Origin of the sequence: Streptomyces sp. NPDC020362 (genome assembly GCF_040642095.1) — a bacterium.
Classification (GTDB): Bacteria; Actinomycetota; Actinomycetes; order Streptomycetales; family Streptomycetaceae; genus Streptomyces.
On the sequence record NZ_JBFAET010000008.1, the window covers coordinates 1 to 57,671 of the forward strand.

Below are 57,671 nucleotides of genomic sequence, written 5' to 3' on the forward strand. Positions count from 1 at the left end.
CATGGGCGGCACGCCGACGTCGGCGATCCGCCTGCCGTCGAGATAGAGCCCGAGGAGCCCCTCGTCGTCGGCGGCGACCCGGTAGGGCGAGGCCCCGCGCCCGGCAACGGCGGACCCCAGAACGGCGCCTAGTCCCGAACCGTGCCGGACAGGGGACGTACCTCCCCCGACAGGTGCAGCCGCCCGCCCGGGCCCCGCAGGGAGAAGCGGCCGGCGCCGTCCGCCCCGTACGCCACCGTCCCCGGCAGCAGCACCGGCGCGCGGAACCGGGCCCGGACCACGGCCGTGCCGGGCGTGCCGTGGGCGGCCAGGCAGCGGGCCACGGTCCACATGCCGTGTGCGACGGCCCGCGGGAAGCCGAAGAGGCGGGCGGTGAGCGGGTGCAGATGGATGGGGTTGCGGTCGCCGGAGGCTGCCCCGTACCGGCGGCCGACGTCCTCGGCCAGCCGCCACTCGGCGACGGCGGGCAGGACGGTGTCGTCCCGCCGCGCCCCGGGTGCCGTACCGCCCTCGGTGCGGTGCCGTGCCAGGTAGGTGCTGCGGGACTCCCAGACGAGGTCGCCGCCGGAACGCAGCCCGGTCACCACGGTGGCCTCGGTCCCGCGCCGGTGCGGGGCGAGGCCGTCGACGTGGACGGCGAGTTCGTACTCCGCGGAGGCGGGCAGGTCGGTGTGGCGGACGATCTCGATGGACGTGTGGACGAGACCCAGCAGCGGCAGCGGGAAGTCCCGGCCGCTCATCAGGCGCATGGCCAGCGGGAAGCCGAGGACGTGCGGGTAGGTGACGGGCAGCGCGTCCTCGCCGTCGCCCGTGCCGGTGGCGAAGCCGCACACCCGCTCGTAGGCGGCCAGCCGGTCCAGGTCCAGTCGCAGGCCGGGCAGCACCAGCCGGGTGCGCGGGAAGTCCGCTTCCGCGGACGGGCGCTTGAAGGGGGAGCGCAGGGCACCGCGGGCCAGCAGCGGGGCCAGTGCGGGGGTGGAGGCCAGGGTGACGGCGGTCATCACGCCCCCAGCAGGTCCTGGCCGCAGACGCGGACGACCTCGCCGCCGACCGCGCCGGAGTCCGGGTGGGCGAGCCGGCCGGTGGTCAGCCCGCCCCGGGGGAGGGAGTTCATCCGGCCGGGGCCGAGGCCCGTGCGGGCGAGGGCCGGGGAGAGGCCGAGGACGGATTCACCCGCCGTCAGGTGCACCGACGCGCCCTTCGGGAGCGGCCGTTCGGGCGACCAGCGGTGCAGCTCGGCCGGCTGGGGCAGGTCCGGGCGCCGGGTGAGGAAACGGCCGGGCGCCGTGCCGGAGAAGCTCAGATAGCGGTCGGCCATGTCCAACTCCCACGGTCCCAGTTGCTTACTCTGGAGTAAGGTTACCGGAGGTAAGCCTACGTCACGGGTGAGGAGCGGGTCGAGGCCAGTCCTCTTGAGTCATCCCGCGACCCGGCGGGTCGCGGTGACTTGAGGCGCCTGGGGCCGCGCGCCCCGCGTCGGTCGGCCGCCCTTGCCCGGGGTTCGGGGCGGAGCCTGGTGGCGGCCGGGGTTCGAGTGGCCGGGGCGGACAGGCGGGCGGCCCCGGGAAGGTGAAGGGATGTCACGAAATTTCCGAGGCCGCACACCCTTGGCCCCGGACCACCCCCGAACCCGCACAAGCCCCCCACAGCCGCCCCGTACGATCACCTCCCTAACCGCCGGTAACCCCTTTCCACGGCCCACCGCCGGTGAACGCCTCGGCGTACGAGGCACGTACGTCATGCAGCAAGCAGTCACCGCTGCACGCCCCAGGAGCCGCCCGTGTCCTCTACTCATGTAGTTCACCCCACCGACTACGACGGCGTCCCGGTCCTCGTGGAACCCGAGATCCGGCGGCTGGACGGCGCCGTACGGGAGGCGTACGTCCCGCCGTTCGCGCCGCCCGTGCGCCACGGCTCGCTCGCGGACCTGCCGTTCGACAACGCCGAGGCCGCGCCCGGCGCCGTCGTGCTCAGCCGCAGGCTCGCCGACGGCCGTTGGACGGACCTGACGGCCGCGGACTTCGCCGGGCAGGTGCTAGCGGTCGCGAAAGGGCTGATCGCCGAGGGCCTGGTGCCGGGCGACCGGATCGCCGTGATGGCCCGCACGACCTACGAGTGGACGCTCCTCGACTTCGCCGCCTGGGCGGCCGGCCTGGTCACGGTCCCCGTCTACCCCACCTCCTCCGTCTTCCAGACCCGCTGGATCCTGCACGACTCCGGCGCGGTGGCCCTGGTCACGGAGACCGCCGGCCAGGCCGCCGCCGTCGGCCCCGAACTGGAGCACCTGCCGGACCTCAGGCACCTGTGGGTGATGGAGAAGGGACACGTGGAGCGGCTCGCGGAGCTGGGCGCCCAGGTGCCGGACGGCGAAGTGGGTGTACGCCGCGGCATGCTGGGCCCCGACACCCTGGCGACCCTGATCTACACCTCCGGCACGACCGGCCGCCCCAAGGGCTGTGCCCTCTCGCACGGCAACTTCTTCGCCGAGGTGGACAACGCCATCGAACTCCTCCACCCGGTCTTCAAGGCGAAGTCGGGCGAGGACGTCTCGGTGCTGCTCTTCCTGCCGATGTCCCATGTCTTCGGGCGGATGGTGGCGATCGCGTGCGTAAGGGCCCGGGTGCGGCTCGGGCACGCGCCCAGCCTGAAGGCGGAGGACCTGCTGCCGGACCTGGCCGCCTTCCGGCCGACCTGCCTGCTGACCATCCCGTACATGCTGGAGAAGATCTTCAACTCCGCCCGCGCCAAGGCGGAGTCGGGTGGCCGGGTGGCCGTCTTCGACCGGGCGACGACGGTGGCCGTACGGTACGGGGAGGCACTGGAGGCCCGGCAGACCGGCGCGGGCGGCGGCCCCAACCGGGCCCTGAAGACGGCCCGTTCCTTCTACGACCCCCTCGTCTACCGGCGCATCCGCAACGCCATGGGCGGCAGGGTCAAGTACGCCATCTGCGGCGGCTCACCGCTCGGCCGGCGCATGGCCGCGTTCTACGCCGGTGCCGGCATCGAGATCTTCGAGGGGTACGGCCTGACCGAGACCACCGCCGCCTCGACGGTGACCCCGCCGCTCAAGCCCCGCCTCGGCACCGTCGGCTGGCCGCTGCCCGGCACCCGGGTGCGGATCGCCGCGGACGGCGAGATCCTGATCGCGGGGGACCACGTCCTGCGCGGCTACTGGGACCCGCAGGCGGGCGGAGTCGTCCCCGCGACCCGGGACGGCTGGCTGCCCACCGGGGACCTCGGCGAGCTGGACGACGAGGGCTATCTGACCATCACCGGCCGCAAGAAGGAGCTGCTGATCACCGCGGGCGGCAAGTCGGTGGCGCCGGCGCCGCTGGAGAACTGGCTGCGCCAGCATCCGCTGATCTCCCAGTGCATGCTCGTCGGCGACGCACGGCCCTACGTCGGCGCCCTCATCACCCTCGACCCCGACGGCATCACCCACTGGCGCCAGATGAACGGCAAGCACCCGGTGCCGCCGGAACTCCTCGTCGGCGACCCGGAGCTGAACGCGATCCTGCAGCGGGCGCTGGACGAGGCCAACAAGCTGGTGTCCCGGCCCGAGTCCATCCGCCGCTTCGCCGTGCTGCCCGTGGACTTCACCGAGGAGGCGGGCCATCTCACCCCCTCGATGAAGCTGCGGCGCGAGCAGATCATGCAGGACTTCGCACCTGACGTGGAGGGGCTCTACGAGCGCCGGGACGAGCGCTGACGCCGCCCGGCACATCGTGGCCGATGTGGTCGGCACCCGCTCCGGCCGGTCCCGCCTCGGTCCGGACTCGGCGGGGGCGCGGAGCGGGTTGCCGCCTGGGTCGGTCGCGGCCCGCCACTGATCCTCGTACGCCCGCCGGGTCGAGTCAATCCTAAGATTTCCTCCGTAAACCCCAGTGTTAGCTTGGGGGTTGTGACTCTCGACGACCTTCGTGTGTTCGTGGCCGTGTGCCGGGCGGGCAGCCTCAGTTCCGTCGCCCGGGAGCTGGGCTGCACCCAGTCCGCCGTCAGCCAGCACGTCAGACGGCTGGAGCGGGAGACCGGCGTGGCGCTGCTGGAGCGGCAGCCGCGCGGGGTCGTGCCCACCCGGGCGGGCCGGGTCCTCGAAGCCGCGGCGGCCGAGGGGATATCGGGCCTCGACCTGGCGGTGCGGCAGTTGCGCGATCTCGTCGAGGGGCACAGCGGGTACGTCCGGGTGGCCACCGGCGCCACCACCGTCCGGCACTTCATGTCCGACGCCGTCGTCACCTTCCGGCGCCGCCACCCGCAGGTCAACCTCGAATTCCGGACCGTCAGTTCGGGCCGCGGCAGCTTCGACGCGCTCACCGACGGCGCCCTGGACCTCGCCTGGATCACCCTTGGCCCCGCGGTGCGCGGCATCGAGCAACGGGCCGTGGTCGACCTGCCCTGGGTACTCGCCGTCCCCGCCGACGACCCGCTGGCCGCGCATCCCCGTCTCGACGCGGCCGACCTGGCCGACGTACGGCTCATCCGGCTGCCGCCGAACTCCGCCTCCGCGGCCCATCTGGACGCCGCCTGCGCCGAGGCGGGCGTCCGGTTCGCCTACGACACCAGCGTCGCCGACTGGGACACCGCCCTGCTGCTGGCCGAGCTGGGGGCGGGGCGGGCCGTCGTCCCGGCCGTGCCCGGGCTGCCCGTGCCCGGCGAGGGAGCACTCAGGCTCGTACCGCTGCCGGGGCTGCGCCCCTTGCCGGTCGGCTGGGCGGTGCGCCGCTGGGACGCCCTCAGCCCGCCGGCCCGGGCCTTCGCGGACACCGTGGTCGAACGGTGCGGCCGGCCGGGCGGCGAACCGCCCCCAGTACGGCGAAACAGCCGGACAGCGGCGTAAACCGGCTGTTCTGTTTTTGCCGTGAATCAGCCCGCGGCAAGTGACGGAGAGCGGGTAGCGTTCAGGATGGCGATCCAATCGAGTCCATGGTTTGTCACGCACGCGGAAGAAGTGAACGTCTTGGGTCAACGCCCTCGGGAACCGGCCGGGATCGGATCGGTAACGCCCACTCGTAGCCTGCCTTTCCACCCTCGCCGACTCCGTCCCCCGAGCAGAGGCATGAAAGAAGACAACGACGTCCGCCGGATCTTCCTGCTGAACCCGGACCCGCGCCTGCTCCGCGAGGCCGCGCTCGCGGGTGCCCAAGTGCGCTCCATCCGGGTCGATGTGACGGACGAGTCGGCGCTGCGCGAACCGCTCGCCCGGGCCGCCGAGGCCGGGCTGTGCGTCAACCCGGCCCGTGCCCTGAAGGTGCTGTCCGATCCGGCGGCCGTACAGCGCCTGGTCCGTGACAACCGGCTGTCCCCCGACGGCATCGCGGCGGCCCACGGCGATCTGCGGCTGACCGTGGAGACGCTGAGCGTGCATGGCATGCACCAGGCCGTCGGCATCACCGCCCGGATGCCCTACGGACTCCTCCACCCCGCCCCGCTCACCGACGACACCGCCGCCGAGGTGCGCGCGGTGGTGACCGCACTGCTGGACCTGGCCGGCTACCAGTACGGGCCGGCCCACGCGGAGGTCACCCTCACCCCGAGCGGGCCGGTGATCACCGACTGCCGTGCGGGTCTCGGGGACGACCCGGTGCCGGAACTGGTCAAGGAGGCCGGCGGGTTCGACCTGGCGGCCGGAGCCATCGAGGTGCTGTCGGGCCGGCTGGTCCACGCGGCGCGGCCGAATCGGTTCGCCGCCGCGGCCGTGCTGGCCCCGCCGTGGTTGCTGGAGAGCGCCGAGGTGGGCGTCATGCCGCACGTCGGGTTCGTCGCGCCGCCCGGGTCGCTGCGCCCCGGGCACTTCGTCGTGCATGCCGACTCGCCCGAGGTGGCGGCCCGGCGCGTGGCCTCCCTCAGAGCACTGGTCGTCGGCGACAGGCGCTGACCGGCCACCGGGAACGGATCGGGAACGATTCGGTACGGGACGGCCGCACTGTTGATACGTCGCCGGGAGAAGGACGACGACGCCAGCGACATCAACAGGAGGCGGAGTCAGGATGCTGAAGTTCTCGGTCCTCGGGGCACTGCAGATCCGTACCGTGTCCGGCCCTGCGGAGATCTCCGGCGATCTGCAGCGCACCCTGGTGCAGACCCTGCTGGTCAGCGAGGGCCAGCCGGTCTCCGGGGAGAGCCTGGTCGAGGAGATGTGGGGGGATGCCGTACCCGACAACCAGGCCAACGCCCTGCAGGCACACGTCAGCAGGCTCCGCCGCAAACTGCGCGGCCTGGAGCCGGGCCGGGCGGACTCCAGGGTGACCATCCACCCCTCCGGCTACCGGCTCACGGTGGCGGAGGGCGAGCTGGACGCCGACGAGTTCGTCCGGACCGTACGGCAGGCCGAGGCGGCCTCCCAGGGCGACGCGGCCCGTACCGCCCGGCTGCTCGGCGCAGCACTGGCGCTGTGGCGCGGCCCGGTCTTCGGCGGGTTCGCGGCCGGAACCCTGTGCCAGCTGGCGGGCGCCCGCTACGAGGAGTACCGGATGCGAGCCATGGAGCTGCGCTTCGACGCCGAACTGCGGCTCGGCCGGCACGCCCCCGTCCTCGCCGAGCTGGCCGAGGCACACACCAACCACCCCCTGCGGGAGCGCTTCTGCGAGCAGCTGATGATCGCCCTGTACTGCTCGGGACGGCAGGCCGACGCCCTGGACGTCTTCCGCCGGATGCGCCGCCATCTCGACGACGAGCTCGGTATCCAGCCATCTCCGGCACTGCGCCAAGTGGAAAGCGCCATCCTCTGCCATGATCCGGCCCTGGCGGGTGATGCGCGATCTACGCTGCTACAGCTGGCGTGAACATGGTTAGCTGTGTCCCCGGACGACAGGCACTGCGGGTAACGTGAAGTCGCCTTCCCCTGTGGCTCGTTCGGGTACAACCTAGGATTGGCCCGAATAACTCGGGCTGGCCTGGGCAACGGGGCGGGGGGACGGGTTTGTGGAGTCGGCGGCATCCGGTCTGCCTGTCGTACGGTTCAACATCCTCGGCGCATTGGAAGGCTGGCACGGCGAGCGGCGGCTGAGACTCGGCAGCCCGACCCAGGAACGCGTGCTGGTCACACTGCTGCTGGAGCCGGGACGCATGGTCCCGATGGCCCGGCTGGTGGCTGCCGCCTGGGACGACGAACCCCCGCAGACCGCAGGCCACCAGATCCGCAAGGCCGTCGCCGCGCTGCGCACCCGCATCCCGGGCGGGGCCGCGCTGATCGTCACCGACGGCGCCGGATACCGGGCCGTCCTGGAAGACCGCCGGCTGGACCTCCACGAGTTCACCCGGCGCTCGCAGGAGGCCCGGCAGGCGGTGGCCGCCGGGCGGGCCGCCGAGGCGGTCGGGCATCTGCGGGCCTGTCTGGACCTGTGGCGGGGCCCGGTCCTGGCCGGCACCGGCGGCCCGGTGATCTCCGCGGCCTCCGCCGCCCTCGAGGAACGGCACATGGCGGTCGCCGAGCAGTACTTCGAGCTGGAGCTCGAACTCGGCCAGTCCGGCGAACTCGTCGGTCCGCTACGCGAGTTGATTACCGCACATCCGCTGCGGGAGACCCTGCGCGGGCGGCTGATGCTCGCCCTGTACCGGGCGGGCCGGCAGGCGGAGGCGCTGGAGGAGTTCGGCCGGGTGCGCGAGCTGCTCGTGGAGGAGCTGGGCATCGACCCGGGCGCCGAGCTGACCCGGCTGTACGAGGCCATCCTGCGGGACAGCCCCGAGGTGGCCCCCCGGGTGCCGCAGTCCGTGGCCGACCGCGCCGCCCTCCTCGTGCCGGCCCCGCTCGCGCAGCCGGACGAGTCGGAGCCGGCACCCTGCACCCTGCCCTACGACCTGCCGGACTTCACCGGCCGGGACGCGGAGCTGGCCCGGCTGCTGGAGGTGGGCCGGGACCCGGCCGCCGGGAGCACCCGGATCGTGGGCGTGGACGGCATGGGCGGCAGCGGCAAGACCGCCCTCGCGGTGCACGCCGCCCATCTGCTCGCCCCCGACTACCCCGACGGACAGCTCTTCGTCGACCTGCGCGGCTTCAGCCCCGGCGAGAAGGCGCAGGACCCCGGTTCGGTCCTGCACTCCCTGCTGCGCACCGTCGGCATCCCGGACGACCGGATACCGGACGACCTGGAGCGCCGCACCACTTTGTGGCGAACCGTTTCAGCCCAGCGGAAGCTGCTGCTGCTCCTCGACAACGCCGCCGATGCCGCCCAGGTGCGGCCGCTGCTGCCCGCCTCGGAGGGCTGCCTGGCCGTCCTCACCGGCCGGGTCCGCATGCTCGACCTCGACGGCGCCGAGTGGCTCTCCCTCGGCCTGCTCTCCACCGACGACAGCACCACGCTGCTCACCCGCATGCTCGGCACCGACCGCACCGCCGCCGAGCCCCACGCCGTCGACCACCTCGCCCGGCTGTGCTGCGGCCTGCCGCTCGCCCTGCGCATCACCACCGCCCGGCTGCGCAACCGGCCGCGCTGGACCGTGCAGTACCTGGTCGACCGGCTGGCCGACGAGACCCGGCGACTACGGGAGCTGAGCGCCGGGGAACGCAGCGTCGAGGCCACGCTCAGACTGTCGTACCAGGCGATGGAGGAGGACCAGCGAGCCGCGTTCCGCCTGCTCGGCCTGCACCCGGGCAGCGCCATCGACGTCCACTCGGCCGCCGCGCTTCTCGGCATCGACGTCCATGACGCCGAGGATCTCCTGGAACATCTGCTCGATGCGCATCTGCTGGAACAGCACGAGGCGGGTCTGTACGGCTTCCACGATCTGGTGCGGACGTACGCGATGAGCGTGCGGGAGGCGGAGGACGACGAGGAGGCCGCCGGCTGTCGCCTGGTGGTGTACTACGGGCTGGCCACCGACAAGGCCTGTGACGTGCTCTTCCCAGGTCGCACCCGGTACGGCGACCCACCGTCCGGCGATGCGCCGGAACTGCCCCGGTTGGACGGCGACGAGGCGGTGCTGCGCTGGTTCGACCGTGAGTACGAGGCACTGCTCGCGATCGTCACACAGGCAGGGACACAGGGACTGCACCGCCCGGCCGCACTGCTGGCTCGCAATGTCCTGTTCTATTTGGGGCTGCGCGGAGACTACGAGCAGTTCCGGGTCGTCAGCCGGATCGCGGTCGGCGCCTGTCAGCAGATCGACGACCCGGTGCTGCTCGGCATCAGCCTCGGCAACCTGGCCGTGGGGCACTGGTGGCTCGGTGATTTCCAGGACGGCATCACCACCGCGCAGGAGGCACTGGAGCTGACCGGCACCGTCGATCGCAGCATTGAGGCGTTCTGTCTGGACGTGCTCGGCCTGCTGCACGGGGCACTGGGCAACTTCGACCAGGCACGCGCTCATCTGGGCCAAGGCATCGACCTGCACCGGGAGTTGGGTTCGCCCCGTGATGAGGCCCAGGCGCTCGTCAACCTCAGCACCGTACAGACCTGGGCGGGTCACTACGCCGAGGGCGCCCAGTACGCGGCCCGGGCCACCGAACTGAACCGGCGCCTCGGCGAGCACAACAACGAGATCTCGTCACTGACCTGGCTGGCCCAGGCCCACCTCGGCACCGGTGAGGACGAGAGAGCGCGCGCCTGCCTCGCCCAGGCTCTCGAGCTGTGCGACGAGTCCCTCAGACCAGCGAACGTGGCCGTTGTCCTCGCCCTATGGGCGCGCGTCTGCCAGCGCCTCGGAGACACGCGCTCGGCCGCCGAGCACGCCGAGCGCGCCCTGGACCTGGTCTCCGCCGAGGGCACGGCCACGCGTCAGGCGACCGTGGCGAACGTGGTGGGCCTGGTCCACCTGCGCCGCGGCGCGCCCGACCGGGCCTTGGAACTGCATCGTCACGCCTATGAGCTGGCTTCCCGGCTCGGCTACCGCTTCGAGACCGCCCGCGCCTTGCACGGCATGGCAGAGGCGGCGCAGGAACTGGGCGACGAACTGATGGCACGCGAGCACTGGCGGTCCGCGGAGGCGCTGTACGACACGATGGGCGTGACCGAGGAAGGGCGGCGTTTGTAGGCAACGGCCTTGCAAGCGGCGGAACGCGCCGGGGCCGATCCGCACGACGAACGGCACCGGCGGGGCGTGAGCCCGGCCGGTGCCGCTGGTCATGCGGGGTCTGTGTAGTGCGGCACGGTCAGGCGTGAACCAGCTTCGGTTCGCGTTCGTCCGCCAGGGCCGGGCCGGAGTGCGTCTGCTGTCCCGAGAAGTCGGAGGCGACGCGCACCAGGGCGTCGTGCACGCCAGTTGCCGGAACGGCCGCCGTGGTGCCGAGTGCCAGGACACCCGCGCCGGTGAACGCGGCCAGAACCGTCTTTGTACGCAGTGCGGTGGTGCGCATAGGTATAAGCCCCCCAGATGAGACGGATCGTGATCCGGTCGCCGGTTCTCTCCCCGGCGCCGCAACCGATGCTCGGGGCGAGCGATCCTGATGCCGTCCCCGCCGGTTCCCGTCCCGGGGCGGGCCCCCGGTACTCCTGGATTCAACCGCCGCTCAAGTGCCCGTCGAGCGCCCTGGGCTAGGCGGGCCTGCGGGCGAGGAGGAAGGCCTGCGGAACGGATTCACCGAGCTCCTCGTCGGGCTCGCGGACCGTGCGGGAGCCGAGGATGAAGCCGGCGGCCGTGAGCAGCTGGGCCAGGTGCTCGGGGCGGCGGCGCTGGAAGTCCAGGGTCACCGGATGACCCCAGGGGCGCTCCACGCGCAGGGGCTCCTCGCCCGCCTGGAAAGCGAGCAGGAGGTGACCGCCGGGGGCCAGTACCCGGTGGAACTCGGCGAAGAGCGCGGGGAGTTCGTCATCCGGGATGTGAATGGACGAGTACCAGGAGACGACACCGGCCAGCGCGGCGTCCGCGACGGAGAGGTCCAGCATGGAGCCCTGTTCGAAGCGCAGCTCGGGATGCTCACGGCGGGCGACCGCCAGCATGGACTCGGACAGGTCGAGCCCGAAGGCGTCCAGGCCGAGGGAGACGAGGTGCGCGGTGTTCCGGCCCGGTCCGCAACCGAGGTCGGCCACCGCCCCGCCCGTTCCGACGAGTTCGGCGAAGGCATCGAGCAGGGCACGCTCCAGCGGCGTGCGGGCGGTCACGCCCCGGAAGCGGTCGGCGTAGTCCTCGGCGACGGTGTCGTAGAAGGTGCGGGCGGCGGCGAGGAAGTCGTGGGTGTCGGTCATGGTGAGCGACCGTAGCCGGGGGCACTGACAGCAAGGGCGGCCGCTTGCCGGCCGGCCGACCGGGTCGGGTGGCGGGCGGGCAAGGGTCCGGGTCGGGTCGCGGGTGGGCAGGAGTCCGAGCCGGGTGATGGGGGACAAGGGGCCGGGGCCAGGGGCGGAGCCCCTGGTGGGCGCGCCGGACGGCCGCGGGCTACGCCACCCGGCGAGCCGGGCGGGCTACGCCACCCGGCGAGCCGGGCGGGCTACGCCACCCCGGCCAGCCGCAGCACCGCCGTGGTAGCGGCCGCGCCAAGTACCACCACCGGGAACGGCGCCGGCCTTCCCCACTCCCGGCTTCGCCCGAGCGGGGGGACCCCCATCGCCAGGACGCCCCCCACCAGTACCCCGGCGGGGCGGGCCCATCCCGCGAAGCCCCCGCCCTCGGTCACCGCACCGGTGGCCAGCAGGGCGACGAGCAGGACGACCGCCCCCGCCGACGCCAGTTCCTGCACCCGGGCCGGGATCGTCACCCGCCCGTGCAGCAGCGGGCCCACCAGCCGGAAGGCGTACGTCCCGACCGCCAGGGCCAGGATCACCGCGACCGTGGCGTTCATCCGGCGGCCCCCTCCGGGCGGCGGTGCAGGACCAGCCCCGCCAGCGCGAGCAGCACCGGCACCCCGGCCGGCACCGCGGGCGTCACCGCCAGGGCCAGGGCGGCACCGAGCAGTGCGCACCGGCGTACCGTCGCGTTCGCGCGGACGGCGGGGAGGACCAGGGCCACGAGGACGGCGGGAAAGGCCGCGTCGAGGCCGAACCGGGCGGTGTCGCCCAGGGCGCTCCCGGCGAACGCTCCAGCCAGTACGCCGGTGTTCCACGCGGCGAACAGGCCGAGACCGGAGATCCAGAACGCCCTGCGCCGCCGTGCCGGGTCGCTCTGGGCGAGGGCGAAGGCGACCGTTTCGTCGGTGACCAGATGCGCACCGAGGAAACGGGTCGCGCGACCGGTATCGAGCAGGTCCGCCACCGCCAGGCCGAAGGCCGCCGTGCGGGTGTTGAGGAGCAGTCCGGTGGCCGCGGCGGCGAGCGGGCCGCCTCCGGCGAGCAGCACGCCGACCGCGCTGAACTGGGCCGATCCGGCGTACACCAGCAGCGACATCGCCACCGGTACCCACACCGGCAGCCCGCCGGCGACGGAGACGGCGCCGAAGGAGACGCCGACGATCCCGCCGGCCAGCCAGACCAGGGAGCTGTCGCGTACCAGCGAGCCGGTCTCGGATGTTCGCAGCGGCAGTGTCCGGAGCGGCAGCCTCCGGGACGACAGTGTTCGGGACGACAGTGTTCGGAGCGACAGTGTTCGGAGTGGCGAACGCATGTTTTCTATAGTGGACAGCAGGCAATCTGTCCGTCAAGGCGAACGATCGTACCGATGGAGCGAACGGCATGACCGAGACCCCCGCCCGGCTCCCGCTGGAGTGGATCGCCGCGTCCCTGAAGCGCGAGCGCACCCGCACCGGGCTGTCCCTGTCCGAGCTGGCCAAGCGCGCCGGGATCGCGAAGTCCACGCTGTCCCAACTGGAGGCGGCGAGCGGGAATCCGAGCATGGAGACGATCTGGGCGCTGGCGGTGGCCCTGGAGGTGCCGTTCAGCGCGCTCGTGGAGCCGCCCGCGCCCGCCGTCCAGGTGATCCGGGCCGGCGAGGGGCCCAAGGTGCACTCCGAGCAGTCCAGTTATCTGGCGACGCTGCTGTCCGCGAGCCCGCCGGGCGCCCGCAGGGATATCTATTACGTCTGGCTGGAGCCGGGGTCCGTACGGGATTCCGAACCGCACATTCCCGGAACCACGGAGCACATCGTGGTCGCCGAGGGGAGAGTCAAGGCCGGGCCGCGTGGGGAAGCGGTCGAACTGGGGCCCGGGGATTACCTGTCGTACCGGGGGGACGTTCCGCACGCGTACGAGGCGCTCGCCGCGGGGACGAAGTTCGTACTGGTCATGCAGCACATGTGAACAGGAAATGAACGGGAAAAGGCAGGAGCCCCGTCGCCTTGCGGCGCGGGGCTCCTTGGGTACTGCACTCAGGTTCTGCGATCAGGCAGTGATCAGACGGGGGTGACGTTCTCCGCCTGCGGACCCTTCGGGCCCTGCGTCACGTCGAAGCTCACCTGCTGGTTCTCCTCGAGGGAGCGGAAGCCGGAGGCGTTGATCGCGGAGTAGTGAACGAAGACGTCGGGGCCGCCGCCCTCCTGGGCGATGAAGCCAAAGCCCTTTTCGGCGTTGAACCACTTCACGGTTCCGGTAGCCATAAGCCCTCCTTGGGCTCAAAAGGGTTGCCCTGCTCCAGAACCTGCAAGTGCGAAACAGTGCTGCACAACTGCATTCGTCTGAAAACGACGAGAGCCCGCGGTCACATGCTCCGCAGGCTCTGTACTGCAAGGGAAACCAAACTGCAACTTGCGGCGAGCCTAGCACGCGGGCAGCCGAAAGCAATAGAGGCCAAGATCACGTCACCCGAATGTTTGAATCATCGGAGGGGCGACTTGACGGTGGGGTCGGTCCCGGCACGGTACAGCACGGGGTCTAGTCTCGCGATGTGGACAATTCTCGCACCCGGCCGCGCGTCGGCCACATCCAGTTCCTGAACTGCCTGCCCCTCTACTGGGGGCTCGCGAGAACCGGGACGCTCCTCGACTTCGAGCTGACCAAGGACACCCCGGACAAGCTCAACGAGATGCTGGTGCAGGGCGAACTCGACATCGCGCCCATCACCCTCGTCGAGTTCCTGAAGCACGCCGACGAGCTGGTCGCCTTCCCGGACATCGCCGTCGGCTGCGACGGCCCGGTGATGTCCTGCGTGATCGTCTCGCAGGTCCCCCTGGACCGGCTGGACGGCGCCAAGGTCGCCCTCGGCTCGACCTCGCGCACCTCGGTCCGCCTCGCCCAGCTGCTGCTGGCCGAGCGGTACGGCGTGCAGCCCGACTACTACACCTGCCCGCCCGACCTCAGCCTGATGCTGCAGGACGCGGAGGCCGCCGTCCTCATCGGCGACGCGGCCCTGCGCGCCAACCTCGTCGACGGACCCCGCTACGGCCTGGAAGTGCACGACCTGGGCGCGCTGTGGAAGGAGTGGACGGGCCTGCCGTTCGTCTTCGCGGTCTGGGCGGCGCGGCGCGACTACCTGGAGCGCGAACCGTCCATCACCCGCCAGGTGCACGAGGCCTTCCTCGCCTCCCGCAACCTCTCCCTGGAGGAGGTCGGTAAGGTCGCCGAGCAGGCCGCCCGCTGGGAGACCTTCGACGAGGCGACCCTGCAGGAGTACTTCACCACCCTCGACTTCAGCTTCGGAGGGCCGCAGCTGGAGGCGGTCGCCGAGTTCGCGCGCCGGGTCGGCCCGACGACCGGTTTCCCGGCGGACGTGAAGGTGGATCTGCTCCAGCCGTAGTCACTACGCTTCGGGCAGTGAGGCGTACCGGGGGGACCGGGGGAGAGGTGGACGCCATGCAGCCGCTCGGAGCCGACGAACCGGCCGCCGTCGGGCCCTACCGGCTGCTGGGCCGGCTCGGCTCCGGCGGCATGGGCCGGGTCTACCTGGGCCGCAGCGCCGGCGGCCGCACGGTCGCGGTGAAGATCGTGCATCCGCACTTCGCGCTGGACGAGGAGTTCAGGGCCCGCTTCCGGCGTGAGGTCGAGGCCGCCCGACGGGTCGGCGGCGCCTGGACCGCGCCCGTCCTCGACGCGGACCCGGAGGCCGCCGTGCCCTGGGTCGCCACCGCCTACGCGGCCGGACCCTCCCTCGCCGCGGCCGTTGCGGACCACGGCCCGCTGCCCGCGCACACCGTACGGGCCCTGGGTGCGGGCCTGGCCGAGGCGCTGGCGGCGGTGCACGAGCTGGGCCTCGTCCACCGGGACGTGAAGCCCTCCAACATCCTGCTGACCCTGGACGGCCCGCTCCTCATCGACTTCGGCATCGCCCGGGCCACGGACGGCACGGCATCCCTGACCGCGACCGGCGTCTCCGTCGGCTCGCCCGGCTACATGTCGCCCGAGCAGATCCTCGGCAAGGGCGTCACCGGGGCGGCCGACGTCTTCTCCTTCGGCGCGGTGCTGGCCTACGCGGCGACCGGTGAACCCCCCTTCCCCGGCGACTCCTCGGCCGCGCTGCTCTACAAGGTCGTCCACGAGGAGCCCGAACTCGGACACCTCACCGGCGAGTTGCGGGAGGTGGCGGCCGCCTGCCTGGCCAAGGACCAGACGGGCCGCCCGGCCCCCGCCGAGCTGGCCCGCCGACTCGCTCCCGATGGCGCCGCCCGCCTGGTCGCGGGCGGCTGGCTGCCGGGCGCGCTGGTGGAGCAGGTCAGCCGTGCCGCCGTACACCTCCTCAACCTCGAGGCGACCCAGGAGGCGCCGTCGGGCCCGGTGGAGTTCAGCAGCCCTGCCCTCGGCGGGGCACCCGGGACGGGTTCGCAGGCGGAGCCGGCCGACGGGGGGTTCGTCTCCGCTTCGGCTTCGGCTTCGGGTTCGGCTTCGGCTTCGGCTACGGGCGAGGCCCCGGCGGCCGCAGGAGAGTTCGGGCCGGCTCCGCTGATGACTCCGCCGGGGACTCCCGCCGGGCCGTCCGGGGCGCGCCCGGTCATGCCGTCCGCCGCTCCCGGCGCGCAGCCGGGCGTCCCGGGTGTGCAGTCGGGCTTTCCCGGCGTTCCGGGTGTGCGGCCGGGCGCTCCGGGCGCGTCCCCGGGTGCCCCGCCGTCCGGGGCTCCCGCCGTGGAGGCGGCTGCCGTGCCCGGGCCCCGGGACGAGGTGCCGGCCACCGGCAAGGTCAGCGTCAGTGTGGCGGCGGCCTCCACGCCGGGGGAGAACGGGCGCGGGAGGCGGGTGAGTTGCACCGTGGCACTGGCCGTGGCGGGGGCGCTGGCCGCCGGCGCGGTGGGGCTCGGGGCCCTGCTGCGGCCCTGGGCCGGCGGGGACCAGGACACGGCGGGCAGCGCCCCGGCCGTCTCCCACCCGGCCGCGTCGACGCCGACCGGCGACGCCTACTCGCCCGAGCCCAGCGACCCGGCTGCCGCGGAGTCCCCGTCGCCGAGCGCGAGCGGCGGCGCGGCGGCCGCGATCCCGGCCCGCTACCTCGGCACGTGGGAGGGCCAGGCCACCGGACTCGGCGGCAGCCTGCCCATGGGCACCTTCCGGCTCACCGTCCACCAGGCGGGAGTCGGCAAGGAGCTGGGGCGGCTCACCCAGACCGATCAGCTCGGCGCCGTCTGCACCGACATCCTGACCCTGAAGAAGGTGACCAGGACACAGATCGTGGCGACGTCGGTGGGCGACAAGCACAACCATCCGGGCTGCGACCCCGCCCCGCACCCGGTGCAGTTGACACCGACCGGCGACGATCTGACGTACACATCGGACAGTTCGGCCGAAGGCAATCCGAAGTCGCGGATGTCGAAGGCCGACTAGCGCGGAAGCGCCCCGCCCCCGTCACCCCCTCTTCCCCGATGTCACTACTGTGTCTGCGTTGGCGAACGCCAACCGCGCACCGCCGACGCCGGCAACCGGCCAGGCAAGGCGTCACAAGGCAGCACGACGCGGCACAACGCAGAGCAAGACAGTGCAAAGCGTCGCAACGGGGAAGGACGGGGAAGGCCCGCCATGGAGACACTGCAGCCGGACGATCCACGGGAGTTGGGTGCCTACCGCATGCTGCGCAGGCTCGGAGCCGGCGGCATGGGCCGGGTCTACCTGGCCCGTTCGCCCGGCGGCCGGACCGTCGCCGTGAAGGTCGTACGCCCCGACCTCGCCGCCGACGCCGACTTCCGCCGCCGTTTCCGGCACGAGGTGGAGATAGCCCAGGCGGTCTCCGGCCAGTACACCGCCTCGGTCGTGGACGCCGACCCCGACGCGCCGCTGCCGTGGCTGGCGACGTCATACGTGCTCGGCCCGGACCTGACGGACGTCGTGGCCGCGCACGGCGCGCTTCCGGAGCCCACCGTGCGCGCGCTGGGCGCCGGGCTCGCGGCCGCCCTCCAGGAGATCCACGCGGCGGGACTCATCCACCGTGACCTCAAGCCGTCGAACGTCCTCCTCGCCGCGGACGGCCCCCGCGTCATCGACTTCGGCATCGCCCGGGCGGTGGACGGCAACCGTATGACCCAGACGGGGGTCGTGGTCGGCTCGCCCGGCTACATGCCCCCGGAGCAGGCCCAGGGCAAGGACGTCGGCACGGCGGGCGACGTCTTCTCCCTCGGCGCCGTCCTCGCCTTCGCGGCCACCGGCCGCAACGTCTTCGGCGACGGTGCCTCCTCCCACGCGGCGATGCTCTACCAGGTCGTGCACGGCGAACCGGACCTGACCGGCGTACCGCAGTCCCTGCTCGGCCTGCTGCGGGCCTGTCTGCTGAAGGACCCGGACGCCCGGCCCGCCCCCGCGGAGATCGTGGCGGCACTGGCCCCGCAGGGCGTCGAGGGCGTGCTCAGCGACTGGCTGCCCTCCGCAGTGGCGTCCACCATCGCCACCCACGCGGCCGGAATCCTGGACCTGGAGGCGCCGGACCCGCCGGCGGCACCGGCCCCCGCCTCGTTCGGCCCGGCGCCGACGATGCCGGCGGGCGCGCAGACACCGGCGGCCACCCCCGTGCCGGGATACGGCCATCCGCAGCCCGGCACGCAGCCGCCGGCCGGTACGCCCGCGGCGGGGTACGGCTATCCGCAGCCCGGTACACCCTCCACTCCGGTCTACGGGACCCCCGGCCACGGCGCTCCCCAGCCCGGCACCGTCCCGATGGGCGCTGCGGATGCCTCCTCCCCGGCACCCTCCCGCCGTCGCGCCCTCACCTACGCCCTCGGCGGTGCCGCCGCCGTCGCCGCGGTCGGCGGGGGCACCGCCTGGTGGTTCGGCCGCAAGGACGGCGGCACCGGTACGTCCACCGGTTCGGGCGGCCGCGCCGGTTCGGGCAGGCCGGTCGACGAGTCCTTCACCACCCCGCCCGCGGGGGTGGCCCCGCAGCCGCTGTGGCACAAGAGCGCCGCCGAGGACAGCACCGCGACGGGTGTACCGCTCCTCACCTCCGACGGGCTGCTGCTGGTCAGCGGCGACCCGCTGGTGGCCTACGACGTGAAGACGGGCAAGGCGCGCTGGTCCAGGAAGGGGATCTGCCCCGCCGGGGCCCAGCTCCTCTTCCACGGCGGCAAGGTGTTCCTGAGCGACGGCGACTACGACGGCGTCCTGGTCGCCTACGACGTCACCACCGGCAAGGAGGCCTGGCGCAGCAGGCTCGGCAAGCAGCTGAACATCGAGCGGACGATCGCCATCGACGACAAGAACGTCTACGTCACGCTCACCGACTACGGCCAGGCCAAGAGCGCCACCAAGTACCGCACCGCCGTCGCCGCGGTCAGCCACTCCACCGGCAAGACGGTGTGGCTGCAGCGGCGCGACTGGGGCACCAAGGACTACGACGTCGAGGGCACCGTCTGGGGCAAGTACCTCGTGTACGCCGACTCCAGCTACAACCTCACCGTGCGCGACACCGCCACGGGCGCGCAGTTGTGGACCAAGAAGATCGGCGACGACTGGAGCTGGCAGCCCACGGCCGCCGACGGAGTGGTGTTCCTGCCCGGCGAGAAGCTGACGGCCGTGGATCTCGAGACGGGCAGGACCCGCTGGACGCTGTCGCCCAACGGCCGCCGCGGCTTCAAGAACCCCACCGTGATCGACGGCGTGGCCTACGTCTGCGACTACGACCACGGCATCTGGGCCCTGAACGTCAAGGACGGCAAGCGGATCTGGCTCTGCGAGGACGGCAACCGCGCGTCGAGGGAGTCGTTCCTGAAGGCCGGGCGGACGCTGTACGCGGCTGCCGGCGCGCTGGGCGGCGGCATCATCTCCCTGGACGCCGGGACCGGCAAGGTCCGCTGGACCTGGGTCGACAGCACGGACGCCACCGACACCTGGCAGATCGCGCTGTCGGGCAACCGGCTGCTGGTGACCGGCGGTCAGGAGGTCTACGCGATGCCGGCCGTCTGAGACCGGCCCCACCCGTCGGCCCCACTCCCTAGGATTTCCGCCATGAGCATGGGCGTGCTGGTCCTCGTCGCCGCGCTGTGGGGCGCGGCCGCAGGGGCGCTGCTGCCCCGGGCCGCGTACCGCTTCGCCGTCCCGGAAGGGGAGCCGTGGCGTGAGCGGTGCGCGGGCGGACACCCGGTCCGCGGGTGGCTCGGCGGGGCGCGGTGCGCACAGTGCGCGGGGGGCGCACAGGAGCGGGCGCGGGCGGAAGCTGAGCGGCGGGCGCGGGCGCAGACGGATGCAGAGCAACAGGCGCGGGCGCAGACGGATGCAGAGACGCGGGCGCGGGCGCAGGGTGAAGTCGAGGCGCAGGCGCCGTACGCCCCCTCCGCGCTCCTCCTCGCCACCGCCACAACCCTCACCTGCGCCGCCCTCGCCGCCGCCACCGGTACCCGGCCCGAGCTGGGTGTCTGGCTCCTGCTCGCGCCGGTCGGGGTGCTGCTGGCCGCCGTGGACCTCCGGGTGCAGCGGCTGCCCGACCCGCTGACCCTGCCGCTCGCGGCCGCAGCCCTCGGCCTGCTCGGCCTCGTCGCGCTGATGCCCGAGCACGCCGGTCACTGGCGCACCGCGTTTTGCGGCACCCTCGCGCTGGGCGCCGGCTATTTCGTGCTCTTCCTCATCAACCCGTCCGGCATGGGCTTCGGCGACGTGAAACTGGCGCTCGGCACGGGCGCCGTCCTCGGCTGGTACGGCTGGCCGACGGTCCTGCTCGGCACCTTCGCCGGGTTCCTGCTCGGGGCGCTCTACGGCGGCGCACTCGTCGTCGCCCGGCGGGCGGGACGCCGGACACACATCCCCTTCGGGCCGTTCCTCGTCGCGGGCGCCCTCGCAGGGCTGCTGATCGGCGCGTACGCGGCCTGAACGCAGGCGGGCGAGACCCCTGGCGTAGGCTGGATCAGTCCGTCCACAACCCTTGACGAAAGGGACGCCCTGGTGACCGAGAAGGCCGACCTCCAGTCTGTCCTCGACCGTGCCGCTGCCGGTGGGCGGATCACCCCGGAAGAGGCACTCGCCGTCTACCGCGACGCCCCGCTGCACGCGCTGGGCGCCGCCGCCGACGCCGTACGCCGCCGCAAGTACGCCGGTACCGAGCACATCGCGACGTACATCATCGAGCGCAACATCAACTACACGAACGTGTGCGTCACGGCGTGCAAGTTCTGCGCCTTCTACGCGGCCCCCAAGGACACCGCCAAGGGCTGGACCCGCGACCTCGACGACATCCTGCGCCGCTGCGCCGAGACCGTCGAACTGGGCGGCACCCAGATCATGTTCCAGGGCGGCCACCACCCGGACTACGGCGTCGAGTACTACGAGAAGCACTTCAAGGCGATCAAGGACGCGTTCCCGCAGCTGGTGATCCACTCGCTCGGTGCCTCCGAGGTCGAGCACATGGCCCGGATCTCCGGCGTCCCGGTCGAAGAGGCCATCACCCGGATCCACGAGGCGGGCCTCGACTCCTTCGCGGGTGCCGGCGCCGAACTGCTGCCCGCGCGCCCCCGCAAGGCCATCGCGCCCCTCAAGGAGAGCGGCGAGCGCTGGCTGGAGATCATGGAGATCGCGCACAGGCTCGGCGTGGAGTCGACGTCCACGATGCTCATGGGCACCGGCGAGACCAACGCCGAGCGCATCGAGCACCTGCGGATGATCCGGGAGGTGCAGGACCGCACGGGCGGCTTCCGTGCCTTCATCCCGTACACCTACCAGCCCGAGAACAACCACCTGAAGGGCCGCACCCAGGCCACGCTCTTCGAGTACCTGCGGATGATCGCGATCGCCCGCCTGTTCCTGGACAACGTCCAGCACATCCAGGGCTCGTGGCTGACCACCGGCAAGGAGGTCGGCCAGCTGTCCCTGCACTACGGCGCGGACGACCTCGGCTCGATCATGCTGGAGGAGAACGTCGTCTCCTCGGCCGGCGCCAAGCATCGCTCCAACCGCCTGGAGATCATCGACCTGATCCGCAAGGCGGGCCGTGTCCCGGCGCAGCGCGCCACCACGTACGAGCACCTCGTCGTGCACGACGACCCGGCGAACGACCCCGTGGACGACCGCGTGGTCTCCCACATCTCCTCCACCGCGATCGAGGGCGGCACGGCCCATCCCGAGCTGAAGCTGCTGGCGTCCAACTGAGTCGGCCGTGCTGACACTTCATGTCGCCGAGCGGTCTCCCGAGGCGGCTGTTCTGGTCGACGGGGCGTCCGTGGCCGCCGTCGGCGCGTACGAGGACCTGGCCGCCGCCGAGCCCCGGGCGAGGGTGCGGCGCTGGCCCGGCATCCTCACCCCGGGGCTGCTGAACCCGTACGGTCCGGAGCTGCTGGAGGCCACCTACCATCCCGACCCGCGCGAGGCCGACGTCCTGGGCACCGAGCCCATCGGCGGGGCGCGGGCGAGGGAGATCTTCCGCAGTGATCCCGCGCGCCTCGGCGCGAGCGCGCGACGCGGGGTGCAGCGGATGCTGGCACACGGCACGGTGGCGGTGGCCGGGGAGCTGCGGTCGCGGGCCGTGGTCGACGCGGTGCGCAGGGCCGGGCTCGCGGTGGGGCAGCGGCCCGACCGCCTGCCGGGCCCGGCAGCGCTGTCCCCGACCCCGCTGATCCTGCTGCCCCGGCTCGTCCCCGGCGGGCCCGCCCGCTTCGCCGTGTTCGACGTGGCGGACCGCGCCGAACTGGTCCGCCGCGGAGCCGGAACCTGCGTGGCGACCGTGATCGGCGGGCGGTTGGTGTACCGGGGCCGCTGAGCCGCGCGCGGTCCCCCGAACCCGGGCTGCCACAATGGGCGGGTGACCCGCGCTTCCCTGAACAAGCAGCCGCACGAAGTCGCCTCGATGTTCGACGACGTGGCGGAACGGTACGACCTGACCAACGACGTGCTGTCGCTCGGCCAGGACCGGCGCTGGCGCAAGGAGGTGGCGAAGGCGGTCGACGCGCGCCCCGCGCAGAAGGTCCTCGACCTCGCGGCCGGTACGGCGACCTCCTCGCTGCCCTTCGCGCAGACGGGCGCGTACGTGGTCCCGTGCGACTTCTCGATCGGGATGCTCCAGGTCGGCAAGAAGAAGCACTCCTGGCTGCCGTTCACGGCGGGCGACGCGACGCGGCTGCCGTTCAAGGACGACACCTTCGACGCCGTCACCATCTCCTTCGGGCTGCGCAACGTGCAGGACACGGACGCGGCCCTGCGCGAGATGTACCGGGTGACCCGGCCCGGGGGACGGGTGGTGATCTGCGAGTTCTCGCACCCGACCTGGGCGCCCTTCCGGACCGTCTACACCGAGTACCTGATGCGGGCCCTGCCCCCGGTCGCGCGCGCGGTGTCCTCCAACCCGGACGCCTACGTCTACCTCGCCGAGTCCATCCGTGCCTGGCCCGACCAGCCCGGCCTCGCCGAGCGGCTGGGCAAGGCGGGCTGGTCCAAGGTGGCGTGGCGCAACCTGACCGGTGGTGTGGTCGCGCTGCACCGGGGCTTCAAGGAGAGCTGAGCCCGCCCGGCGGCTGCCGGTGTCTCACCGGTTGATCATCTCGAAGGCGTCCCCGGGCTCGCCCAGTTCGCGCTGCATGCCGCCCGTGGGCGGCCGTGGGATGCGCGGCTCGCGCACGCCTCCGCCGCCCTCACCCTCACCGAAGTCGAACCACACGTACACCATGGAGTCCGGCGGCACCTCGGCGCCGGGCTGCGGGTACTGGCGTACGACGTAGTCGACGACCGCGAGGTGGAAGTCCGGGCGGTCCGGCGCATTGAGGAACAGACCCCGCGCCCGGGCCGTTTCGCGCGCGTCCATGGCCATCAGGCCGACCAGACGAGGAACGCGCACTTCGGGTGTTTTGGGTGTTATACGCACAGATGTCACCCCCAGCGGTACTGGAAGGGTAACGCGGTCGCGTGCCGCCCGGAAGCTTCATGTGGCTTTCTGTGACAGTCAGTTACTCTGGGTCACAGGTCGAGTCGGTAGCAGTGCCCTTCCTGTGTCGAGGCCGGCGTCACGAACGTCTCCGCGAGCCGCATGCCCAGCCGCCGGGTGACCGCGATGGAGCGTTCGTTGCGGGCGTCGACCATCGCCACCACCTGCGGCACACCCGCCGCCCGCAACCGTGCGAGCGTCTCCTCCGCGGCCGCCGTGGCGTATCCCCGGCCCCAGTGCGCCCGGCTGAGCCGCCAGCCGATCTCGATCTCGCCCGCCGGCCCCCACGCGTGCGGCCACGGCTGGGCCCCGGTGAAGCCGACGACCTCGTCGCAGTCGTCCACGATCGACCACAGGCAGAAGCCCCGTTCCGCGTCGTGCCGGCGCTGGCGCGCGGTCAGCTCCTCGTAGACCGAGAGTTCGGCGGCCCTGCCTCCCTGGAACTCCATGACCTCGGGGTCGGCGAAGGCCCGGTGCCAGGCGAACGCGTCCTCGTCGGTGGGCACGCGCAGCCGTACTGCGGGAAGAGCGTCGTTCACGGGGCAACCCTTCAGCCGGGTGATCAATTCTGCTGCATAGACTGCCCATGTCCAGTGCCGGTCGGCACGCAGATTTCGAGCCTTGGGGAGATCCCGCCGTGACCGAGCCCCTCTCCGACAACACCGCCGATGTGATCGTCGTCGGCGCGGGGCCAGCCGGCTCCACCACCGCCTACCACCTCGCCAAGGCCGGACTCGACGTCCTCCTCCTGGAGAAGACCGAGTTCCCGCGGGAGAAGGTCTGCGGCGACGGCCTCACCCCGCGCGCGGTCAAGCAGCTGGTGGCCATGGGAATCGACGTCTCGCAGGAGGCCGGCTGGCTGCGCAACAAGGGCCTGCGCATCATCGGCGGCGGCGTCCGCCTCCAGCTGGACTGGCCGGATCTCGCCTCCTTCCCGGACTACGGACTCGTCCGCAAGCGCGACGACTTCGACGAGCAGCTCGCCCGCAACGCCCAGAAGGCCGGCGTCCGCCTCTACGAGCGCTGCAACGTGGGCGCGCCGGTCATCGACGACCGCACCGGCCGCATCACCGGCGTGACCGCCAAGCTCGGCGACGAGAAGCGCGAGGTCACCTTCCACGCGCCGCTGGTCGTCGCCGCCGACGGCAACTCCACGCGGCTGTCCCTCGCGATGGGCCTGCACCGCCGCGAGGACCGCCCGATGGGCGTCGCGGTGCGCACGTACTTCACCTCCCCGCGCCACGACGACGACTACCTGGAGTCCTGGCTGGAGCTGTGGGACCGCCGCGGCCCCCAGGACCGCCTGCTGCCGGGCTACGGCTGGATCTTCGGCATGGGCGACGGCACCTCCAACGTGGGCCTCGGTGTGCTCAACACCTCCGCCGCCTTCAAGGAGCTGGACTGGCGCGAGGTCCTCAAGGCCTGGTGCGCGTCCATGCCCGAGGACTGGGGCTACACCCCGGAGAACATGACGGGCCCGATCCGCGGCGCCGCGCTGCCCATGGCCTTCAACCGCCAGCCGCACTACACCAAGGGCCTGCTGCTCGTCGGCGACGCCGGCGGTCTGGTGAACCCCTTCAACGGCGAGGGCATCGCCTACGCCATGGAGTCCGGCCAGATCGCCGCCGACGTCATCGTCCAGGCCCACGCGCGGGCCACCCCCGCCCAGCGCGAGATCGCCCTCCAGCGCTACCCGCGTGTCCTGAAGGACACCTACGGCGGCTACTACACGCTCGGCCGGGCCTTCGTGAAGCTCATCGGCAACCCGAAGGTCATGCAGATCGCCGCCCAGCGCGGTCTGACCCACCCGATGCTGATGAAGTTCACCCTGAAGCTGCTGGCGAACCTCACCGACCCGACGGGCGGTGACGCGATGGACCGCATCATCAACGGTCTGAGCAGGGTGGCCCCGAAGGCGTGAGCGGCGGCCGGGGACCGTCCGGCGCCCCGAAGGCGTGAGCCCCGGCCGGGAGCCCCCCGGCGCTCCGCACGGGAGTGCCGGCCGGAGGGCCTCCAGCAGGGTCCTGCGGACCCGCTAGGCCCGGCTCAGCTCCTCGGCCCTGGCCGCCCGGCGGGCGAACACCTCGTCCCGCCGGGCCGCCATCTGCCGCAGCGCGTCCTTTTTGTCCCGCTTGGCGAGCCGGTCCAGGTAGATGTACCCGTGGGTGTGGTCGGTCTCGTGCGCGAGGCAGCGGGCGAAGTATCCCGTGCCCTCGACGACGAGCGGACGGCCGTCCTTGTCCTGCCCGCGCACGAGGGCCCGGTCCGGCCTCGGTACGGCCATCACGGCGCCCGGCACCGACAGGCATCCCTCGCCCTCGTCGATCAGCCGGCGCCCGGCCGAGGCGGACTCCAGTACGGGATTGATGATGTGTCCGACATGCCGGATTCCGTCGTCATCGGGGCAGTCGTACACGAACAGGCGCAGATCGACACCGACCTGATTCGCCGCCAGTCCCGCCCCCTCGGCGACATACATCGTGAGGAACATGTCGTCGATGAGCGCGGCGAGGTCGGGTCCGAACTCCGTGACGTCCCGGCACGGCTTGTGCAGGACCTCCTCGCCGACCTCGGTGATCCGGCGCACCGCTCCGCGCCCGGCCTCGGGGGCGTGGCGCGGGTAGTGGTCGGCGGGGCTTCCCTGGACGAACACGCGTGGCATCGCGCCGTCTCCTTCGCTCGTGGACGGACCACCGGGCGGCGGCCCGCACAGAGCATGCCAGGGAAGACGCAAGGGCCGCTGCCCCCGAGCGGCTGCGGCCCTACGCGTGTGAGAGACGTGCTGAGCGCTCAGAGCACTCGCACGGCGCCGGTCGGCGGGTCGTACGACAGCGGGTGCTCCCCGACGCCGCTGGACGGGTTCTGCGCGCCGACGAACATGCCGTCGCCCACGTACACCGCCACGTGGTACGCGCTGCCCGCGCTGCCCCAGTACAGGATGTCGCCCGGCTGCAGGTTGCTCAGCGACACCTGGGTGCCGGCCGTCGACTGGTCCTGGGAGACGCGCGGCAGGCTGATGCCCACCTGCTTGAAGGCCGTCTGCACCAGGCCGGAGCAGTCGTAGGCGCTGGGGCCGGTGGCGCCGGAGACGTACGCCTTGCCGATCTGCGCCTTCACGAACGAGATGACGGCCGCGGCCGAACCGGTCGCGGTGGACGTGCTCGTCGAGGTGCTGGAGGAGGTGTCGGTGCTCGCCTTGGTGGAGAGCGTCGTCCGCTCCGCGTTGCGCGAGGCGCGCGCGGCGGCCTCCTTGCGGGCGGCCTCCTGGGCCTTCTTCTTGGCCTCCGCCGCCTTCTGCTTCGCGTCCGCGAGGTCCGACTTGGCCTGCTTCGCGGCGTTTGCGGCGGCCTGGTCGCGCTCGGCCTGCAGCTGGTAGTTCGCGGCGGCCTGCTGCGTGGCGTCCGCGGACTGGGCGACCTGAGCGGCCAGGTCGGCCGTCAGGGTGGGCAGTTCGAGGGTCTGCGTCACCGGCTCGGCAGCGTTCGCCGAACCGGACGCCCCGGCGACTGCCAGGGTGCTGAGGACGCCACCGGCAACTCCAGCCCGCACGGCGATGGTCGACGCGCTGCGGCGGGGCTTCCGGTGGCTGCGTATGTGAGCGGTGTGGGACATGGGAATAACCGGTACCAGGGGCTCCTTCATATCTTCAAGAAACGTGTGCTGCGCCACAGTTGTTCAATCGAGACCTCGAAGCCCGGGCGTGTCACTCTTTATTGACGCCGTAACGGACATTACGGGCGCCCGTGATCAAGCCCTTGATCACGGTCTTTGATCATTACGTCCGAATTGCCCCGCACCTACCACTGGTTCGGGTGGATGGCCAAGCCCGGTTCTCAGACCGCTCTCATGAATGTGGCGGAGGTCACGGAACGGTTACCGGAATGACGGCGTCCTGCGCGGGCAGGAGTTCGTGAACGCGTGCACGCGCCCGGGTGGTGTCCACATCCCGCCCCGGAGCTCCCTCTGATGTGTGAACGTGCTCCCCTATCAAGACTCCGGGTCCAGCGCCAATTTGCATGCAGGCGAACTCTCTTGATATTGAGACGCCCCCTCCGGCCTGCGGCGACGAACGAAAATGTCACTTCTGGTGATCACCTGAACGCTTCGCGTATGAAGATCACCCATCATCCGACTTCATGATCCTTCGTCAGGTGGTGGAGATCACAAAGCTTGTGCAATACCCCGTGTCGCAGATCACAGAGTGGCGGGCATAAGATGCGGAGCAGTTGGGCTTGTGACCTGCTTCACATGTTCTCGATCTTCGCCCGGGGCGAGCGGGGTTCGTGGGACCGGTGGGGCGGATGTGAGCCCAGTGCAACCGCCACCAGTCAGTGCCGACTGAGAGGAGCGAGGAGCGGTGAACGCGTATGCGCCCATCCTCGTACTGGGAGCCCTCGGGGCAGGCTTTGCGATCTTCTCCGTGGTCATGGCCACGCTGATCGGTCCGAAGCGGTACAACCGCGCCAAGCTCGAAGCCTACGAGTGCGGTATCGAGCCGACCCCCACGCCGGCCGGCGGCGGGCGCTTCCCCATCAAGTACTACCTGACGGCGATGCTCTTCATCGTCTTCGACATCGAGATCGTCTTCCTCTACCCCTGGGCCGTCACCTTCGACGCCCTGGGGATCTTCGGGCTCGTGGAGATGCTGCTCTTCGTGCTCACCGTCTTCGTCGCATACGCGTACGTATGGCGGCGCGGCGGCCTGGAATGGGACTGAGGGGCCTTTAGAGACATGGGACTCGAAGAAAAGCTGCCGAGCGGCTTCCTGCTGACCACCGTCGAGCAGGCCGCGGGCTGGGTGCGCAAGGCGTCCGTCTTCCCCGCCACCTTCGGCCTGGCCTGCTGCGCCATCGAGATGATGACCACCGGCGCCGGGCGCTACGACCTTGCGCGCTTCGGCATGGAGGTCTTCCGCGGCTCGCCGCGCCAGGCGGACCTGATGATCGTCGCGGGCCGGGTCAGCCAGAAGATGGCGCCCGTCCTCAGGCAGGTCTACGACCAGATGCCCAACCCCAAGTGGGTGATCTCGATGGGCGTCTGCGCCTCCTCGGGCGGCATGTTCAACAACTACGCGATCGTCCAGGGCGTCGACCACATCGTCCCGGTCGACATCTACCTCCCCGGCTGTCCGCCCCGGCCCGAGATGCTGATGGACGCGATCCTCAAGCTCCACCAGAAGATCCAGACCTCCAAGCTCGGCGTGAACGCCGAGGAAGCGGCCCGCGAGGCGGAGGAGGCGGCGCTCAAGGCCCTGCCCACGATCGAGATGAAGGGGCTGCTGCGGTGAGCGACGCGAACGGCACCAACGGCGTGAACGGGTCCGCGAACGGGGTGAACCCCGAAAAGGACCTCGCCGCCTCCAACCTCCCCGGCCAGCGCGGCCAGGGCGGCGAGGAGATCCGCGTCCAGCGCGGCATGTTCGGCGCCGCGGGCGGCGGCGACACCTCCGGCTACGGCGGCCTGGTCCGCTCGGTCCGACTCCCGGGACCGGCGAGCCGGCCCTACGGCGGCTGGTTCGACGAGGTCGCCGACGAACTGGAGGGCGCCCTGGAGGAACAGGGACTCCTCCCCGAGAACGCCATCGAGAAGACGGTCGTCGACCGCGGAGAGCTCACCTTCCACGTCGAACGCGAGCACCTGCTCCGCGTCGCCCGCACCCTGCGCGACGACCCGGCCCTGCGCTTCGAGCTGTGCACCGGTGTCAGCGGCGTCCACTACCTGCAGGACACCGGTCGCGAGCTGCACGCCGTCTACCACCTGCGCTCGATCACCCACAACCGGTTGATCCGCCTCGAAGTGAGCGCCCCCGACAGCGAGCCGCACATCCCGTCCCTGGTCTCCGTCTATCCGACCAACGACTGGCACGAGCGCGAGACCTACGACTTCTTCGGGATCGTCTTCGACGGTCACCCGGCCCTGACGCGGATCATGATGCCGGACGACTGGCAGGGCCATCCGCAGCGCAAGGACTACCCCCTCGGCGGCATCCCCGTCGAGTACAAGGGCGCCCAGATCCCGGCTCCGGACCAGCGGAGGTCGTACTCGTGAGCACGCAGTCAGCATCCGCGGACTCCGCCGCTTCGGCGCGCGAGACCACCGAGGGCACCGTATATACGGTCACCGGCGGCGACTGGGACGAGGTCGTCCAGTCCGCGGCCCGCGCCGACGACGAGCGCATCGTCGTCAACATGGGTCCCCAGCACCCCTCCACCCACGGGGTGCTCCGCCTGATCCTGGAGATCGAGGGCGAGACGGTCACCGAGGCCCGCTGCGGCATCGGCTATCTGCACACCGGCATCGAGAAGAACCTCGAGTTCCGCACGTGGACGCAGGGCACCACCTTCGTCACGCGCATGGACTACCTGACGTCGTTCTTCAACGAGACCGCCTACTGCCTCGCCGTCGAGAAGCTCCTCGGCATCGATGACCAGATCACCGAACGCGCCAAGATCATCCGGGTGCTCCTGATGGAGCTGAACCGGATGTCCTCCCACCTGGTGTGCATCGCCACCGGCGGCATGGAACTGGGCGCCACCACGATCATGATCTACGGATTCCGTGATCGTGAAATGATTCTCGACATCTACGAGCTCATCACGGGCCTGCGCATGAACCACGCGTACATCCGGCCCGGCGGACTCGCGCAGGACCTGCCGCCCGGCGCGGTGGACCAGATCCGCGAGTTCGTGAAGAAGATGAAGAAGAACCTCCCGGAGTACGACAAGCTCGCCACCGGGAACCCCATCTTCAAGGCCCGTATGCAGGACGTCGGCCACCTCGATCTGGCCGGCTGCATGGCCCTCGGCGCCACCGGCCCGATCCTGCGCTCCACCGGCCTGCCGCACGACCTGCGCAAGGCACAGCCGTACTGCGACTACGAGACGTACGACTTCGACGTCCCGACCGCCGACAGCTGCGACTCCTACGGGCGCTTCCTGGTCCGCCTGGAGGAGATGCGCCAGTCGCTCAGGATCGTCGAGCAGTGCCTGGACCGGCTCCAGCCCGGCCCGGTCATGGTCGCCGACAAGAAGATCGCCTGGCCCGCCCAGCTCGCCCTGGGGCCGGACGGACTCGGTAACTCCCTCGACCACATCAAGAAGATCATGGGCACCTCCATGGAGGCCCTGATCCACCACTTCAAGCTGGTCACCGAGGGCTTCCGCGTCCCGCCGGGGCAGGCGTACGCGGCCGTCGAGTCGCCCAAGGGCGAACTCGGCGTGCACGCCGTCTCCGACGGCGGCACCCGCCCCTACCGGGTCCACTTCCGCGACCCGTCCTTCACCAACCTGCAGGCCATGGCGGCGATGTGCGAGGGCGGCCAGGTCGCCGACGTCATCGTCGCCGTCGCGTCCATCGACCCCGTGATGGGAGGCGTCGACCGGTGACCACCTCTTCTTCGGAGCGGGGCGTCAGCCTGGGCATGCCCGAACTGCCCGCGCCCGCGTACCCGGACGACGTCAGGACCCGGCTGGAGGCGGACGCGCGCGAGGTGATCGCGCGCTACCCGGACTCCCGGTCCGCCCTGCTCCCGCTGCTCCACCTCGTGCAGTCCGAGGAGGGCCACGTCACGCGCACCGGGATGCGGTTCTGCGCGGAGATGCTGGACCTGACCACGGCCGAGGTCACCGCGGTCGCCACCTTCTACACCATGTACCGGCGCAGGCAGTCCGGTGACTACCAGGTCGGGGTGTGCACCAACACCCTGTGCGCGGTGATGGGCGGCGACGCGATCTTCGAGACCCTCCAGGAGCACCTGGGCGTCGGCAACGGCGAGACCACCGACGACGGCAAGGTCACCCTGGAGCACATCGAGTGCAACGCGGCCTGCGACTTCGCGCCGGTCGTGATGGTCAACTGGGAGTTCTTCGACAACCAGAGCCCCACCAGCGCCAAACGCCTGGTCGACGACCTGCGCGCGGGACGGCCCGTCGAACCCACGCGCGGGGCGCGGCTGTGCACGTTCAAGGAGACGGCGCGGATCCTGGCGGGCTTCCCCGACGAGCGGCCAGGGGCCGTCGAGGAGAGCGGCAGCGCGGGACCCGCCTCGCTGGTGGGCCTTCGCCTGGCAAGGGGAGAGACCGCACCCGCGCGCGTGGTCCATCCGCGTGCCCAGGAACCTCAGGACGCGTCCTCCGCGGGCCAGGCCGAAGAGGAGGGGGAGTGATGACCGTGACACCTGAACTCAAGGACACCAGCCCCGAGAAGCTGCTCGCACCCGTGCTGTCGGCCTTCTGGGACGAGGACCGGTCCTGGACTCTGGACGTCTACCGGAGGCACGAGGGGTACGAGGGGCTCCGCAAGGCGCTCGCCATGTCGCCGGACGACGTGATCGCGTACGTCAAGGACTCCGGTCTGCGCGGGCGTGGAGGCGCGGGATTCCCGACCGGAATGAAGTGGCAGTTCATTCCGCAGGGTGATGGAAAACCGCACTATCTAGTTGTCAACGCCGACGAATCGGAGCCCGGGACCTGCAAGGACATCCCGCTCCTCTTCGCGAACCCGCACAGCCTCATCGAGGGCATGGTGATCGCGTGCTATGCCATCAGGTCGTCGCATGCCTTCATCTATCTGCGTGGTGAAGTCGTCCCCGTTCTGCGGCGGCTGCACGAGGCCGTGCGCGAGGCCTACGCGGCGGGCTACCTCGGCGAGAACATCCAGGGCAGCGGACTCGACCTCGACCTCACCGTGCACGCCGGCGCCGGCGCGTACATCTGCGGTGAGGAGACCGCACTGCTCGACTCGCTCGAAGGCCGCCGTGGGCAACCGCGGCTGCGTCCCCCCTTCCCTGCTGTCGAAGGGCTCTATGCCTGCCCGACTGTTGTGAACAACGTCGAGTCGATCGCGTCGGTTCCCGCCATCCTGAAAAACGGCAAGGAATGGTTCAGGTCGATGGGGAGCGAGAAGTCGCCCGGCTTCACGCTCTACTCCCTCAGCGGCCACGTCGCGAGCCCCGGCCAGTACGAGGCACCGCTCGGCATCACCCTGCGCCAGCTGCTGGAGATGAGCGGCGGGATGCGCCCCGGGCACCGGCTCAAGTTCTGGACGCCGGGCGGCTCCTCGACACCGATGTTCACCGACGAGCACCTCGACGTCCCCCTGGACTACGAAGGGGTCGGCGCCGCCGGTTCCATGCTCGGCACGAAGGCCCTGCAGTGCTTCGACGAGACGACCTGCGTGGTGCGGGCCGTGACCCGCTGGACCGAGTTCTACGCCCACGAGTCCTGCGGCAAGTGCACACCCTGCCGCGAAGGGACGTACTGGCTGGTGCAGCTGCTGCGGGACATCGAGGCCGGCAAGGGCGTCATGTCCGACCTCGACAAGCTCGCCGACATCGCCGACAACATCAACGGCAAGTCCTTCTGCGCCCTCGGCGACGGCGCGGCCTCACCGATCTTCTCCTCGCTCAAGTACTTCCGCGAGGAGTACGAGCAGCACATCACGGGCCGGGGCTGCCCCTTCGACCCGGCCAAGTCGACGGCCTGGGCGGACCGCCCGGAGGTGAACGCATGACCGTGACCACCAGTGCTCCCTCCGGAGGGGGGCAGGCGGCGGTCCCGCCGGAGGACCTCGTCACGCTGACGATCGACGGCGTGGAGATCAGCGTGCCCAAGGGCACCCTGGTCATCCGGGCCGCCGAGCAGCTCGGCATCGAGATCCCCCGCTTCTGCGACCACCCCCTCCTGGACCCGGTCGGCGCCTGCCGCCAGTGCATCGTCGAGGTCGAGGGCCAGCGCAAGCCGATGGCGTCCTGCACGATCACCTGCACCGACGGGATGGTGGTGAAGACCCACCTCACGTCCCCCGCCGCGGAGAAGGCCCAGCACGGGGTGATGGAGCTGCTGCTCATCAACCACCCGCTGGACTGCCCGGTCTGCGACAAGGGCGGCGAGTGCCCGCTGCAGAACCAGGCCATGTCGCACGGCAACGCCGAGTCCCGCTTCGAGGGCCGCAAGCGGACGTACGAGAAGCCCGTCCCGATCTCCACGCAGGTACTGCTCGACCGCGAGCGGTGCGTGCTGTGCGCCCGCTGCACCCGGTTCTCCAACCAGGTCGCGGGCGACCCGATGATCGAGCTGATCGAACGGGGCGCGCTCCAGCAGGTCGGCACCGGCGAGGGTGACCCCTTCGAGTCGTACTTCTCCGGCAACACCATCCAGATCTGCCCGGTCGGGGCGCTCACCTCGGCGGCCTATCGTTTCCGCTCCCGCCCCTTCGACCTGGTCTCCTCGCCTTCGGTGTGCGAGCACTGCTCCGGCGGCTGCGCGACCCGCACCGACCACCGGCGCGGCAAGGTCATGCGGCGGCTCGCCGCCAACGACCCCGAGGTCAACGAGGAGTGGATCTGCGACAAGGGACGCTTCGCGTTCCGTTACGCGCAGCTCAAGGACCGCCTGGACACTCCACTCGTGCGCAGCGCCGAGGGAGTCCTGGAGCCCGCCTCCTGGCCGGAGGCCCTGGAAGCGGCCGCGCGCGGGCTGAGCGCCGCCCGCTCCCGGGCCGGTGTCCTCATCGGCGGCCGGCTGACCGTCGAGGACGCCTACGCGTACAGCAAGTTCGCGCGCGTGGCGCTCGCAACGAACGACATCGACTTCCGCGCGCGCGTGCACAGCGGCGAGGAAGCCGACTTCCTTGCGGCCCGGGTCGCCGGCCGCGGCCGCGACCTCGACGGTACGGGCGTCACGTACAACTCCCTGGAGAAGGCCCCCGCCGTTCTGCTGGCCGGGTTCGAGTCGGAGGAGGAGGCCCCCGGCGTCTTCCTGCGGCTGCGCAAGGCCTGGCGCAAGCGCAAGCAGCAGGTGTTCGCGCTGGCCACGCATTCCACCCGAGGCCTGGAGAAGGCGGGCGGCACGCTGCTGCCGGCCGCTCCCGGCACCGAGACGGAGTGGCTGGACGCCCTCGCCGGCGGCGTCGGCCTGGAAGGGCCGGGTGCGCAGGCCGCAGAGGGCCTGCGCACCGAGGGCGCGGTGATCGTCGCGGGCGAGCGGCTCGCCGCAGTCCCCGGTGGCCTCACCGCCGCCGTCCGGGCGGCCGCCGCGACCGGCGCACAGCTGGTGTGGATCCCGCGGCGTGCGGGCGAGCGCGGTGCCGTCGAGGTGGGCGCGCTGCCGTCGCTGCTGCCGGGCGGTCGCCCGGCGACCGACCCGCGCGCGCGGGAGGAGGTCGCCGCCGTCTGGGGTCTCGCCGAACTGCCGCTGCGCTACGGCCGCGACACCCACCAGATCATCGAGGCCGCCGCCACCGGTGAACTGTCGGCGCTCGTGGTCGCCGGTGTGGAGGTCGCCGACCTGCCCGACCCGGCACGCGCGCGTGAGGCTCTCGACAGCGTCGGCTTCCTGGTGTCGCTGGAGCTGCGGCCCAGCGAGGTCACCGAGCGCGCCGACGTCGTCCTCCCGGTCGCCGCGGCCGCCGAGAAGGGCGGCACCTTCCTCAACTGGGAGGGCCGGGTGCGCTTCTTCGAGGCCGCGCTCAAGCCGGACCAGATGGCCCGCCGCCCCGCCCCGCCCGACGCGCGCGTGCTGCAGATGCTGGCCGACGCCATGGACGTCCACCTGGGTCTGCCGGACCTGCGTACCGCGCGCACGGAGATCGACCGGCTCGGCGCCTGGGACGGCCCGCGGGCCACCGAGCCCATGGAGTCCGCGCGACTGCTGCCCCGCCCCGCCGCGGGAGAGGCCGTACTCGCCGGGCACCGGCTGCTGCTGGACCAGGGCGTCCTGCAGGAGGGCGACGAGGCACTCGCCGGCACCCGGCACGCGGCACGCGCGCGTCTGTCGGCCGCGACGGCCGCCGAGGCGGGCGTCAGGGACGGCGACGTCCTCGCCGTCACCGGACCGGCCGGCACGACCGAGATCCCGCTCCGGATCACCGAGATGCCCGACCGGGTGGTCTGGCTCCCGCTGAACTCCGTCGGCGCGGGCGTCGCCTCCGACACCGGCGCACAGCCCGGTTCCCTCGTCCGTATCGGCCCGGCGGCACTCGCCGAAGAGGCCCCCAAGGAGGTGGAGGCATGAGCCCGTACCTCGCCGCTGAAGACCTCTCGATGTTCGGCCGCGACCCCTGGTGGCTGGTCCTCGTCAAGGCGGTGTTCTGCTTCGCCTTCCTGATGGTGACCGTGCTGTTCTCGATCGTCTGGGAGCGCAAGGTCGTCGCCTGGATGCAGCTGCGCATCGGCCCCAACCGGCACGGCCCCTGGGGCATGCTCCAGTCGCTCGCCGACGGCATCAAGCTGATGCTCAAGGAAGACATCATCGTCAAGCGCGCGGACAAGGTGGTCTACATCCTCGCGCCGATCGTCGCGGCCATCCCGGCCTTCATGGCGATCGCGGTGATCCCCTTCGGCCCGGCCGACAACGAGATCTCGATCTTCGGCCACCGCACCACGATGCAGCTCACCGACCTGCCGATCGCGATGCTCTACATCCTCGCGGTCGCCTCCGTCGGCATCTACGGCATCGTCCTCGCGGGCTGGAGTTCCGGATCCACCTACCCGCTGCTCGGCGGCCTGCGCTCCTGCGCTCAGATGATCTCCTACGAGATCGCCATGGGTGCCGCGTTCGCCTCCGTGTTCCTCTACTCGGGGTCGATGTCGACGTCCACGATCGTCGCGCAGCAGCAGGACCGCTGGTACATCGTGCTGCTGCCGGTCTCCTTCATCCTCTACATCGTCACGATGGTCGGGGAGACCAACCGCGCCCCCTTCGACATGCCCGAGTCCGAGGGCGACCTCGTCGGCGGCTTCAACACCGAGTACTCGTCGATCAAGTTCGCGATGTTCATGCTCGCCGAGTACGTGAACATGGTGACGGTCTCGGCCGTCGCGACCACGCTGTTCCTCGGCGGCTGGCGGGCTCCGTGGCCGATCAGCAGCTTCTGGGAGGGCGCGAACCACGGCTGGTGGCCGCTGCTCTGGTTCGTCATCAAGGTCCAGCTGCTGCTGTTCTTCTTCATCTGGCTGCGCGGCACGCTCCCGCGGGTCCGCTACGACCAGCTGATGAAGCTCGGCTGGAAGGTCCTCATCCCGGTCTCCGTGACCTGGCTGATGCTCGTCGCGACCGTGCGGGCCCTGCGCAACGAGAACTACGACTTCGCCGACATCGCCCTCTACGTCGGCGGCGGCGTCCTCGCCCTGCTGCTGATCTCCTTCATCGCCGACATGTTCCGCGAGAAGACCAGGACGGCCGGGCAGAGCGCCGCCCAGCAGCCCGGATTCGACGCGATGGCGGGCGGGTTCCCCGTACCGCCGCTGCCCGGACAGGAGCTTCCGCCGGTGCCCAGGCGCCGCTCGCGCCGCGAGCGGGAGCTGATTGTCAGTGGTGGGTCGGACACTGTCAGTGACGGATCTTCGGATGGAAAGGAGGCGTCCGATGGCTGAGGAGCCCAAGGAGACCAAGCCCGGTTTCCAGAATCCCGTGGCCGGCTTCGGCGTGACCTTCAAGGCCATGTTCAAGAAGCGGCTGACCGAGCAGTACCCGGAGCAGCAGAAGACCACGGCTCCGAGGTTCCACGGACGGCACCAGCTCAACCGCCATCCGGACGGCCTGGAGAAGTGCGTCGGCTGTGAGCTGTGCGCCTGGGCCTGCCCCGCCGACGCCATCTATGTGGAGGGCGCCGACAACACCGACGAGGAGCGCTACTCGCCGGGCGAGCGGTACGGCCGCGTCTACCAGATCAACTACGCGCGCTGCATCCTGTGCGGCCTGTGCATCGAGGCGTGCCCCACGCGCGCGCTGACGATGACCAACGAGTTCGAGCTGGCCGACTCCAGCCGCGCCAACCTCATCTACACCAAGGAGCAGCTGCTCGCCGGTCTCGAAGAGGGCATGGTCGACACGCCCCACGCGATCTTCCCCGGGACCGACGAGCAGGACTACTACCGGGGCCTGGTGACGCAGGCCGCGCCCGGCACGGTCCCCCAGATCGCCGTCTCCAAGGGTGAACAGCCGCAGATGGCGAGCCCTTCGGGCGCGCCCGAGGACCAGGAGGCGGACGCATGAGCCCGCAGCTCGCCGCCTACACCACCTCCACCGGTGAGGCCTTCCAGTTCTGGGTGCTCGGCACGGTCGCGGTGATCGGCGCCCTGTGCACCGTCTTCATGAAGAAGACCGTGCACAGTGCGCTCAGCCTCGCCGGCACCATGATCATTCTGGCGGTGTTCTACCTCGCCAACGGCGCCTACTTCCTCGGGGTCGTGCAGATCGTCGTCTACACCGGCGCGATCATGATGCTGTTCCTGTTCGTGGTGATGCTCGTCGGCGTGACGGCCGCGGACTCGCTGAAGGAGACCATCAAGGGCCAGCGCTGGCTGGCTCTTCTGTGCGGGGTCGGCTTCGGTGTCCTGCTCCTCACCGGCATCGCGAACGCCTCCCTGAAGGAGTTCGACGGGACCGGCTCGGCGAACGCGAACGGCAACGTGGTGGGCCTCGCGTCCCTCATCTTCACCAAGTACGTCTTCGCCTTCGAAATCACCGGCGCCCTGCTGATCACAGCGGCCGTCGGCGCCATGGTTCTCACCCACCGCGAGCGCACCGAGCGCGCCAAGACCCAGCGCGAGCTGGCCGAGCAGCGCGTCCGTGAGGGCAAGCACGTGCCACCGCTGCCCGCCCCCGGCGTCTATGCCCGGCACAACGCGGTGGACATCGCGGGCCTGCTCCCCGACGGCACCCCGTCCGAGCTGACCGTCAACAAGACACTGCGCGAGCGCGGTCAGATCCGTGACGTGTCCGCCGAAGCGCTGAACGACCTGCGGGCGCTGGAGCAGCGCGCGGAGGAGCGCCTGGAGCGTACGGAGATCGAACCGGCGCTCTTCAAGCGGGCCGAGGAGGCGTCGAAGTGAACCCCGTGAACTACCTCTACCTCGCCGCCCTGTTGTTCACCATCGGCGCGACCGGGGTGCTGATCAGACGCAACGCGATCGTCGTGTTCATGTGCATCGAGCTGATGCTCAACGCCTGCAACCTCGCGTTCGTCGTCTTCTCCCGGATGCACGGCAACCTCGACGGCCAGATCATCGCCTTCTTCACGATGGTCGTCGCCGCCGCGGAGGTCGTGGTGGGCCTCGCGATCATCGTGTCGCTGTTCCGTACCCGCCACTCGGCCTCGGTCGACGACGCCAGCCTGATGAAGCTGTAAGGGGTCGGAAGAATCGTGGAGAACCTGATCGCGCTGCTCATCGCGGCGCCCCTGCTCGGAGCGGCCGTCCTTCTGGTCGGCGGCCGTCGGCTGGACGCCGTCGGCCACTGGATCGGCACCCTGCTGTCGACCGCCTCCTTCGTGTTCGGTGTGATCCTCTTCGCCGACCTGCTCGGCAAGAACGCCGAACACCGCACCCTGACCCAGCACCTGTGGACGTGGATCTCGGTCGGCAGCTTCCAGGCGGACGTCACCTTCCGCCTCGACCAGCTGTCGATGACGTTCGTCCTGCTGATCACCGGCGTCGGCTCGCTGATCCACCTGTACTCGGTCGGGTACATGGAGCACGACGAGCGGCGCCGCCGCTTCTTCGGCTACCTGAACCTGTTCCTCGCGGCGATGCTGCTGCTCGTCCTCGCCGACAACTACCTGCTGCTGTACGTCGGCTGGGAGGGCGTCGGTCTCGCCTCCTACCTGCTGATCGGCTTCTGGCAGCACAAGCCCAGTGCCGCGACGGCCGCGAAGAAGGCCTTCCTGGTCAACCGCGTCGGCGACATGGGCCTGTCGATCGCGATCATGCTGATGTTCACGACCTTCGGGTCCTTCGCCTTCGGGCCCGTCTTCAGCCACGCCGGCGACGCCTCCGAGGGCAGGCTCACCGCGATCGGCCTGATGCTCCTGCTCGCAGCCTGCGGCAAGTCGGCCCAGGTGCCGCTGCAGTCCTGGCTCGGGGACGCCATGGAGGGCCCGACCCCGGTCTCGGCCCTGATCCACGCCGCGACGATGGTGACCGCGGGCGTGTACCTGATCGTCCGCTCCGCGGCCATCTTCAACCTGGCTCCGGACGCCCAGCTCGCCGTCACCGTCGTCGGTGCGGTCACGCTCCTCTTCGGTGCGATCGTCGGTTGTGCCAAGGACGACATCAAGAAGGCGCTGGCCGGCTCGACCATGTCGCAGATCGGCTACATGATCCTGGCCGCCGGCCTCGGCCCCATCGGCTACGTCTTCGCGATCATGCACCTGGTGACGCACGGTTTCTTCAAGGCCGGGCTGTTCCTCGGCGCCGGTTCCGTCATGCACGGCATGAACGACGAGGTCGACATGCGCAGGTACGGCGGCCTCAGGAAGTACATGCCGGTCACCTTCGTCACCTTCGGTCTCGGCTACCTCGCCATCATCGGCTTCCCGTTCCTGTCGGGCTTCTTCTCCAAGGACGCGATCATCGAGGCGGCCTTCGCGAAGGGCGGCACCCAGGGCTGGATCCTCGGCGGCGCGACCCTGCTGGGCGCGGCCATCACCGCCTTCTACATGACGCGCGTGATGCTGATGACGTTCTTCGGCGAGAAGCGCTGGCAGCCCGACGAGAACGGCCACGAGCCGCACCCGCACGAGTCGCCCAAGGTCATGACGATCCCGATGGTCGTGCTCGCGTTCGGGTCGGTCTTCGCCGGCGGCCTGTTCAGCATCGGCGACCGTTTCCTGAACTGGCTGGAGCCGGTCACCGGTCACAGCGAGGGTCACTCGCCGATCAGCGCGGGGGTGGTCACCGGCGCGACCCTGGTGTGCCTGGTCATCGGCGTCGGCATCGCCTGGGCGCAGTACGGCCGCAAGCCCGTACCGGTCGTCGCCCCGCGCGGCTCGCTGCTCACCCGGGCCGCCCGGCGCGACCTGCTCCAGGACGACTTCAACCATGTGGTCCTGGTGCGCGGCGGCGAGCACCTCACGCGCTCCCTGGTGTACGTCGACCACACCCTGGTCGACGGCGTGGTCAACGGCACGGCGGCCGGCTTCGGCGGTCTGTCCGGGCGGCTGCGCCGGATCCAGAACGGCTTCGCCCGCTCCTACGCGGTCTCGATGTTCGGCGGTGCGGCACTCCTGGTCGCCGCGACCCTGCTGATGAGGGCGGTCTGACATGTCCTTTCCTCTGCTGACAGCGACGGCGGCGCTCCCGGCCCTCGGGGCCGTCGCCACGGCCGCCGTACCGGCCGCGCAGCGCACCGCCGCCAAGTGGCTGGCGCTGCTGGTCTCGCTCGCCACCCTCGCCCTGGCGATCACCGTCCTGGTCCGCTTCGACCCGGACGGCGCCCGCTACCAGCTCACCGAATCCCATGCCTGGATCGCGGACTTCGGGGTCAGGTACGAACTGGGCGTCGACGGCATCGCGGTCGCGCTCATCGCGCTGACGGCCCTGCTGATCCCGTTCATCGTCCTCGCGGGCTGGCACGACGCCGACCCGCTGGAGACGGGCAGCAAGAGGTGGCGGCCGACCCAGGGCTTCTTCGCCCTGATCCTCGCCGTCGAGGCGATGGTGCTCATCTCCTTCGAGGCCACCGACGTCTTCCTCTTCTACATCTTCTTCGAAGCCATGCTCATCCCGATGTACTTCCTCATCGGCGGCTTCGGGGACCGCGCCCACGAGCACGGCGAGGCGGCGGCCTCGACGCAACGGTCGTACGCGGCCGTCAAGTTCCTCCTCTACAACCTGGCCGGCGGTCTGATCATGCTGGCCGCGGTGATCGGCCTCTACGTGGTCGCCGGGAACTTCAGCCTCCAGGAGATCGTGCAGGCCCGCGCGAGCGGCTCGCTGCACATGGCGACCAGCACCGAGCGCTGGCTGTTCCTCGGCTTCTTCTTCGCCTTCGCGGTGAAGGCGCCGCTGTGGCCGCTGCACACCTGGCTGCCCAACGCCATGCAGGAGTCCACCGCCCCGGTCGCCGTCCTGATCACCGCGGTCGTCGACAAGGTGGGCACCTTCGCGATGCTCCGCTTCTGCCTCCAGCTGTTCCCGGAGGCGAGCAAGTGGGCGACGCCCGCCATCCTCGTACTGGCGCTGATCAGCATCGTCTACGGCGCGCTGCTCGCCGTCGGCCAGCGGGACATCAAGCGACTGGTGGCCTATGCGTCGATCTCGCACTTCGGCTTCATCATCATGGGCATCTTCGCGATGACCAGCCAGGGCCAGTCCGGCGCCACGCTCTACATGGTCAACCACGGCATCTCCACGGCCGCGCTGATGCTGGTCGCCGGCTTCCTGATCTCCCGGCGCGGCTCGCGGCTCATCGCCGACTACGGAGGCGTGCAGAAGGTCGCCCCGGTGCTCGCCGGCACCTTCCTGATCGGCGGCCTCGCCACTCTCTCGCTGCCCGGCCTCGCACCGTTCGTGAGTGAGTTCCTCGTCCTGGTCGGCACCTTCACGCGGTACCCGGTGATCGGCATCATCGCCACCTTGGGCATCGTCCTCGCCGCGCTCTACACGCTGGTGCTGTACCAGCGGACGATGACGGGCCCGGTGAAACCCGAGGTCTCGGCGATGCCCGATCTCCGCGCGCGCGAGCTGGTGGTCGTCGCCCCGCTGATCGTGCTTCTGATCTTCCTGGGCGTCTACCCGAAGCCCGTCACGGACATCGTCAACCCGGCGGTCAAACAGACCATGTCGGACGTACACAAGACCGACCCCAAGCCCTCGGTGGAGGCGGCCAAGTGAGCGCAACAGCCGTCCACAGCCTGTGGACAACCGCGGCCGAGCCGATCTCGAAGATCCCGGCACCGAAGATCGAATACGGGCAATTGTCGCCGACCCTGATCGTCGTCGGCGCGGCACTGGTCGGCGTGCTGATCGAGGCGTTCGTTCCGCGCAAGTCCCGTTACTACGCCCAGGTGTTCGTGTCCGTCGTAGCCCTGTGCGCCGCGTTCGCCGCGGTGGTCGCGCTGGCAGCCGACGGATACGGCACCACGAAGGCGCACATCGCGGCCATGGGCGCGATCGCGGTCGACGGGCCGGCCCTGTTCCTGCAGGGCACGATCCTCCTGGCCGGCCTGGTGGGCCTGTTCACCTTCGCCGAGCGGCGCCTGGACCCGGCGGCGCACGGCAACCGGGTCGACTCCTTCGCCGCGCAGGCCGCGTCCGTGCCGGGCAGCGACAGCGAGAAGGCCGCCGTGAAGGCCGGGTTCACCACCACCGAGGCCTTCCCGCTCCTGCTCTTCGCGATCGCCGGCATGCTGGTGTTCCCCTCGGCCAACGACCTGCTGACGCTGTTCGTGGCCCTGGAGGTCTTCTCGCTGCCGCTCTACCTGCTGTGCGCCCTGGCCCGCCGCAAGCGGCTGATGTCGCAGGAGGCCGCGGTCAAGTACTTCCTGCTCGGCGCGTTCGCCTCGGCGTTCACGCTGTTCGGCATCGCGCTCCTGTACGGCTACGCGGGCTCGGTGTCGTACGCGCGCATCGCGCAGGTCGTCGACGGCACGGTCACCAGCGTCGACCCGGCGCTGGCCAACACGATGGGCAACGACGCACTGCTGCTGCTCGGCAGCGCCCTGATCCTGATGGGCCTGCTGTTCAAGGTGGGCGCGGTGCCGTTCCACATGTGGACGCCCGACGTGTACCAGGGTGCACCCACGCCCGTGACCGGGTTCATGGCGGCGGCGACGAAGGTGGCGGCGTTCGGAGCGCTGCTGCGCCTGCTGTACGTCGTCCTGCCCGGGATGCGCTGGGACTGGCGGCCGGTCATGTGGGCGGTGGCGATCATCACCATGCTGGGCGGCGCGATCATCGCGATCACGCAGACCGACATCAAGCGGCTGCTGGCGTACTCGTCCATCGCGCACGCCGGATTCATCCTCGCAGGTGTCATCGCGACCTCGAAGGACGGCGTGTCGTCCGTCCTCTTCTACCTGGCCGGGTACTCGTTCGTGACGATCGGCGCCTTCGCGGTGGTCACGCTGGTGCGCGACGCGGGTGGCGAGGCGACGCACCTGTCCAAGTGGGCCGGGCTCGGACGCCGTTCCCCGCTGGTGGCCGCGGTGTTCGCGGTCTTCCTGCTGGCCTTCGCCGGTATCCCGCTGACCTCCGGTTTCGCCGGGAAGTTCGCCGTGTTCAAGGCGGCGGCCGACGGCGGCGCGGCCCCGCTGGTCGTGGTCGGTGTGATCTCCTCGGCGATCGCCGCGTTCTTCTACATCCGCGTGATCGTGCTGATGTTCTTCAGCGAGCCGAAGCCGGAGGGCCCGACCGTGGCCGTGCCCTCCCCGCTGACGATGGCGGCGATCGGCGTGGGCGTGGCGGTGACGCTGGTGCTCGGTGTGGCGCCGCAGTACTTCCTGAACCTGGCGAGCCAGGCGGGCGTGTTCGTGCGCTGACCGCCCCGTCGTACAGACCGCTGCCCGGCACCCTCGTTCGGAGGGGTGCCGGGCAGCGGCGTATTTGAGGGTCACTGATCCCTGTCGCGGCGCGTCTTGATCTGCTTCAGGTCGAGATCCGGCGGGAAAGGCAGGTCCAGCTTCATCCGCTCGCGGAAGATCCAGACGCAGGTGTACGCCCCGGTCGTCGGCTCCCGCTCGAAGGCGTGGACCACGGCGCGACCCTCTTCGTTCTCGACCCGCCAGTAGTGGGGGATCCTCGCGCGGCCGTACTTCATCGGCTTGGTCTCGCGGTCCCGAGACACGGATTTCCAGTGCATTCACGCTATCGGGCAGAAACGGGCAAGTTTCCCGCGAACGTGTGAACAGCAGTCGTGTCCTTGACAGGGTGCACGGCGGCGAACCTGTGGATAACTCCGAGGCTGTCGTACCGGGCCCCTATCGTGGAGGCAGTGGTCGAGGGACGACGTACGGGGGACACGACGATGCGCGGGACGGGCGTGATCAAGGAGATGCCAGACGCGGCCTCGAGCGAGGCGCTGGCGACGCTGCACCGGATCTTCGGGTACGAGGCCTTCCGCGGCGAACAGGAAGCGATCATCGAGCATGTGGTGACGGGCGGCGACGCCCTCGTCCTCATGCCGACCGGCGGCGGCAAGTCGCTGTGCTACCAGATCCCGGCCCTGGTCAGACCCGGGACGGGAGTGGTGATCTCGCCGCTGATCGCGCTGATGCAGGACCAGGTGGACGCCCTGCGGGCCCTCGGCGTGCGGGCCGGCTTCATCAACTCCACGCAGGACTTCGACGAGCGGCGCGTGGTGGAGGCCGAGTTCCTCGCGGGCGAGCTGGACCTGATCTACCTGGCGCCGGAGCGGCTGCGGGTGGAGGCCACGCTCGACCGCCTGTCCCGCGGCAAGATCTCCGTCTTCGCGATCGACGAGGCGCACTGCGTGTCCCAGTGGGGCCACGACTTCCGCCCCGACTACCTGGCCCTCTCCCTGCTCGGCGAGCGCTGGCCGGACGTCCCGCGGATCGCCCTCACGGCGACGGCCACACGCGCCACGCACCAGGAGATCACCCAGCGGCTGAACCTGCCGGCGGCCCGCCACTTCGTCGCCAGCTTCGACCGGCCCAACATCCAGTACCGGATCGTGCCCAAGGCCGACCCCAGGAAGCAGCTGCTCGCCTTCCTCAGGGAGGAGCATGTGGGTGACGCGGGCATCGTCTACTGCCTCTCCCGCAACTCGGTGGAGCGCACCGCCGAGTTCCTCAGCAGCAACGGCATCGAGGCGGTTCCGTACCACGCGGGCCTGGACGCGGGAACGCGCGCGGCCCACCAGTCCCGGTTCCTGCGCGAGGAGGGCCTGGTCGTGGTCGCGACCATCGCCTTCGGCATGGGCATCGACAAGCCGGACGTGCGATTCGTCGCCCACCTGGACCTGCCCAAGTCGATCGAGGGCTACTACCAGGAGACGGGCCGTGGGGGCCGTGACGGACTGCCCTCCACCGCCTGGATGGCATACGGCCTCAACGACGTCATCCAGCAGCGCAAGCTGATCCAGTCCGGCGAGGGCGACGAGGCGTTCCGCCGCCGGGCCGCAGCCCACCTCGACGCCATGCTCGCCCTGTGCGAGACGGCCCGGTGCCGACGCGGCCAGCTGCTGGCCTACTTCGGCCAGGACCCCTCGGCCGAGGGCTGCGGCAACTGCGACACCTGCCTCACCCCGCCGGAGACCTGGGACGGCACGATCGCCGCACAGAAGGTGCTGTCGACGGTGGTACGGCTGCAGCGGGAGCGCGGGCAGAAGTTCGGCGCCCTGCAGATCGTCGACATCCTGCTCGGCAAGCGCACCGGCAAGGTGATCCAGTTCGACCACGATCAGCTGTCCGTCTTCGGTATCGGACAGGACCTCGCCGAGGCCGAGTGGCGGGGCGTCGTCCGGCAGCTGCTCGCCCAGGGACTGCTCGCGGTCGAGGGGGAGTACGGCACGCTGGTGCTCACCGAGGCGAGCGGTTCGGTGCTGCGGCGGGAGCGGGAGGTGCCGCTGCGCAAGGAGCCGAAGAAGCAGGCCACGTCCCGGTCGGGCGCGGGCGGTTCCTCCGGCCGGGGCGACCGCAAGGCCAAGGCCGCGGCGGTCGAGCTGCCCGACGAGCTGCTCCCCGCCTTCGAGGCCCTGCGCGCCTGGCGTGCCGAGCAGGCCCGGGAGCAGGGCGTTCCGGCGTACGTCATCTTCCACGACGCCACGCTGCGGGAGATCGTCATGCGGTGGCCGGCATCGGTGCGGGAGCTGGGAACGGTCGGCGGCGTCGGTGAGAAGAAGCTGGCGACGTACGGGGAAGGGGTGCTCGGTGTCCTGTCCTCCCTGGACGGCGCGGGCCCGGCCCCCGAGGCGGCCCCGGCGGGTGATGCCGTGCCGGTACCCGGTGAGGCCCCGGAGGACGACTGGCCCGAGCCGGGCGAAGAGCCGGAGCCGGACGACTGGATGTAGCGCGCCGAAGGCCCTGGGCCCCCTTCTCCTCGGGCGGGGCGCCGGAGGAGAAAGAGGGTGCCGGAGGAGAAGGGGTGTGCTGGGTGAGAGAGGGGTGCTGGGTGAGAGAGGGGTGTGCCTGAGGGTGCGCGATGCGACTGAGGCGATGCGGGGGATCGTCACAGCCCGCGTGCCGCATACGCCCTGACGTCCGCGTCCGGGTCGGCCGTGGCCGTGGCCAGGGCCGCGCGGGCCTCCTCGGCGGCGTTGTGCCGGGTCAGGGCCAGGACCGCCGCCTTGCGCACATCGGCGTTGGGGTCGGCGAGGGCCTTGGCGAGGGCGGGGACGGCCGTGTCGGCGGGCGCGACCGACAGCGCGGTGGCGGCACCGGACCTCACCTGCCAGGCCGGGTCGGACAGAGCGGCGACGGCACGGGCGGCCGGTGGCTCGGGGCAGCCCGCCGTGGCCAGCGCGCCCAGCGCGGCACCGCGCACCAGCGGGTCGGCGTCCTCGGTGAGCCGGTCCAGGGCGCCGGTGAGCAGTTCCCGGGCCGACGGGGCCAGGGGGACCGGGCTGACGGCGGCCAGCGCCTTGGCCACGGCGACACGGACCTCCCGGGAGGGATCGTCCGCCGCGCTCGCCAGCACGGCGGCCGCGTCGACCGAGACGAGGGCTCGCACGGCCTCGATGCGGACGGTGACGTCGGGGTCGGCCAGCGCGGAGGCGAACACGGCGGCCTCGCCCAGCCGCAGGGCGCGCAGCACATCGAGGGCGGCCGCGCGGACCACGGGGTCGGCCTCGGCGAGCGCGCCGGTGAGCGTGACACCCAGGGCGGGGTCGGACGGCAGGGTCTCGACCAGCTCGCGCAGTGAGGCCGCGGCAGCGGCGCGGACCTCGGCGTCGGGGTCCGCGAGGGCACCGGCCAGGGCCTGCCCGGTGCCGGGCGGCACGGTCTCGGTGAGGACCGAGACGGCGGTACGCCTCACCGCAGGGTCGGGGTCGGACAAGTAGGGCTTCAGGGAGGTCAGTTCGGGCTCCGCCTCGGCCAGCTCCAGCAGCTCGAGGAGCCGCGGCGAGGCGGTGTCCGGGGCGCGACCCGGATCCGCGGACCCGGCTGCGCGGGTGGACGTCGGTCCGGCGGCGACCGGTGCCGCATCGCGCGGACCGGCCGTGGCGACGTCCTCGGGGCGGACCTCGCCCAACTGCCGGGAGGAGCCGCCGACCGGGGCGTAGCCGTCGACCGGGACCAGATAGGGAGCCACGGGACGGGCCGTGAACTCCATGGCACCAGAGGGGGACTTGTGCAGATCGAGATGGTGGAACCAGGAGGAGTCGTCGCGCAGAGGGTGGTCGATGCGGTCGTGATAGAGCCCCCAGCGGGACTCGGTGCGGGCGAGGGAGGCGCGGGCGGCCATCTCCGCGCAGTCGCGTATGAAGGCGACCTCGGCGCAGCGCATCAGCTCGTGCGGGGTGCGGGCGCCCATCGCGGCGATGTCGGCGTGCATCCGCTCGAACGCCTCCAGGGCGAGGGAGAGGCGGGCGCCGGACTTGGGCGGTGCCACGTAGCCGTTCACGAAGCGGCGCAGCTTGTACTCGACCTGGGTCTGCGGCGGGCCGCCCGGGTTGCGCAGCGGGCGGTAGATCAGCTCGTGCGCCTCGCGCAGCTGGTCCGCGGGAAGTTCGCCGTCGTACGCCGTGTAGTGGGCGGCGTCCGCGCCCGCGAGGTCGCCGAAGACGAAGGCGCCGATCATGTAGTTGTGCGGGACGCAGGCCAGGTCGCCGGCGGCGTACAGGCGGGCGACGGTCGTCCGGGCGTGGTCGTCGACCCGGACGCCGGAGGCGGAGTGGCCGCCGCACAGGCCGATCTCGGAGATGTGCATCTCGATGTCGTGGGTGCGGTAGTCGTGCCCCCGGCCGGCGTGGAAGGTGCCCCGGGTGGGGCGCTCGGTGGAGTGCAGGATCGACTCCAGGGCCGAGACCGACTCCTCGGGAAGATGGCTCAGCTTCAGGTAGACCGGGCCGCGGTCGCTGGCCACCTCGGCCGCGAACTCGGCCATCATCTGCCCGGACCAGTAGTCGGAGTCGACGAAGCGTTCGCCGTGCCGGTTGACCTGGTAGCCGCCGAACGGGTTGGCGACGTAGGCGCAGGCCGGACCGTTGTAGTCCTTGATCAACGGGTTGATCTGGAAGCACTCGATGCCGGTCAGCTCGGCCCCCGCGTGGTAGGCCATGGCGTAGCCGTCGCCGGCGTTGGTCGGGTTCTCGTAGGTGCCGTAGAGGTATCCGGAGGCGGGCAGGCCGAGGCGGCCGCAGGCACCGGTCGCGAGGATCACCGCACCCGCGCGGACGGTCACGAAAGCGCCGGTGCGGGTGTGGAAGCCGACGGCACCCACGGCCCGCCCGTCGTCGGGAGCGGTCAGCACGCGCACCGGCATGACCCGGTTCTCGATGCGGATCCGCTCCCGCATCTCCCGCCGCCGCAGTTGCCGGTACAGGACCTTCTTGACGTCCTTGCCCTCCGGCATGGGAAGCACGTACGAGCCCGAGCGGTGGACCTGGCGGACCGCGTAGTCGCCGTGCTCGTCCTTCTCGAACTTGACCCCGTACGACTCCAGCCGCTGGACCATCGCGAAGCCGCGGGTGGCGGTCTGGCGGACGGTGGTCTGGTCGACGATGCCGTCGTTGGCACGGGTGATCTCGGCGACGTAGTCGTCGGGCTCGGCGCGGCCCGGGACGACCGCGTTGTTGACGCCGTCCATGCCCATGGCCAGCGCGCCGGAGTGACGGACGTGGGCCTTCTCCAGGAGCAGGACGCTCGCACCGCGCTCGGCGGCGCTCAGGGCGGCCATGGTGCCGGCGGTGCCTCCGCCGATGACGAGGACGTCGCAGGTCAGCTCCTCGGCGTCGGTGACAGCGGGGATCTCCACGGAGGTCTGTGCGGGGGCGTTCGCGGGGGTGGTCACCGGGGTGCCTTTCAGATGCCGAGCGAGGAGAGGACGTCGCGGCGCAGGGCCACGCGGGCCGGGTCGTCGAGGGCGCCGCGGTCACGCGGGCGCGGTACGTCGCGTACGGAGGCCACGCGGCCGGCGCCGAGGAGGGCGACGCGGTCGCCGAGGAAGAGCGCCTCGTCCACGTCGTGGGTGACGAAGACGACGGTCGCACCCGTGCCGCGCAACACCTCCACCAGCAGGTCCTGCATGCCGGAGCGGGTCTGTGCGTCGAGGGCGCCGAAGGGTTCGTCCATGAGGACCGCGCGCGGGCTGTCGGCCAGTGCGCGGGCCAACTGGGCGCGTTGGCGCTGCCCGCCGGACACGCGGTGCGGCAACTGCCCTGCCTGCGCGGTGAGGCCGACGCGGCCGAGCCAGGACTCGGCCCGGGCGCGGCGTTCGGCGCGCGGTACGCCGCTGATGGCGAGCGGGAGTTCGACGTTTCCGCGCAGGGTGCGCCAGGGCAGCAGCGCGTCCTCCTGGAAGACCAGCGCACGGTCGGCCGACGGCCCGGTCAGCGGGCGGCCGTCCTGCTCCGCCGCCCCCACGAGCGGGGACAGCAGCCCGGCGAGCGTGCGCAGCAGCGTCGACTTGCCGCAGCCGGAGGGGCCGACGACGGTGAGGATCTCGCCGGGTGCGACGTCCAGGCCGACGTCGTGCAGGACCGGTGCGTCGGGCCGGCCGAGGACGGCGGCCCGCAGCGTGAGCCGGGTTCCGCGTACGCCGGCCGGCGCCGACGCCGGCGCGGCCGGGGCCGCGACAGTCCCGACCGTCTCAGACGAGGTGCTCATCACGCGCCTCCTGCTCGGTGTCGTCGTGGCCCTGGTGCTGGACCTCGGCCTGGTGCTCGGGGTCGCCGTCTGCCTTCACGGCGACCGGGGCGGCGACCCGGGACACCGGAGTGCGGGGCCTGCCGCCGGGGTCGTACGACGTACGGGGCAGCCAGCGGGTGAGGCGCCGGCCGAGAAGTTCCACGGCCGTGGAGGTGACCCAGCCGAGCACACCGATGGTGACCATGCCGACGAAGACGCCGGGATAGTTCACGACCGTGTAGTCCTGCCAGGTGCGGTATCCGACGCCGTACTGGCCGGAGATCATCTCGGCGGAGATCACACAGATCCACGAGACACCGATGCCGACCGACAGGCCGCCGAAGATGCCGGGCAGCGCGCCCGGCAGGACCACCGAGCCGAGGATCCGCAGCCGGCCGCCGCCGAGCGTGCGCACCGCTTCCTCCCACACCGGGGTGAGGGCGCGGACCGAGTGCCGGGTGGAGACCAGCACGGGGAAGAAGGCCGCGGTGCAGGTGATGAAGACGATGCCCTGTTCGTTGGAGGGGAACAGGAGGATCGCGACCGGGACGAGGGCGATCGCCGGGATCGGGCGGACGACCTCTATGAGGGGGCCGAGGAGGTCCTCGGCGAGGCGCGAGCGGGCCACGAGCACGCCCGTCGCCACGCCCAGGACGGCCGCCAGCGCGAAGCCGGTGAGGATCCGGGTGAGGCTGTCGGTCAGGTCGGTCCAGTAGTCGGCTCCGGAGAGCCGCTCGGCGAAGGCCCGGGCCACGTCGGTGACCGTCGGGAACTGCGAGAAGCGCAGCCACAGGTCGATGTCCAGGCTGGTCAGCAGTTGCCACAGGCCGAGCGCGGTGGCCAGGGACGCCACCCGCAGCGCATACCGGGCGAGCGGCCGCCGGGTCATGACGACCGTCCCAGCGCGTCGCTGTAGGAGACCGTGCGGGCGCCGGCGTGCGCTGCGATGTACGCCTGTGCGGTCGCCGGGGCCACGAAGGGCAGCAGCCGGTCGCCGTCGGCCACCCAGACCGCCCTGTCGGCGAACCAGAGGGTGCCGGTGGTGGAGTCGGGGACATAGGCGGCACGGATGCCGCTGCGGTGCCCGGCCACGTAGGCCAGCAGCGCCTTCGGTGACGTGAAGGAGACGGTCTTCTCGCTGCCCTTGGCCCAGACCTCGCCGGCTGCCGGTGCGGGTGCGGCGGTGAGCTGCCGGGCGTAGGCGGCGCCGAGCGCCTTCTTCACGTACTGGTCGTCGACGAAGGCGTCCACGTCGATGTCACCGGTCAGCTTGGCCGCCTTCAGCACGGAGACGTCCTGCTTCAGCGCGGAGACGAGCCTGGGTTTGACGGCCGGGTCGAAGGTCGCGATGCCGTGGGCGCCGTTGTAGAGGTAGACCACCTCGGCGGGCAGGCCGGTGGCTTCGGCGACCTTCTCGGCGGCGGCCACGGGGCGGTCGTCGAGGTAGTCCGTGGCCTGCGCCTGGGCCTTGAGGAAGGTCTCCAGGACGGCCGGGTGCTTCTGGATGAAGTCCTCGCGGGCGGTGACGCCGTGGAACGTGGGGAGGTTCAGCTGGGCGCCGTCGTACAGGGCCTTCGCCTTGCCCTGGTAGGCGAGCAGGCCCGGCCAGGCGACGAACTGCGACAGCGCGTCCACACTGCCGGCGGAGAGGGCCGAAGCTCCCACGGCGGGCTGCTGGTTGAGCTTCGAGATGCCGGTGTCCGGGTCGATGCCGGCGCGCTGCAGGGCCCGTACGAGAGTGCCGTCCGCGGCCGAGCCGATGCTCGTGGACACCTTCTTGCCCTTGAGGTCCGTGAGGGAGGTGAGCTTGGAGTCCGGGGCGGTGACCACGGTGTCGAGTCCGCCGCGCAGGTTGTAGCCGGTGACCGACACCAGATGGGTGGGGCGGCCGAGCTGCTTGCCGCGGGCCGCGTTCAGCAGCAGCGGGAAGTCGCCCATCGACCCGATGTCGATCTTCCCGGCGGTCATCTGGGCGGTGATCGGGGCGCCCGTGGCGTAGTCCTGCCAGTCGACCTTGTAGGTGTGGCCGTCGTGGAGGGAGTTCAGCTGCTTCTCGAAGTACCCAAGGGAGCGGAGCAGGGTCCCTGCGGTGACCGTGTTGATGGTCTTGGACTGGTAGCCGACGGTCACGGTGACCGTCGAGCCGCTGCCCGCCTCGGCGCTGCCGCCGCAGGCGGACAGGGGCAGCAGGAGCGCGGCGGCGGACAGGGCAACTGCCATGCGTTTCATGGTGGTTCGGCCTCTCACCGGAGCAGGTCGGAAGGGTCAGCGGAGCAGGTAGGGCATGTTGACCGTGACGGCACCGGTGGGACAGCGCGCCGCGCACGGGCCGCAGTACCAGCACTCGTCGACGTGCATGTACGCCTTGCCGCTGCTCTCGTCGATGGCGAGGGAGTCCAGCGGGCACATGTCGACGCACAGCGTGCAGCCGTCGATGCACTTCGACTCGTCGATGGTCACGGGCACGTCGGCCCGCTGGGGCGCCAAAGGCATGGCTGTCTCCGGGAAACGGGTCAGGCAGGGGTTACGGGCAGGAGTTGTTCAGAGGGCGGCCGGAAGCTGCACAGCGCGGTGCAGGAGGCCGCTCATGGTGATGCGGTCGCCGCGGAAGCGGATGAACTCCAGGTCGACGGGGCGGCCGTCGGCGAGGTGCGTGAGACGTTCCAGCATCAGCACGGCGGCGCCGCGCGGGGCCTGGAGGACGGCGGCGGAGTGGGCGTCCGCGTTCACGGCCTCCAGGGTGATCTCGGCGTGGCCGAGGCGCTGGCCGGTGACGGTTTCCAGCAGCCGGAACACATCGGTGTTCTCCAGATCGGCGCCGAGCAGGGCGGTGCCGATGTCGAGCGGGATGTAGGTGAGGTCGAGGGAGAGGGGGAGGCCGTTGAGGCGGCGCAGGCGTTCGATGCAGAGGACGTCGGCGCCGGCCGGGATGCGGAGGCGTTCGGCCACCGGAGCGGGGGCGCAGGCGGGTCCCATGGTGCGGACCTCGTTGGTGACACGGCCGTGTTCGCGGAGGGTTTCCGCGAGGCCCATCAGGTGGTCGAGCCCGTGCGGGTACTTCTGGGCGACGACGACGGTGCCGACGCCGGGCAGCCGTTCCACCAGGCCCTCCGCCCGGAGCAGGTCCAGGGCTTGGCGGACGGTGTTGCGGGAGGCGCGGTAGTCGGCGGCGAGGGTGGACTCGTGGGGAAGGGCGCCGCCCGTGAAAGCGCCGGTGAGGAGCTGGCGGCGCAGCAGGTCGGCGAGCTGCCGGGCCCGGTCCGCACGCAGCCGGCGACGGGCGCGGTGGGCGGCGACGGTGGTCGCGGCGCCCTGACCGGCATGGTCTCGGAGGCGTTCGGTGGGTGGCATGGCTGGAACCATACCGAGCAGGTGGGGAAGGGGGTGTTGCCGGAGTGTTGCGCCAGCTGAGGGATCGTCGAGCAGGCCGCTGACCTGGGATTTCGTCCGAAAGGAAGGGAAGATCTGCCACCCGGCCGGCTGCGTCGGCCCGCGTCCAGGAGTCAGTTCAGGGCCCTCAGCCCGGGAGCGAACGTGATCAGGAGCGGCAGCAACGGCACCAGCGCGGCCACCGTCGTCGTCAGTGCCCGGTGCCGGCGCAGCAGCCGTGGCGGGGGCTCCAGCAGCCGGTCCACGCGCTCGCCGAGGAGGCGGCGGCTGGAGGCGCAGGACAGCACGCCGCGGTGCTGGTTCAGCTCGATGAGCGCCAGGGCGGTGGTGAGGTGGCCGCAGCGGCGGGACGCCGTGTCGTCGGCGGCCAGTTCGACCAGCCGGTGGGTCTGGTCGCAGAAGTGGGCGAAGAGCGGGACGCGCGGGAAGCCCGTGGCGAGAGCGGTGGACAGGTGGAGCAGCCAGTCGTGGTGGGCGCGGGCGTGACCGCGCTCATGGGTGAGGACCGCGTCCAGCTGGTGGTCGGTGAGGCGGTGCAGCGCCCCGGTGGTCACGACCAGCTGGGGCGGGTGGCCCGGCATCCACCAGGCGTCCGGGTACTCGTCCTCCAGCACCAGCATCGGTCCGCGTGCCGCGGGCAGCCCCGCGGGCAGGTCGGGGGCGCGCTCGCGCAGATGTGCCCGGGCCCGGCCACGGCGGCGGCGTGCCTCGGCGAGTTCCCGGGCGAGCATCGCCGTCGTCCAGGCGGCCCCGCAGGCCAGCAGCATGGTGAGGGCGACGGCCCAGACCGGGGCCGCGGACAGGTCGTACGCGGCGGTGACGGCGGGCGGGGCGGGGGCGAACACGTGGTCGCGGACGGTGTGGAAGACGGCCGCCGCGCCCAGGACCAGTGCGGTCAGACAGCACAGCAGCACCGTGGCGACCAGGCACTGCCACACCCACAACGCGACCACGGGGTCCCGCTCGGGCCAGACGGCCCGGGTCAGCGCGCGCGGCGCCGGGACGGCGGCCGTCAGGGCGAGGACGCTCAGCAGGAGCAGGCAGACGGTCATGCCGGGGCTCCGGTTCCTGGTCGGAGACGGGTGCGGGTGTCGGGCGGTGCGGGGCGGTGCACGGGGGGCATCGCGTGGTGGATGGTGCCTGTCCCCGTCAGTATGACGGGGACAGGGGGCAGGAGTCAGGTGTCCGGCAGCGATCGCGCCCGCCCCGTGCCTCCGGCAGTGCTCCCGCCGGGCCCTTCCGTGTCCCGGGACGCACTCCTACCCCCGCAACGCTGCCCGTACCGCCGCGGTCACCGCCTCCTCCGTGGCCCCGAGCGCCCGTGCCCGTCCCACGAACTCCCGTGCCAGCGCGGCGATTTCGGCAGGGTCGGGGCGGTGGGCCGGTGCCGGCAGCGGGGCCACGCGCGTGCCCGCGCCGCGCCGGGTCCGGATCAGGGACGCCGCCTCCAGCTCGCGGTAGGCCCGGGCCACCGTCCCCGCCGCGAGCCCGAGGTCGGCCGCCAGCTGCCGTACCGTCGGCAGCCGTTCGCCCTCCGGCAGGCGGCCGGTGGTGATCAGGCCGGCGAGCTGGGCGCGGATCTGTTCGTAGGGCGGGACGTGGCTGGTGGTGTCGACCCGCACGGCGGCGCCGCTCACCGTGAGCCGCCCCGGCCCGCCCGGCGAAGTATCCACCGCGCGTCGCTCCGGCTCGTCCGGCCAAGTGCCCACCGTCGGCCCGTTCCGTCGGCTCCCCGCCCCCGGGCGGCGCGCGGCGAGCACACGGTGACCAGCGCCCACGGCACGGTGAACAACGCGATCACCGCCAGCGGCCACAGCACCGCGTTGGCCACGGTCCCCACGGTCCCGTCGCAGGTCAGACTCACCAGCGCGCCGGAGGCCGTGGAGGCCGCGCCGAGCAGTGAGGTGGAGACCACCAGCCCCCAGGCCGCGACGACGGCCAGGGCGCGGTCGCGGCGGGACTGCTCGTCGCCGGGCCGACGGGTGATCCGCCTCAGGGACCAGCCGCAGGCAGCGGTGGCGACGGCGAGGGAGGCCAGCATCGGCAGGCCGTACGCGAGGCCGGGCCAGGGGCCGCTCGACTGGGTCACGCCCCGGCAGGTCAGGGTGAGCGCACGGCCGGCCCGGCCCAGGTCGTCCGGCGCCGCCACTGCGCCCGCCGCCACCAGCAACACCACCAGCGCGCCGGCGAGGGCGACGAGCAGCCGGGTGAGGCGGGGCGGCACGTAGTCGCGGACCCGGCGCGGGGCGAGCCCGGCCGTGCGGACGGCGCCGCGCGCGGGCGGGGTCAGCGCGTCGCCCGCCAGCACCCCGGCCACCGCGCACAGCCCGAAGGCCGAGACCGCGTACAGCACGCCCTCGTCGTGGTCGAGCGACGTCAGCCAGCGCCCGGCGAGCGCGCCGACGACCAGGCCCGTCCAGCGCGCGTAGCGGTCGACGGGTGCGCGGGACGCCGGAGCGGTCGCACCAAGGTCGGTATCAGCCATGACGAACCCCCGTGAAAGCAACTGTCTTGTACTCACCACTTGTATCAAGTGGTGAGTACAAGATGCCGCCCCGGCGGATTTGTGTCAAACGGTTGCTACAACCTTCGGCTCACCCCGACACGATGCGCCCGCTGACCTCCCCGAGTCCGACCCGGCCGCCGTCCGCCCCCGGCGCCCATGCCGACAGCGTCACGACGTCCCCGTCCTCCAGGAACGCCCGCTTGCCGTCGGGGAGTTCGAGGGGGTCCCGGCCGTTCCAGGTCAGCTCCAGCAGGCTGCCGCGCTGGTTCTCGTCCGGGCCGCTCACCGTGCCCGAGCCGTACAGGTCGCCGGTGCGCAGCGAGGCCCCGTTCACGGTCATGTGGGCGAGCTGCTGGGCGGCCGTCCAGTACATGGTGGAGAACGGCGGCTCGGACACCACATGGCCGTTGATCGAGACGGAGATCCGCAGGTCGTAGCCGCCGGGTTCGACGTCCGCCGCCGAGTCGTCCAGGTAGGGCAGCAGCGGGTGCGTGCGCTCGGGCGGCGCCACGCGCGCGTGCTCCAGCGCCTCCAGGGGGGTGATCCACGCCGACACCGAGGTGGCGAAGGACTTGCCGAGGAACGGGCCGAGCGGGACGTACTCCCAGGCCTGGATGTCCCGTGCCGACCAGTCGTTCAGCAGGCACAGCCCGAAGACGTGCTCCCGGAAGTCGCCCAGCGCCACCGGCCTTCCCTGCTCGGAGGGCACGCCGACCACGAAGCCGACCTCGGCCTCGATGTCCAGGCGGACGGACGGGCCGAAGACGGGCGCGGGGTCGGCGGGGGCCTTGCGCTGCCCGGACGGCCGTACGACGTCCGTGTCCGAGACCACCACGGTGCCGGAGCGGCCGTGGTAACCGATCGGCAGGTGCTTCCAGTTGGGGGTCAGCGAGTCCTCGGCGTCGGGGCGGAAGATCTGGCCGACGTTCCGGGCGTGGTTCTCGGAGGCGTAGAAGTCGACGTAGTCCGCAACGTCGAAGGGCAGATGGAGGGTCACCGACGAGAGGGGGTGGAACAGCGCCTCGATCGTCGACCGGTGCGAGGGCACCGTCACCCAGGCCGTCAGCGCGCGCCGCACGTCCGACCAGGCCGTGCGCCCGGCCGCCAGCAGCGCGCCGAGCGTGGGCTGCGCGAGCAGGGAGACGTACGGTGAGCCGAGCGCGGCGGCCGCGGCGCCCGCGTCGAGGACATGGTCACCGAGCCGGACGCCGACCCTCCGCTCCGTGCTGCCGGAGGGCGAGAACACGCCGTAGGGAAGGTTGTGCGGGCCGAAGGGGTCGCCCTCGGGGACGTCGAAGGGGGGCATGGAGTACTGCCTCACTCTCATCCGGGCCATGCATGGCGATGCGTTCCATGTGATCGCGCCACACGTTACGGCTGAGGCGGGTGTCTTGGGCAGTGCCCCACGGGGTGCGCGAAAGGTTGCCCGAACAGTGACTAAAGAGTTCGCAATGTCCGAATAGGCCTTGTCGGAGGCGGCAATTCCGGCTTAGCGTCCTTTGGGGGACACGGACGGGGTGGGTCCGGTCCGTAGGGGGGACACGTGGGGGGACCCGTGGCCGGAAACGCCGTCAGTGTGCCTTTCGAGGCGGACCGTGATGTGCCGGGACTGATCGTCAAGTTCGGCGACTATCCGCTGCACCACGGCGGTGTCGGCGCGATCCGCAGCCTGGGCCGCCTCGGCGTCCCCATGTATGCGATCACCGAGGATCCCTACACCCCCGCGGCCTCCTCCCGCTATCTCAAGCGGTCGTTCGTCTGGCCCACGACCGGTGCCGAGGAGCCGGGCCACCTGGTCGAGGGCCTGCTGCGCATCGGCCGCCGGATCGGCCGTCCGGCCGTCCTGATCCCGACGGACGAGGAGGCCGCCGTCCTGATCGCCGAGCACCAGGAGGAACTGGCCGGTTCTTTTCTCTTCCCGCGTGTCGACCCCGCACTGCCCCGCAGGCTGGCCAGCAAGCAGGGCCTGCACGAGCTGTGCGTGGAACACGGCATCGCGAGCCCCGCGGCCGCGTTCCCGGAGTCGTACGACGAGATCGTCGCCTTCGCCGACACGGCCCGCTTCCCGGTGGTGGCCAAGAACCGGGAGGCGTTCGTGCGGCGCAGACGGCCCGCCGTCAACGGCACCACGCGGATCGCCACCCGCGAGGGCCTGCTCACCCTCGCCCGCGACTGGGGCGAGCAACCGGGTGTGATCCTC

At 71.4% G+C, this 57,671-nt stretch carries 50 protein-coding genes and 2 pseudogenes (1 of these 52 running past the window's edge); 30 read left to right on the forward strand and 22 right to left on the reverse strand.

Annotated elements, in window-relative coordinates; genetic code table 11:
* Positions 1-128 precede the first annotated feature (128 nt).
* Together AB0H32_RS05660 and AB0H32_RS05665 are read right to left on the reverse strand one after the other, a co-directional pair.
* Positions 129-1,001 carry a MaoC/PaaZ C-terminal domain-containing protein gene (locus tag AB0H32_RS05660; protein ID WP_361114728.1) on the reverse strand — a complete coding sequence of 291 codons (873 nt, stop codon included), beginning with the start codon at positions 999-1,001 and terminating at the stop codon, positions 129-131.
* A gap of 125 nt (positions 1,002-1,126) precedes the next feature.
* Positions 1,127-1,318 (reverse strand): annotated as a pseudogene (locus AB0H32_RS05665) (short chain dehydrogenase); the annotation flags it as partial.
* Positions 1,319-1,780: 462 nt separating this feature from the next.
* On the opposite strand from AB0H32_RS05665, the gene AB0H32_RS05670 reads away from it, so the two are divergent.
* From AB0H32_RS05670 to AB0H32_RS05690, 5 genes are all read left to right on the forward strand, one after another.
* The gene (locus tag AB0H32_RS05670) at positions 1,781-3,709 is read left to right on the forward strand and encodes an AMP-dependent synthetase/ligase (protein WP_361114731.1); all 1,929 of its coding nucleotides are present in this window, start codon (positions 1,781-1,783) and stop codon (positions 3,707-3,709) included.
* Between the two features lie 192 nt (positions 3,710-3,901).
* The gene (locus AB0H32_RS05675) at positions 3,902-4,837 is read left to right on the forward strand and encodes a LysR family transcriptional regulator (protein WP_361114734.1); all 936 of its coding nucleotides are present in this window, start codon (positions 3,902-3,904) and stop codon (positions 4,835-4,837) included.
* Positions 4,838-5,056: 219 nt separating this feature from the next.
* Positions 5,057-5,875, forward strand: coding sequence for a hypothetical protein (locus AB0H32_RS05680; RefSeq protein WP_361114737.1), 819 nt, complete (start codon positions 5,057-5,059; stop codon positions 5,873-5,875).
* Positions 5,876-5,987: 112 nt separating this feature from the next.
* Positions 5,988-6,782 carry an AfsR/SARP family transcriptional regulator gene (locus AB0H32_RS05685; protein ID WP_361114740.1) on the forward strand — a complete coding sequence of 265 codons (795 nt, stop codon included), beginning with the start codon at positions 5,988-5,990 and terminating at the stop codon, positions 6,780-6,782.
* A gap of 139 nt (positions 6,783-6,921) precedes the next feature.
* Positions 6,922-9,969 carry a BTAD domain-containing putative transcriptional regulator gene (locus AB0H32_RS05690; protein WP_361114743.1) on the forward strand — a complete coding sequence of 1,016 codons (3,048 nt, stop codon included), beginning with the start codon at positions 6,922-6,924 and terminating at the stop codon, positions 9,967-9,969.
* Between the two features lie 118 nt (positions 9,970-10,087).
* Here the strand turns inward: AB0H32_RS05690 and AB0H32_RS05695 are convergent, their stop codons facing one another.
* The 4 genes from AB0H32_RS05695 to AB0H32_RS05710 form a co-directional block, all read right to left on the reverse strand.
* Positions 10,088-10,291 carry a hypothetical protein gene (locus AB0H32_RS05695; protein WP_361114746.1) on the reverse strand — a complete coding sequence of 68 codons (204 nt, stop codon included), beginning with the start codon at positions 10,289-10,291 and terminating at the stop codon, positions 10,088-10,090.
* A gap of 178 nt (positions 10,292-10,469) precedes the next feature.
* Entirely contained in the window at positions 10,470-11,120 is a 651-nt protein-coding gene (locus AB0H32_RS05700) for a methyltransferase domain-containing protein (RefSeq protein WP_361114749.1), read from the reverse strand.
* 242 nt (positions 11,121-11,362) lie between these two features.
* Complete coding sequence (locus tag AB0H32_RS05705) at positions 11,363-11,713, reverse strand: AzlD domain-containing protein (protein WP_361114752.1); 351 nt, start codon at positions 11,711-11,713, stop codon at positions 11,363-11,365.
* The gene (locus AB0H32_RS05710; protein WP_361114756.1) at positions 11,710-12,471 is read right to left on the reverse strand and encodes an AzlC family ABC transporter permease; all 762 of its coding nucleotides are present in this window, start codon (positions 12,469-12,471) and stop codon (positions 11,710-11,712) included. Before AB0H32_RS05710 ends, AB0H32_RS05705 begins: the two co-directional genes overlap by 4 nt.
* Before the next feature lie 68 nt (positions 12,472-12,539).
* Between AB0H32_RS05710 and AB0H32_RS05715 the strand changes: the two genes are divergently transcribed.
* Positions 12,540-13,103 (forward strand): XRE family transcriptional regulator, encoded by a 564-nt coding sequence (locus AB0H32_RS05715; RefSeq protein WP_361114760.1) that lies wholly within the window; start codon positions 12,540-12,542, stop codon positions 13,101-13,103.
* 92 nt (positions 13,104-13,195) lie between these two features.
* Here AB0H32_RS05715 and AB0H32_RS05720 read toward each other — a convergent pair whose 3' ends face one another.
* On the reverse strand, positions 13,196-13,399 hold the full coding sequence (locus AB0H32_RS05720) for a cold-shock protein (protein ID WP_003992177.1): 204 nt from the start codon (positions 13,397-13,399) through the stop codon (positions 13,196-13,198).
* A gap of 287 nt (positions 13,400-13,686) precedes the next feature.
* Here AB0H32_RS05720 and AB0H32_RS05725 point away from each other — a divergent pair, with 287 nt between their 5' ends.
* The 7 genes from AB0H32_RS05725 (at position 13,687) to AB0H32_RS05755 (ending at position 22,629) form a co-directional block, all read left to right on the forward strand.
* Positions 13,687-14,535: a menaquinone biosynthesis protein gene (locus AB0H32_RS05725; RefSeq protein WP_361114763.1), complete on the forward strand. Its 849-nt coding sequence runs from the start codon at positions 13,687-13,689 to the stop codon at positions 14,533-14,535.
* 56 nt (positions 14,536-14,591) lie between these two features.
* A complete protein-coding gene (locus AB0H32_RS05730; protein WP_361114766.1) occupies positions 14,592-16,547 on the forward strand; it encodes a protein kinase in 1,956 nt (651 codons plus the stop codon).
* Positions 16,548-16,739: 192 nt separating this feature from the next.
* A complete protein-coding gene (locus tag AB0H32_RS05735; protein WP_361114769.1) occupies positions 16,740-19,112 on the forward strand; it encodes a PQQ-binding-like beta-propeller repeat protein in 2,373 nt (790 codons plus the stop codon).
* Positions 19,113-19,154: 42 nt separating this feature from the next.
* Complete coding sequence (locus tag AB0H32_RS05740) at positions 19,155-20,012, forward strand: A24 family peptidase (RefSeq protein ID WP_361114772.1); 858 nt, start codon at positions 19,155-19,157, stop codon at positions 20,010-20,012.
* 72 nt (positions 20,013-20,084) lie between these two features.
* Positions 20,085-21,284, forward strand: a complete 1,200-nt coding sequence (mqnC, locus tag AB0H32_RS05745; protein WP_361114776.1) for a cyclic dehypoxanthinyl futalosine synthase — start codon at positions 20,085-20,087, stop codon at positions 21,282-21,284.
* A 7-nt stretch (positions 21,285-21,291) separates the two neighbouring features.
* On the forward strand, positions 21,292-21,891 hold the full coding sequence (locus AB0H32_RS05750; RefSeq protein ID WP_361114779.1) for a hypothetical protein: 600 nt from the start codon (positions 21,292-21,294) through the stop codon (positions 21,889-21,891).
* Positions 21,892-21,933: 42 nt separating this feature from the next.
* Positions 21,934-22,629: a demethylmenaquinone methyltransferase gene (locus tag AB0H32_RS05755; protein ID WP_361114782.1), complete on the forward strand. Its 696-nt coding sequence runs from the start codon at positions 21,934-21,936 to the stop codon at positions 22,627-22,629.
* A gap of 24 nt (positions 22,630-22,653) precedes the next feature.
* Here the strand turns inward: AB0H32_RS05755 and AB0H32_RS05760 are convergent, their stop codons facing one another.
* Entirely contained in the window at positions 22,654-22,962 is a 309-nt protein-coding gene (locus AB0H32_RS05760; RefSeq protein WP_361114785.1) for a PASTA domain-containing protein, read from the reverse strand.
* Between the two features lie 119 nt (positions 22,963-23,081).
* Positions 23,082-23,588, reverse strand: a complete 507-nt coding sequence (locus AB0H32_RS05765) for a GNAT family N-acetyltransferase (protein ID WP_361114788.1) — start codon at positions 23,586-23,588, stop codon at positions 23,082-23,084.
* Between the two features lie 47 nt (positions 23,589-23,635).
* Here AB0H32_RS05765 and AB0H32_RS05770 point away from each other — a divergent pair, with 47 nt between their 5' ends.
* Positions 23,636-24,970, forward strand: coding sequence for a geranylgeranyl reductase family protein (locus tag AB0H32_RS05770; protein WP_361114791.1), 1,335 nt, complete (start codon positions 23,636-23,638; stop codon positions 24,968-24,970).
* Between the two features lie 114 nt (positions 24,971-25,084).
* On the opposite strand, the gene def is transcribed toward AB0H32_RS05770, so the two are convergent.
* The gene (def, locus tag AB0H32_RS05775) at positions 25,085-25,711 is read right to left on the reverse strand and encodes a peptide deformylase (protein ID WP_361114793.1); all 627 of its coding nucleotides are present in this window, start codon (positions 25,709-25,711) and stop codon (positions 25,085-25,087) included.
* Between the two features lie 128 nt (positions 25,712-25,839).
* Entirely contained in the window at positions 25,840-26,661 is an 822-nt protein-coding gene (locus AB0H32_RS05780) for a C40 family peptidase (RefSeq protein WP_361114796.1), read from the reverse strand.
* Between the two features lie 745 nt (positions 26,662-27,406).
* On the opposite strand from AB0H32_RS05780, the gene AB0H32_RS05785 reads away from it, so the two are divergent.
* From AB0H32_RS05785 to nuoN, 14 genes are read left to right on the forward strand one after another with little or no spacing between them, the layout of a single operon-like run.
* The gene (locus AB0H32_RS05785) at positions 27,407-27,766 is read left to right on the forward strand and encodes an NADH-quinone oxidoreductase subunit A (protein WP_003992243.1); all 360 of its coding nucleotides are present in this window, start codon (positions 27,407-27,409) and stop codon (positions 27,764-27,766) included.
* Between the two features lie 15 nt (positions 27,767-27,781).
* On the forward strand, positions 27,782-28,336 hold the full coding sequence (locus AB0H32_RS05790) for an NADH-quinone oxidoreductase subunit B (RefSeq protein ID WP_003998928.1): 555 nt from the start codon (positions 27,782-27,784) through the stop codon (positions 28,334-28,336).
* Positions 28,333-29,097 (forward strand): NADH-quinone oxidoreductase subunit C, encoded by a 765-nt coding sequence (locus AB0H32_RS05795; RefSeq protein WP_361114799.1) that lies wholly within the window; start codon positions 28,333-28,335, stop codon positions 29,095-29,097. Before AB0H32_RS05790 ends, AB0H32_RS05795 begins: the two co-directional genes overlap by 4 nt.
* Positions 29,094-30,434 (forward strand): NADH-quinone oxidoreductase subunit D, encoded by a 1,341-nt coding sequence (locus AB0H32_RS05800; protein WP_361114802.1) that lies wholly within the window; start codon positions 29,094-29,096, stop codon positions 30,432-30,434. Before AB0H32_RS05795 ends, AB0H32_RS05800 begins: the two co-directional genes overlap by 4 nt.
* Positions 30,431-31,213 carry an NADH-quinone oxidoreductase subunit NuoE gene (gene nuoE, locus AB0H32_RS05805; RefSeq protein WP_361114805.1) on the forward strand — a complete coding sequence of 261 codons (783 nt, stop codon included), beginning with the start codon at positions 30,431-30,433 and terminating at the stop codon, positions 31,211-31,213. The genes AB0H32_RS05800 and nuoE overlap by 4 nt, the downstream gene beginning before the upstream one ends.
* Entirely contained in the window at positions 31,210-32,559 is a 1,350-nt protein-coding gene (nuoF, locus tag AB0H32_RS05810) for an NADH-quinone oxidoreductase subunit NuoF (RefSeq protein ID WP_361114808.1), read from the forward strand. Before nuoE ends, nuoF begins: the two co-directional genes overlap by 4 nt.
* Entirely contained in the window at positions 32,556-35,060 is a 2,505-nt protein-coding gene (locus AB0H32_RS05815; RefSeq protein ID WP_361114811.1) for an NADH-quinone oxidoreductase subunit G, read from the forward strand. The genes nuoF and AB0H32_RS05815 overlap by 4 nt, the downstream gene beginning before the upstream one ends.
* Entirely contained in the window at positions 35,057-36,421 is a 1,365-nt protein-coding gene (gene nuoH / locus AB0H32_RS05820; RefSeq protein WP_361114814.1) for an NADH-quinone oxidoreductase subunit NuoH, read from the forward strand. Before AB0H32_RS05815 ends, nuoH begins: the two co-directional genes overlap by 4 nt.
* Positions 36,414-37,043: an NADH-quinone oxidoreductase subunit NuoI gene (nuoI, locus tag AB0H32_RS05825; RefSeq protein ID WP_361114817.1), complete on the forward strand. Its 630-nt coding sequence runs from the start codon at positions 36,414-36,416 to the stop codon at positions 37,041-37,043. The genes nuoH and nuoI overlap by 8 nt, the downstream gene beginning before the upstream one ends.
* Positions 37,040-37,882 carry an NADH-quinone oxidoreductase subunit J gene (locus tag AB0H32_RS05830; RefSeq protein WP_361114820.1) on the forward strand — a complete coding sequence of 281 codons (843 nt, stop codon included), beginning with the start codon at positions 37,040-37,042 and terminating at the stop codon, positions 37,880-37,882. Before nuoI ends, AB0H32_RS05830 begins: the two co-directional genes overlap by 4 nt.
* Positions 37,879-38,178, forward strand: coding sequence for an NADH-quinone oxidoreductase subunit NuoK (gene nuoK / locus AB0H32_RS05835; RefSeq protein WP_073901863.1), 300 nt, complete (start codon positions 37,879-37,881; stop codon positions 38,176-38,178). Before AB0H32_RS05830 ends, nuoK begins: the two co-directional genes overlap by 4 nt.
* Positions 38,179-38,193: 15 nt before the next feature.
* On the forward strand, positions 38,194-40,089 hold the full coding sequence (gene nuoL, locus AB0H32_RS05840; protein ID WP_361114823.1) for an NADH-quinone oxidoreductase subunit L: 1,896 nt from the start codon (positions 38,194-38,196) through the stop codon (positions 40,087-40,089).
* Between the two features lies 1 nt (position 40,090).
* The gene (locus AB0H32_RS05845) at positions 40,091-41,662 is read left to right on the forward strand and encodes an NADH-quinone oxidoreductase subunit M (RefSeq protein ID WP_361114826.1); all 1,572 of its coding nucleotides are present in this window, start codon (positions 40,091-40,093) and stop codon (positions 41,660-41,662) included.
* The gene (gene nuoN, locus AB0H32_RS05850; protein WP_361114829.1) at positions 41,659-43,308 is read left to right on the forward strand and encodes an NADH-quinone oxidoreductase subunit NuoN; all 1,650 of its coding nucleotides are present in this window, start codon (positions 41,659-41,661) and stop codon (positions 43,306-43,308) included. Before AB0H32_RS05845 ends, nuoN begins: the two co-directional genes overlap by 4 nt.
* Before the next feature lie 71 nt (positions 43,309-43,379).
* Here nuoN and AB0H32_RS05855 read toward each other — a convergent pair.
* A pseudogene (locus AB0H32_RS05855) lies at positions 43,380-43,619 on the reverse strand (Uma2 family endonuclease); the annotation flags it as partial.
* Between the two features lie 174 nt (positions 43,620-43,793).
* Between AB0H32_RS05855 and recQ the strand changes: the two are divergent.
* Positions 43,794-45,797, forward strand: coding sequence for a DNA helicase RecQ (gene recQ, locus AB0H32_RS05860; RefSeq protein WP_361115045.1), 2,004 nt, complete (start codon positions 43,794-43,796; stop codon positions 45,795-45,797).
* A 158-nt stretch (positions 45,798-45,955) separates the two neighbouring features.
* On the opposite strand, the gene AB0H32_RS05865 is transcribed toward recQ, so the two are convergent.
* From AB0H32_RS05865 to fahA, 10 genes are all read right to left on the reverse strand, one after another.
* Positions 45,956-48,739, reverse strand: a complete 2,784-nt coding sequence (locus tag AB0H32_RS05865; protein ID WP_361114832.1) for a fumarate reductase/succinate dehydrogenase flavoprotein subunit — start codon at positions 48,737-48,739, stop codon at positions 45,956-45,958.
* Positions 48,740-48,750: 11 nt separating this feature from the next.
* Complete coding sequence (locus AB0H32_RS05870; protein ID WP_361114835.1) at positions 48,751-49,554, reverse strand: ABC transporter ATP-binding protein; 804 nt, start codon at positions 49,552-49,554, stop codon at positions 48,751-48,753.
* Positions 49,538-50,464 (reverse strand): ABC transporter permease, encoded by a 927-nt coding sequence (locus AB0H32_RS05875; RefSeq protein ID WP_361114837.1) that lies wholly within the window; start codon positions 50,462-50,464, stop codon positions 49,538-49,540. The genes AB0H32_RS05870 and AB0H32_RS05875 overlap by 17 nt, the downstream gene beginning before the upstream one ends.
* Positions 50,461-51,804, reverse strand: a complete 1,344-nt coding sequence (locus tag AB0H32_RS05880) for an ABC transporter substrate-binding protein (RefSeq protein WP_361114840.1) — start codon at positions 51,802-51,804, stop codon at positions 50,461-50,463. Before AB0H32_RS05880 ends, AB0H32_RS05875 begins: the two co-directional genes overlap by 4 nt.
* 36 nt (positions 51,805-51,840) lie before the next feature.
* Positions 51,841-52,068, reverse strand: coding sequence for a ferredoxin family protein (locus AB0H32_RS05885; protein WP_030347217.1), 228 nt, complete (start codon positions 52,066-52,068; stop codon positions 51,841-51,843).
* Between the two features lie 48 nt (positions 52,069-52,116).
* Positions 52,117-52,926: a GntR family transcriptional regulator gene (locus AB0H32_RS05890; RefSeq protein WP_361114844.1), complete on the reverse strand. Its 810-nt coding sequence runs from the start codon at positions 52,924-52,926 to the stop codon at positions 52,117-52,119.
* A gap of 152 nt (positions 52,927-53,078) precedes the next feature.
* The gene (locus AB0H32_RS05895) at positions 53,079-54,017 is read right to left on the reverse strand and encodes a M56 family metallopeptidase (RefSeq protein ID WP_361114847.1); all 939 of its coding nucleotides are present in this window, start codon (positions 54,015-54,017) and stop codon (positions 53,079-53,081) included.
* 207 nt (positions 54,018-54,224) lie between these two features.
* Complete coding sequence (locus AB0H32_RS05900) at positions 54,225-54,602, reverse strand: GntR family transcriptional regulator (protein ID WP_361114850.1); 378 nt, start codon at positions 54,600-54,602, stop codon at positions 54,225-54,227.
* Positions 54,599-55,450: a hypothetical protein gene (locus AB0H32_RS05905; RefSeq protein ID WP_361114854.1), complete on the reverse strand. Its 852-nt coding sequence runs from the start codon at positions 55,448-55,450 to the stop codon at positions 54,599-54,601. The genes AB0H32_RS05900 and AB0H32_RS05905 overlap by 4 nt, the downstream gene beginning before the upstream one ends.
* A 109-nt stretch (positions 55,451-55,559) precedes the next feature.
* On the reverse strand, positions 55,560-56,777 hold the full coding sequence (gene fahA, locus AB0H32_RS05910; RefSeq protein WP_361114857.1) for a fumarylacetoacetase: 1,218 nt from the start codon (positions 56,775-56,777) through the stop codon (positions 55,560-55,562).
* Positions 56,778-57,047: 270 nt separating this feature from the next.
* Here fahA and AB0H32_RS05915 point away from each other — a divergent pair, with 270 nt between their 5' ends.
* Positions 57,048-57,671, forward strand: partial view of an ATP-grasp domain-containing protein gene (locus tag AB0H32_RS05915; RefSeq protein WP_361115048.1) — the 5' end (the start) only. Its footprint extends 627 nt past the window's final position; only the first 624 of its 1,251 coding nucleotides appear in the window; the start codon lies at positions 57,048-57,050; its stop codon lies beyond the right edge, outside the window.

Bases quoted from the DNA above. Each gene is read 5' to 3' on its own strand.
- AB0H32_RS05685 (WP_361114740.1), top strand. From the start codon at position 5,988: ATGCTGAAGTTCTCGGTCCTCGGGGCACTGCAGATCCGTACCGTGTCC.
- AB0H32_RS05890 (WP_361114844.1), bottom strand. From the start codon at position 52,926: ATGCCACCCACCGAACGCCTCCGAGACCATGCCGGTCAGGGCGCCGCG.
- AB0H32_RS05780 (WP_361114796.1), bottom strand. From the start codon at position 26,661: ATGTCCCACACCGCTCACATACGCAGCCACCGGAAGCCCCGCCGCAGC.
- AB0H32_RS05885 (WP_030347217.1), bottom strand. From the start codon at position 52,068: ATGCCTTTGGCGCCCCAGCGGGCCGACGTGCCCGTGACCATCGACGAG.
- recQ (WP_361115045.1), top strand. From the start codon at position 43,794: ATGCGCGGGACGGGCGTGATCAAGGAGATGCCAGACGCGGCCTCGAGC.
- AB0H32_RS05870 (WP_361114835.1), bottom strand. From the start codon at position 49,554: ATGAGCACCTCGTCTGAGACGGTCGGGACTGTCGCGGCCCCGGCCGCG.
- nuoH (WP_361114814.1), top strand. From the start codon at position 35,057: ATGAGCCCGTACCTCGCCGCTGAAGACCTCTCGATGTTCGGCCGCGAC.
- AB0H32_RS05815 (WP_361114811.1), top strand. From the start codon at position 32,556: ATGACCGTGACCACCAGTGCTCCCTCCGGAGGGGGGCAGGCGGCGGTC.
- AB0H32_RS05660 (WP_361114728.1), bottom strand. From the start codon at position 1,001: ATGACCGCCGTCACCCTGGCCTCCACCCCCGCACTGGCCCCGCTGCTG.
- AB0H32_RS05680 (WP_361114737.1), top strand. From the start codon at position 5,057: ATGAAAGAAGACAACGACGTCCGCCGGATCTTCCTGCTGAACCCGGAC.
- AB0H32_RS05740 (WP_361114772.1), top strand. From the start codon at position 19,155: ATGAGCATGGGCGTGCTGGTCCTCGTCGCCGCGCTGTGGGGCGCGGCC.
- AB0H32_RS05790 (WP_003998928.1), top strand. From the start codon at position 27,782: ATGGGACTCGAAGAAAAGCTGCCGAGCGGCTTCCTGCTGACCACCGTC.
- AB0H32_RS05705 (WP_361114752.1), bottom strand. From the start codon at position 11,713: ATGAACGCCACGGTCGCGGTGATCCTGGCCCTGGCGGTCGGGACGTAC.
- AB0H32_RS05770 (WP_361114791.1), top strand. From the start codon at position 23,636: ATGTCCAGTGCCGGTCGGCACGCAGATTTCGAGCCTTGGGGAGATCCC.
- AB0H32_RS05720 (WP_003992177.1), bottom strand. From the start codon at position 13,399: ATGGCTACCGGAACCGTGAAGTGGTTCAACGCCGAAAAGGGCTTTGGC.
- AB0H32_RS05710 (WP_361114756.1), bottom strand. From the start codon at position 12,471: ATGCGTTCGCCACTCCGAACACTGTCGCTCCGAACACTGTCGTCCCGA.
- AB0H32_RS05715 (WP_361114760.1), top strand. From the start codon at position 12,540: ATGACCGAGACCCCCGCCCGGCTCCCGCTGGAGTGGATCGCCGCGTCC.
- def (WP_361114793.1), bottom strand. From the start codon at position 25,711: ATGCCACGCGTGTTCGTCCAGGGAAGCCCCGCCGACCACTACCCGCGC.
- AB0H32_RS05735 (WP_361114769.1), top strand. From the start codon at position 16,740: ATGGAGACACTGCAGCCGGACGATCCACGGGAGTTGGGTGCCTACCGC.
- AB0H32_RS05695 (WP_361114746.1), bottom strand. From the start codon at position 10,291: ATGCGCACCACCGCACTGCGTACAAAGACGGTTCTGGCCGCGTTCACC.
- AB0H32_RS05880 (WP_361114840.1), bottom strand. From the start codon at position 51,804: ATGAAACGCATGGCAGTTGCCCTGTCCGCCGCCGCGCTCCTGCTGCCC.
- AB0H32_RS05875 (WP_361114837.1), bottom strand. From the start codon at position 50,464: ATGACCCGGCGGCCGCTCGCCCGGTATGCGCTGCGGGTGGCGTCCCTG.
- fahA (WP_361114857.1), bottom strand. From the start codon at position 56,777: ATGCCCCCCTTCGACGTCCCCGAGGGCGACCCCTTCGGCCCGCACAAC.
- AB0H32_RS05895 (WP_361114847.1), bottom strand. From the start codon at position 54,017: ATGACCGTCTGCCTGCTCCTGCTGAGCGTCCTCGCCCTGACGGCCGCC.
- AB0H32_RS05845 (WP_361114826.1), top strand. From the start codon at position 40,091: ATGTCCTTTCCTCTGCTGACAGCGACGGCGGCGCTCCCGGCCCTCGGG.
- nuoI (WP_361114817.1), top strand. From the start codon at position 36,414: ATGGCTGAGGAGCCCAAGGAGACCAAGCCCGGTTTCCAGAATCCCGTG.
- AB0H32_RS05830 (WP_361114820.1), top strand. From the start codon at position 37,040: ATGAGCCCGCAGCTCGCCGCCTACACCACCTCCACCGGTGAGGCCTTC.
- AB0H32_RS05905 (WP_361114854.1), bottom strand. From the start codon at position 55,450: ATGGCTGATACCGACCTTGGTGCGACCGCTCCGGCGTCCCGCGCACCC.
- AB0H32_RS05730 (WP_361114766.1), top strand. From the start codon at position 14,592: ATGCAGCCGCTCGGAGCCGACGAACCGGCCGCCGTCGGGCCCTACCGG.
- AB0H32_RS05700 (WP_361114749.1), bottom strand. From the start codon at position 11,120: ATGACCGACACCCACGACTTCCTCGCCGCCGCCCGCACCTTCTACGAC.